This is a genomic window from Bacteroides sp. 1_1_14 (assembly GCF_000162515.1).
Lineage (GTDB): Bacteria > Bacteroidota > Bacteroidia > Bacteroidales > Bacteroidaceae > Bacteroides > Bacteroides thetaiotaomicron.
Genome location: NZ_GG774709.1, coordinates 228,482 through 286,152, shown reverse-complemented (window position 1 = coordinate 286,152; position 57,671 = coordinate 228,482). Strand labels below are relative to the sequence as shown.

At 45.8% G+C, this 57,671-nt stretch carries 33 protein-coding genes (1 of these 33 cut by a window edge); 25 read left to right on the top strand and 8 right to left on the bottom strand.

Translation table 11 applies throughout. The annotated features are described in order from the left end of the window. Positions 1-46: 46 nt before the first annotated feature. The 6 genes from HMPREF9007_RS05655 to HMPREF9007_RS05680 all read left to right on the top strand — a co-directional run bounded on the left by HMPREF9007_RS05655 (position 47) and on the right by HMPREF9007_RS05680 (position 9,467). Positions 47-919, top strand: coding sequence for a DUF1080 domain-containing protein (locus HMPREF9007_RS05655; protein WP_008762949.1), 873 nt, complete (start codon positions 47-49; stop codon positions 917-919). A gap of 220 nt (positions 920-1,139) precedes the next feature. Next, positions 1,140-2,549 (top strand): IPT/TIG domain-containing protein, encoded by a 1,410-nt coding sequence (locus HMPREF9007_RS05660; RefSeq protein ID WP_008762948.1) that lies wholly within the window; start codon positions 1,140-1,142, stop codon positions 2,547-2,549. A 23-nt stretch (positions 2,550-2,572) separates the two neighbouring features. Then, on the top strand, positions 2,573-5,656 hold the full coding sequence (locus tag HMPREF9007_RS05665) for a TonB-dependent receptor (RefSeq protein WP_008762947.1): 3,084 nt from the start codon (positions 2,573-2,575) through the stop codon (positions 5,654-5,656). A gap of 22 nt (positions 5,657-5,678) precedes the next feature. Then, complete coding sequence (locus HMPREF9007_RS05670) at positions 5,679-7,718, top strand: RagB/SusD family nutrient uptake outer membrane protein (protein ID WP_008762946.1); 2,040 nt, start codon at positions 5,679-5,681, stop codon at positions 7,716-7,718. 28 nt (positions 7,719-7,746) lie between these two features. Next, positions 7,747-8,757 (top strand): DUF4973 domain-containing protein, encoded by a 1,011-nt coding sequence (locus HMPREF9007_RS05675; protein ID WP_008762945.1) that lies wholly within the window; start codon positions 7,747-7,749, stop codon positions 8,755-8,757. Positions 8,758-9,062: 305 nt separating this feature from the next. After that, positions 9,063-9,467 carry a hotdog fold thioesterase gene (locus HMPREF9007_RS05680; protein ID WP_008762944.1) on the top strand — a complete coding sequence of 135 codons (405 nt, stop codon included), beginning with the start codon at positions 9,063-9,065 and terminating at the stop codon, positions 9,465-9,467. A gap of 5 nt (positions 9,468-9,472) precedes the next feature. Here HMPREF9007_RS05680 and HMPREF9007_RS05685 read toward each other — a convergent pair whose 3' ends face one another. Continuing rightward, positions 9,473-10,357, bottom strand: coding sequence for a DUF3108 domain-containing protein (locus HMPREF9007_RS05685; protein WP_008762943.1), 885 nt, complete (start codon positions 10,355-10,357; stop codon positions 9,473-9,475). Next, positions 10,293-12,221, bottom strand: a complete 1,929-nt coding sequence (locus HMPREF9007_RS05690; RefSeq protein ID WP_008762942.1) for an Ig-like domain-containing protein — start codon at positions 12,219-12,221, stop codon at positions 10,293-10,295. The genes HMPREF9007_RS05685 and HMPREF9007_RS05690 overlap by 65 nt, the downstream gene beginning before the upstream one ends. A 150-nt stretch (positions 12,222-12,371) precedes the next feature. Here HMPREF9007_RS05690 and HMPREF9007_RS05695 point away from each other — a divergent pair, with 150 nt between their 5' ends. The 5 genes from HMPREF9007_RS05695 to lpxA all read left to right on the top strand — a co-directional run bounded on the left by HMPREF9007_RS05695 (position 12,372) and on the right by lpxA (position 22,255). Then, complete coding sequence (locus HMPREF9007_RS05695; protein WP_008762941.1) at positions 12,372-15,482, top strand: glycoside hydrolase family 2 TIM barrel-domain containing protein; 3,111 nt, start codon at positions 12,372-12,374, stop codon at positions 15,480-15,482. Between the two features lie 179 nt (positions 15,483-15,661). Continuing rightward, a complete protein-coding gene (locus tag HMPREF9007_RS05700; RefSeq protein ID WP_008762940.1) occupies positions 15,662-16,837 on the top strand; it encodes an efflux RND transporter periplasmic adaptor subunit in 1,176 nt (391 codons plus the stop codon). A 16-nt stretch (positions 16,838-16,853) separates the two neighbouring features. Continuing rightward, positions 16,854-20,069, top strand: a complete 3,216-nt coding sequence (locus HMPREF9007_RS05705) for an efflux RND transporter permease subunit (protein ID WP_008762939.1) — start codon at positions 16,854-16,856, stop codon at positions 20,067-20,069. Positions 20,070-20,080: 11 nt separating this feature from the next. After that, a complete protein-coding gene (locus HMPREF9007_RS05710) occupies positions 20,081-21,466 on the top strand; it encodes a TolC family protein (RefSeq protein ID WP_008767546.1) in 1,386 nt (461 codons plus the stop codon). 18 nt (positions 21,467-21,484) lie between these two features. Beyond that, complete coding sequence (lpxA, locus tag HMPREF9007_RS05715) at positions 21,485-22,255, top strand: acyl-ACP--UDP-N-acetylglucosamine O-acyltransferase (RefSeq protein WP_008762937.1); 771 nt, start codon at positions 21,485-21,487, stop codon at positions 22,253-22,255. A 60-nt stretch (positions 22,256-22,315) separates the two neighbouring features. On the opposite strand, the gene HMPREF9007_RS05720 is transcribed toward lpxA, so the two are convergent. Then, positions 22,316-22,957 (bottom strand): carbohydrate-binding family 9-like protein, encoded by a 642-nt coding sequence (locus HMPREF9007_RS05720; RefSeq protein ID WP_008762936.1) that lies wholly within the window; start codon positions 22,955-22,957, stop codon positions 22,316-22,318. Between the two features lie 111 nt (positions 22,958-23,068). Here HMPREF9007_RS05720 and HMPREF9007_RS05725 point away from each other — a divergent pair, with 111 nt between their 5' ends. The 9 genes from HMPREF9007_RS05725 to HMPREF9007_RS05765 all read left to right on the top strand — a co-directional run bounded on the left by HMPREF9007_RS05725 (position 23,069) and on the right by HMPREF9007_RS05765 (position 42,154). Further along, the gene (locus tag HMPREF9007_RS05725; RefSeq protein WP_008762935.1) at positions 23,069-27,133 is read left to right on the top strand and encodes a two-component regulator propeller domain-containing protein; all 4,065 of its coding nucleotides are present in this window, start codon (positions 23,069-23,071) and stop codon (positions 27,131-27,133) included. A 299-nt stretch (positions 27,134-27,432) separates the two neighbouring features. Then, positions 27,433-28,968 carry an arylsulfatase gene (locus tag HMPREF9007_RS05730; protein ID WP_008762934.1) on the top strand — a complete coding sequence of 512 codons (1,536 nt, stop codon included), beginning with the start codon at positions 27,433-27,435 and terminating at the stop codon, positions 28,966-28,968. A 159-nt stretch (positions 28,969-29,127) separates the two neighbouring features. Next, on the top strand, positions 29,128-32,289 hold the full coding sequence (locus tag HMPREF9007_RS05735; protein WP_050547428.1) for a TonB-dependent receptor: 3,162 nt from the start codon (positions 29,128-29,130) through the stop codon (positions 32,287-32,289). A gap of 40 nt (positions 32,290-32,329) precedes the next feature. Further along, on the top strand, positions 32,330-34,048 hold the full coding sequence (locus tag HMPREF9007_RS05740; RefSeq protein WP_008762932.1) for a RagB/SusD family nutrient uptake outer membrane protein: 1,719 nt from the start codon (positions 32,330-32,332) through the stop codon (positions 34,046-34,048). Positions 34,049-34,081: 33 nt separating this feature from the next. Next, positions 34,082-35,125 (top strand): DUF5017 domain-containing protein, encoded by a 1,044-nt coding sequence (locus HMPREF9007_RS05745; protein ID WP_008762931.1) that lies wholly within the window; start codon positions 34,082-34,084, stop codon positions 35,123-35,125. A 38-nt stretch (positions 35,126-35,163) separates the two neighbouring features. After that, a complete protein-coding gene (locus tag HMPREF9007_RS05750; protein WP_032850624.1) occupies positions 35,164-37,128 on the top strand; it encodes a PL29 family lyase N-terminal domain-containing protein in 1,965 nt (654 codons plus the stop codon). Positions 37,129-37,141: 13 nt separating this feature from the next. Further along, entirely contained in the window at positions 37,142-39,748 is a 2,607-nt protein-coding gene (locus HMPREF9007_RS05755) for a DUF4955 domain-containing protein (protein ID WP_008762929.1), read from the top strand. A gap of 144 nt (positions 39,749-39,892) precedes the next feature. Beyond that, complete coding sequence (locus HMPREF9007_RS05760) at positions 39,893-40,837, top strand: tRNA-dihydrouridine synthase family protein (RefSeq protein WP_008762928.1); 945 nt, start codon at positions 39,893-39,895, stop codon at positions 40,835-40,837. A 54-nt stretch (positions 40,838-40,891) separates the two neighbouring features. Continuing rightward, positions 40,892-42,154 (top strand): DcaP family trimeric outer membrane transporter, encoded by a 1,263-nt coding sequence (locus HMPREF9007_RS05765; protein ID WP_032850623.1) that lies wholly within the window; start codon positions 40,892-40,894, stop codon positions 42,152-42,154. A gap of 738 nt (positions 42,155-42,892) precedes the next feature. On the opposite strand, the gene HMPREF9007_RS05770 is transcribed toward HMPREF9007_RS05765, so the two are convergent. Both HMPREF9007_RS05770 and HMPREF9007_RS05775 read right to left on the bottom strand, forming a co-directional pair. Then, on the bottom strand, positions 42,893-45,970 hold the full coding sequence (locus HMPREF9007_RS05770) for a chondroitinase family polysaccharide lyase (protein WP_008762926.1): 3,078 nt from the start codon (positions 45,968-45,970) through the stop codon (positions 42,893-42,895). Between the two features lie 197 nt (positions 45,971-46,167). Next, a complete protein-coding gene (locus HMPREF9007_RS05775; RefSeq protein ID WP_008762925.1) occupies positions 46,168-46,725 on the bottom strand; it encodes a hypothetical protein in 558 nt (185 codons plus the stop codon). A 184-nt stretch (positions 46,726-46,909) separates the two neighbouring features. On the opposite strand from HMPREF9007_RS05775, the gene HMPREF9007_RS05780 reads away from it, so the two are divergent. After that, a complete protein-coding gene (locus HMPREF9007_RS05780) occupies positions 46,910-49,522 on the top strand; it encodes a TlpA family protein disulfide reductase (protein ID WP_032850622.1) in 2,613 nt (870 codons plus the stop codon). A gap of 5 nt (positions 49,523-49,527) precedes the next feature. Here the strand turns inward: HMPREF9007_RS05780 and HMPREF9007_RS05785 are convergent, their stop codons facing one another. Further along, positions 49,528-50,811: a DUF2851 family protein gene (locus HMPREF9007_RS05785; RefSeq protein ID WP_008762923.1), complete on the bottom strand. Its 1,284-nt coding sequence runs from the start codon at positions 50,809-50,811 to the stop codon at positions 49,528-49,530. Between the two features lie 83 nt (positions 50,812-50,894). Here HMPREF9007_RS05785 and dapB point away from each other — a divergent pair, with 83 nt between their 5' ends. Genes dapB through HMPREF9007_RS05805 form a run of 4 tightly spaced genes read left to right on the top strand, consistent with a single transcriptional unit; the run spans position 50,895 to position 54,827 of the window. Next, complete coding sequence (gene dapB, locus HMPREF9007_RS05790; protein ID WP_008762922.1) at positions 50,895-51,659, top strand: 4-hydroxy-tetrahydrodipicolinate reductase; 765 nt, start codon at positions 50,895-50,897, stop codon at positions 51,657-51,659. A 33-nt stretch (positions 51,660-51,692) separates the two neighbouring features. Then, entirely contained in the window at positions 51,693-53,174 is a 1,482-nt protein-coding gene (gene lepB / locus HMPREF9007_RS05795) for a signal peptidase I (protein WP_008762921.1), read from the top strand. A 42-nt stretch (positions 53,175-53,216) separates the two neighbouring features. Then, positions 53,217-54,155 carry a signal peptidase I gene (gene lepB / locus HMPREF9007_RS05800; protein ID WP_008762920.1) on the top strand — a complete coding sequence of 313 codons (939 nt, stop codon included), beginning with the start codon at positions 53,217-53,219 and terminating at the stop codon, positions 54,153-54,155. A gap of 42 nt (positions 54,156-54,197) precedes the next feature. Further along, positions 54,198-54,827 carry a WbqC family protein gene (locus HMPREF9007_RS05805; protein WP_008762919.1) on the top strand — a complete coding sequence of 210 codons (630 nt, stop codon included), beginning with the start codon at positions 54,198-54,200 and terminating at the stop codon, positions 54,825-54,827. Positions 54,828-55,334: 507 nt separating this feature from the next. Here HMPREF9007_RS05805 and HMPREF9007_RS05810 read toward each other — a convergent pair. Both HMPREF9007_RS05810 and HMPREF9007_RS05820 read right to left on the bottom strand, forming a co-directional pair. After that, the gene (locus HMPREF9007_RS05810) at positions 55,335-55,787 is read right to left on the bottom strand and encodes a hypothetical protein (RefSeq protein WP_008762918.1); all 453 of its coding nucleotides are present in this window, start codon (positions 55,785-55,787) and stop codon (positions 55,335-55,337) included. Between the two features lie 466 nt (positions 55,788-56,253). Further along, positions 56,254-57,671, bottom strand: partial view of a glycoside hydrolase family 3 C-terminal domain-containing protein gene (locus tag HMPREF9007_RS05820; RefSeq protein ID WP_008762916.1) — the 3' portion only. The gene runs 877 nt beyond the window's last position; 1,418 of the gene's 2,295 nt are visible here — the last part of the coding sequence; the start codon falls outside the window, past its right edge — the gene reads right to left on this strand; its stop codon occupies positions 56,254-56,256.

The window sequence follows — 57,671 nt, the reverse complement described above, 5'->3', positions numbered from 1 at the left end:
CCCAGATAAAAGTAAATTAAGAATTAAAGATTAAAAAGTTATTATTATGAAGAAAGTATTTTATCCATTAGCTTGTTTTCTCGCAGCAGGAGTTTTAGTTTCCTGCAGCAGTCAAAGGAAAGCCGAAACAGCTCCGAAGGAGCAATCGGCAAACGAAGTAGCATTCTCATATTCAAAATCATTAAAAGCAGCAGAGATGGATAGCTTGCAATTACCGGTAGATGCGGATGGTTACATCACTATCTTTGACGGCAAAACATTTAATGGATGGCGTGGTTATGGCAAGGACAGAGTTCCTTCCAAATGGACTATCGAGGACGGTTGCATCAAGTTCAACGGTTCCGGTGGCGGTGAAGCGCAGAATGGCGATGGCGGAGACCTGATCTTTGCCCACAAATTCAAAAACTTCGAACTGGAAATGGAATGGAAGGTTTCCAAAGGCGGTAACTCCGGTATCTTCTATCTGGCTCAGGAAGTGACTTCTAAAGATAAGGACGGTAACGACGTGCTCGAACCTATTTATATTTCCGCACCTGAATATCAGGTATTGGACAACGACAATCATCCGGATGCAAAATTGGGTAAAGACAATAACCGGCAGTCGGCCTCTTTATATGACATGATTCCGGCAGTTCCTCAGAATGCGAAACCTTTCAGCGAATGGAACAAGGCTAAGATCATGGTTTATAAAGGTACGGTTGTTCATGGACAGAATGACGAGAATGTACTCGAATATCACTTGTGGACCAAACAATGGACAGACCTTTTGCAAGCCAGCAAATTCAGCCAGGACAAATGGCCGTTGGCTTTCGAACTGCTGAATAATTGCGGTGGTGAAAACCATGAAGGATTTATCGGAATGCAGGATCACGGTGATGACGTTTGGTTCCGCAATATTCGTGTGAAGGTTCTTGACTAATCACAATAACTCATAAGGCTGGCTGAAGAATGTTGGGTCTATCCCTAATCTTTCTACAGACATATCTGCATAGGGAGTAAAACAAAACTTCATTTTTTAGCTATCCCGATAATCATAACCTTATTTACAAGTATGTCAAAGACAGATTGGATAAGGTAGACAATAAAGATTATAGCTTCTCGGGTAAGGATTCACTTTAACCATTTTATTATTTATATTTATGAAAAACCACCTAATAACAGTACTTGTCTGCTGTTTATTCTTCATCGGTTGTAAAGATGATAAAGCCAACTCTAATCAGTATGACCCATCTCAACCAGTAGTATTTACAGATTTTAGCCCTAGAGAGGGAGGTATGCGAACCCGCCTGTACATTGAAGGCAGTAACTTCGGGAATGATCCCACCAAAATTCACATTACGATCGGTGGAGAAAAAACCAAAACCATCGGAGCAGATGGAAAAAAGATTTATTGCATGGTTCCTTCCAAGGCTTTTGATGGAATAATCAATGTTCGTGTAGATGGTCCGGATGGCAAACCTATTGCAGAACATACATTTGAAGAGGAATTCAAGTACACTCCTGCAACGATCGTAGGTACCTTGCTACGTAAGGTAGACGAGGATAATAATTCTGCATTTCAAGAGGGTTCGTTCGATGAAGGAGCTTCTATTCCTTCCAATGACTGTATGGTGTTCGACCCCAAGTACAAGGATGGGGACAACCGGTTACTTTTTTCTTCAAACCATTCTGACGGTCTCCACCTAATAGACCTGACAGAACGGACTGTAAAACGCCTCTTCCCAAGAACGGGATATAGCACAATGTATTCTTTCACATTCAGTGCTGACGGAGACACGTTGCTATTTACCGATGATCACGGTCAGGACAACACCACCCGGGCAAATATCTATTATTCTCTCCGTCGTGAAAACTTTCGACGAATTCGTCCCTACAACTATGGCAGGACAGCATATAGCTTAGTGTATATGGATGACGGAACCATCTTTTACACCACCTGGTGGGAGGGAAAAGTCTACAAAATGATACGCAATGGGGCTATTCCCAATATCGACGAGAATGCGGAGGTTGCCTTTAGCCTGAGTCAGATATCGGCAGTGGGCGGTTCACATACGATATTATTCAGGCACCCGTCCAATAAATTCATGTATATGCTTTCCGACAATTTTGGCGCAGTGTTCAGAGCCGATTATGATCCGGTGGCAAAAACATTCGGTAATCCTAGCATCATTGCCGGAAACATGAACGATAAAAGTTTCAAGGAAGGAACGGGAGGAAGCGCCCGGTTTAACAAACCACAGTTCGGTGTATTCGTAAAAAACGAGAAATACGGCGAAGGAATTGGTCCTGACAACGACCAATATGACTTCTATTTTTGTGACAGAGAAAATCACTGCATCTGGAAACTGGATCCTCATGGGGTAGCGTCTCTTGCAGCCGGACGAAGTAACGAAAACGCCGACGGCAAAATATGGGGATACGTAGACGGCAATCCATTGCATGAGGCACGTTTCAATCAGCCAGCCGGTCTTGCTTACGACCCTGATACAGATATGTTCTATATTGGAGATATTGATAATAAAGGGATTCGTTATATGACAACGGAATAATACTATTTAAAACACAAGTAAATATGAGAAATGTAATCTTACTATTTTTATTGATAGTAGGCTGGACAACTACAGTCTACGCTCAAAATGAACAAGAGACGATTGAGGTGACGGGAATCGTCACTGATCCAAAGAACGAACCTTTAATAGGCGTGAACGTTACAGCAAGAAATATGCCCGGCTTCGGTGCGATAACAGACATAAACGGACGTTACAAGATCAAGGTTCCTAATTACTCTTACTTGATTTTTTCCTATGTGGGATTTACAAAGCAGGAAATCTTTATCAAAGACAAAAAAATCATTAACATCGTTATGGCAGAGACGAAAGAAACGGTCATCGACGAGGTTGTTGTCACAGGGACCGGTGCTCAGAAGAAGGTAACTGTGACAGGTGCCGTTACCACAGTCGACGTTTCCCAGCTACGTACTCCGACGGCAAGCATCACCAATGCTCTTGCAGGCAATGTAGCCGGTATACTCGCCCGCCAGACTTCCGGACAGCCGGGTAGCAATATTTCTGAGTTCTGGATACGCGGTATCTCCACTTTCGGTGCCGGAGGCAGTGCATTGGTGTTGGTCGATGGCTTCGAACGTGATATGAATGAAATCAATGTGGAAGATATCCAGGACTTCTCCGTGTTGAAAGATGCCTCCGCAACAGCCATTTATGGTTCACGCGGTGCAAATGGCGTTGTCTTGATCACGACCAAACGCGGCAAGGAAGGGAAGACCCGCGTCAATGCCAAAGTAGAAACCTCGTATAATACACGCACCAGAACTCCGGAATTTGTGGACGGTCCAACATATGCCCGCATGATGAACGAAGCCTTGGTTAGTCGTAGTCAGGCTCCGGCCTATAGCGAAAGCGACTTGGAACTGTTTGCAAACGGGCTGGATCAGGATCTTTTCCCTAATGTGGACTGGATGAACTTAATACTGAAAGACGGTGCCCCCACTTATCGCGCAACTGTAGACTTGACCGGAGGTGGTACGGTAGCCCGCTATTTCATTTCTGCCAGTTATGTAAATGAAGGCGGCATGTACGAGACGGATCGTGCAATGACGGACTATAACACCAATGCCAACTACCATCGCTGGAACTACCGCATGAATGTAGACATAGACTTGACAAAATCCACGCTGCTAAAAGTAGGCGTATCGGGTTCTTTGGACAAGCAGAACCTGCCGGGAAGCCAGTATCATGAAATATGGCACTCGCTAATGGGATACAGTCCCATCGCTTCTCCGGTACAGTATAGTGACGGGAAATGGGCAGCAGTCGGTAGTGAAGGACGAAGAAATCCGTGGGTACTGACCACCCAGCAGGGATATCAGGAAACATGGAAGAATAAAATACAGACTACGGTTAATCTTGAACAAGATTTGAAATTTATCACAAAGGGATTAAAATTCTACGGACGTTTCGGATTCGATACATATACGGATAACGGTGACAACCGTTTCAAATGGCCGGAAAGTTGGTTAGCGGAACGGCAGCGTACCTCCGACGGAGAATTGCAATTCAGAAGAATAGAGACGCAGAAACTGATGGACGGAACGATGTATTCAAGTGGACAACGGAAGGAATACTTGGAGGCAGAGCTACACTATAACCGTACGTTTGGCGACCACATGCTAGGGGCCGTTTTAAAGTATTCTCAGGATAAGACTACCAATACATCTCACAACGGCAATACAGATAGCTACGAGAAAATTGTGCAGAGTATTCAGAATCGTCATCAGGGGTTTGCAGGACGTTTCACATACGGATGGAAATACCGCTACTTCTTTGACTTTAATTTCGGTTACAACGGCTCCGAGAACTTCGCCTCAGGTCAGCAGTTTGGATTCTTTCCCGCCTATTCTGTAGCATGGAACATCGCTGAAGAGCCAATCATCAAGAAACATCTCAAATGGCTGAATATGTTTAAGCTGCGCTACTCATATGGTAAGGTAGGTAACGACAATGTGGGAACCCGCTTCCCATACGTAGAGAAATTCGGGACATGGGATGAAGACGGTTATTATTACGGTGATATCGGCACCAGTAATTATTATTATACCGGACTGACCTATTCGAGAATTGCGTCAAGCAGCATCACTTGGGAGGTAGCCAAGAAACATGACCTCGGACTTGACTTCTCTATGTTCAATGATAAGTTCAGTGGCAGCATTGACTACTTCCACGAACAACGCAACGGTATTTATATGGTACGTAGTTACCTTCCTCAGATCATCGGTCTGAATCACATCACAACGAAACCTTATGCCAACGTGGGATCTGTCTTGTCCGAAGGTTTTGACGGTAATATCGCTTATAAACAGAGGATAGGTGAGGTAGACCTTACAGTACGTGCCAACATGACCTATAGTAAGAATGAAATCAAGGAGTATGACGAAGAGAACAGCCGCTATCCGTATAAGATGAAATACGGATTCCGTGTAGACCAGGCACGCGGCCTGATAGCCGAAGGATTGTTTAAGGATTATGAAGAAATCCGTAACAGACCCTCACAGGGTTCAGGCATCATGCCGGGAGACATCAAATACAAGGACGTAAACGGTGACGGAGTCATTAACGGAGATGACGAAGTGCCCATCGGTGCGACCACCCGCCCTAACCTGATTTACGGGTTCGGTGTATCTGCACAATGGAAAGGATTTGATATCAACGTTCACTTCCAAGGAGCCGGCAAGTCATCCTTCTTCATAGACGGATTCACCGTATATCCATTCCAAGAGAAGTCATGGGGCAATATTCTGACGGATGTAGTGGGTAACTACTGGTCGCTGGGAATCAACGAAGACCCGAATGCCAAATACCCGCGTCTGAGTTATGGAGGTAATAGCAACAACTATCGTGCTTCTACTTACTGGCTGCGAAACGGTTCGTACATCCGTTTAAAGAATGTGGAATTAGGTTACAGCATCCCCAAACGGTTTGTCAATAAACTCCATTTGGACCGTGTACGCCTCTACCTGATGGGAACGAATCTGCTGACCTTCTCCGACTTTAAGCTTTGGGATCCGGAACTGGGTAGTTCCAATGGACAACAATATCCGTTATCCAGAACAGTGACCATCGGACTGACGGTAGGAATCTAAAACAATCATTAAAAGAAAAGTTATGAATAAAAATAAATACATTTTATTGGGAGCAGTGGTACTCGGCTTGGGACTCACTTCCTGTTCCGATTTCCTAAATGTAGACCGCTATTTCAGAGACCAACAATCTACAGAACGCATTTTCTCGGACAAAGACTATACACTTCAATGGCTGTCATTCTGCTACAGTCGCCTGCAGGGAGATAATCTGGAGGTGGGACACAGTGACGTATGCCCTTTCAATTTCTCAGACGACCAAGTATTCAACGAACGAGGAGACCGTTTTGCGAAATTCAAACGCGGCGAATATTTAAATTCCACTGGCGGCCAAAATGCTTGGAAATGGTCGTATGACGGAATCTATCAAGCCTCCATTCTACTGAATGAATTGTATGAGAATGAAGATCTCACTCCGGAGGAAGTGACGGACGTAAGAGGACAGGCCCGTTTTCTGCGTGCCTATTTCTACTGGTTACTGCTGAGAAAATTCGGTCCGATACCCATTCTACCACCGGAAGGAGCCGACTATACAAAATCGTATGACGAACTGGCCTACCCACGTAAAACCTATGATGAGTGCGTGGCATTCATCACTTCAGAACTCGAAATTGCAGCTACCGAACTGTTCGAAAAACGCGATAACTTGAACATTGCCCGCCCGACTAAAGGAGCCGCGCTGGCTGTACGTGCCAAAGTTTTCCTTTATGCTGCCAGTCCGCTGGTAAACGGGAATACGGAAATGGCAGACTTCATCAACAAGGACGGCCAACAGTTGATTCCACAAGAATACAATGAAGAGAAGTGGGCAAAAGCCGCTGCTGCCGCCAGAGACATGATCGAGTACTCGGAAACGAGCGGACTCTACAAACTTTATACTTTTGAAAGGCGCCCGGTTAGTACAGACGAGGCTTATCCAACCACTATTGAACCGCCATATCATGAGGAATACAGTAACAAGCCTTTTCCGGAAGGATGGTCCAATATAGATCCATTTGAATCATATCGGTCTCTTTTTAATGGAGATATCTATGCAGCCGAAAATCCGGAACTTATTTTTACCCGAGGAACCAATGGTGACAGCAATGACTTAAAAACAGACAACACGATGGTAGATTTCGTAAAGCATCAACTGCCCGGAACTTTTGGAGGATATAACGTACACGGAATGACCCTGAAGCAGAGTGAAGCATACGCTATGGCAGATGGTACATCATTTGACAAAGAATGCTACACATTATGGAAAGGGAAGTTCACAAACGATGAAAACAAAGATGAACACAAGTACGACAATGTAAAAAATGGCGTATGGTGGGGATATACCAACCGTGAGCCTCGCTTCTATGCTTCCGTAGCTTTCAACGGAGCACAATGGAACGCACTGAGCATTAAGGAAGAAGGAGGAAAAGACTCACGAAACAAACAAATCTGGTATTATCGCGGAGCAACCGACGGTCGTATCAATGGATCTGATAACTGGTGCATTACGGGCATCGGCATCATGAAATATGTAAATCCGAACGATTGCGCCAAATGGGGAGGCTCTATCTACCAGAAAGTGGAACCTACACTTCGTTATGCCGACATATTACTGATGTATGCAGAAGCACTGAATAATATTTCCGAAGGGACACACTACCAGGTGGCCTCATGGGACGGAAGCCAGACTTACGATATCTTCCGTGACAAAGAACAGATGCGCCGTGGAGTTAAGCCTGTCCGTATGCGTGCCGGAGTCCCCGACTATAGCGATGAAGTATATGAAAACCCGAAAAAATTCTTTGAAAAAATAGTTCATGAACGGCAGATCGAATTCTTTGCAGAAACCCAACGCTACTATGACCTGCGTCGTTGGAAAATTGTCGAAGAACATGAAGGAGAACAAATCTACGGTTGTAATACACTGATGAACGAAGAATACAAGGACATGTTTTATCTGCCAGTCAGAGTGGCCGAACTACAGACTTCTTTCTCACGCAAACAGTACTTCTGGCCTATCAGCTTCGATGAGCTGAAACGCAACAATAATCTCTCACAAGCTCCCGGATGGCAGAATTATGATTAGTGTTAACATTATAAACCAAAAGATCAATATGAGAAAATTATATATTTTAGGAATGATACTGGGGATGTATGCAACATTCAGTGCATGCAATGACGAGTGGAAAGATGAACTTTACACACAGATGCTTTCTTTCAAGGCACCTTTAGGTGACAACGGCTTGAGTGAAATTTATGTACGCTATCAGCCGGATGGAACAGGAATATACCAGTTGCCGGTCATTGTCAGCGGCTCGAAAAGCAACAGTCGGAATATCGATGCAAAAATAGCCGTGGATGAGGATACGCTCCGAATACTTAACCAGGAAAAATTCCCTGTAGGTCGTCAGGACCTCTGGTATGTCCCCCTTGCAGAACAGCATTATTCTTTTGAATCAAACATTTGCCATATTCCTGCGGGAGAGAATATACAGCTCTACCCCATCCATTTCAACTTTAACGGGTTGGAACTGGATGAGAAATACGTACTTCCGCTGACTATTGAAGAAGACCCTTCTTATGTTCAAAACAAATATAAGGGACGTTATAAAGCGCTGCTGGGAGTCAATCTGTTCAATGACTACTCCGGAACGTATAACACCACGCTGATGAACATCTACATCGAAGGAACGACAACCGATCCCGCTAAGGTAGATACGCGCTTAGCCCGCGTAGTGGACGAGAATACCATTTTCTTCTATGCCGGTTCAACGTGGGTGGAAGATGAGAACCGCTCCAGGTATAAAGTATTCGTCGAGTTTGAAGAAGGAACGGAGGACGAGGAAGGTACTATTAAAGGAAAGTTGAGATTGTACGGTGACGAAGGCGAACCGGGAATCAATATCCGACCATTGGGAGAATGCAAATATGAAAAACGAATCATTCAGCACGAGACCATCAAATATATGGAACGCCACCTTACCACACTGGAACTGAGTTATAAGTACACGGATGTCACTTCCAATCCGGATTATCCGATAACTTACGAAGTAAAAGGTTCTATGACAATGGAACGCCAGATCAACCCGTTGATACCGGATGAGGATCAAGCTATTGAATGGTAAGAGAAAATTAAAAAAGGAGGAGACAAGCACTTGATTAAACATAGAAGCTTATCTCCTCTTTCTTTTATCAGGATACTCCATATAGCATTTTTATTAGATGATACGAATGCAAACACCATACCAGTCATAAGGTATTCGAGATTGATGAAGAATAATACCCCCTAAAAACGTAAGTATCCGACAGCCATATATGGGAATATATTTATTACATTTGCGGAAGAATCTTGAATTTTAAATTATAGGCTAATTCGGCTCTCATAACTTATCATTCAACGTTTCAAATTAGTAATTCAAAATTAATCATTATGACCCCACAAGAGTTTTTTAAAAAGGACCTGTTCGCCGAAAATGCAGGCGTAGTATTGCTTGAAGTACGCGAAGGATACAGTAAAGCCAAACTGGAAATAAAACCCGAACATCTTAATGCCGGAGCGCGGACACAAGGAGGAGCGATTTTCACGCTGGCAGATCTGGCACTCGCCGCAGCTGCCAATTCGCACGGAACACTCGCTTTCTCTCTTTCATCCTCAATCACTTTTCTGCGTGCCAGCGGTCCGGGCGACACCCTCTATGCCGAGGCACGCGAACGGTATATCGGCCGAAGCACCGGCTGCTATCAAGTAGATGTTACTAACCAGAATGGAGACTTGATCGCTACATTCGAATCAAGTGTTTTCCGGAAAGATCAGAAAGTACCTTTTACTCTGTAGACAGACTATTTAACTATAGAAGTCAATGGATGACGGTGACCTCTGACATCATTTAAGAAAGCTTTGGCTGAACCGAAATTCAAGAACATATCTAAACGGACAGGAAGGTGGTTCTTATCATCTGTTACGAAGAAAGTAATCACTTCCTTTTCTTTCCCTTTTTTATCGTATTCAACTAATGAGAAGATCAGGCAGCGATAGGTAACCCCATTTTCCGCTTTCACATTCTCTTTTCCCCGATAAATCAGTGTCTGCTCTTCCACTTTACGTCCGGTAGCCATCGGGAATTTGATTTTATCGCCTACCTTATAATCAGCAGGATCATAAGAACGCGCTTGGGCAAGGATAGTCAGCATATCGTAGATACAGCGACTGTCGCTTTCTTCCGACTCCTGAACTTCTCCGTCACGGAACGTACGTTTTTGTTTGGCAAAGCAAAGGCCGTCTTTATAAGAGAACCAAGCCTCATCTACCGTATAGCGTTTTCCTTCCTCGGCACCTTTACGGAAATAACGAGGTTCCAGTTTTTCACCCATGACGCAAGTCAGTGTATCGCGCATCTTGAAAAAGAAGTCGGCACGCTTGCTACCTAAGGCAAGCAGATTGATACGGTAAGCCGGTTCCGAATGATAGGTAGTTGCATTAGTCGTCAAACTGGCTATACCCGCTTTCACCCAAACGAATTTCCAGTTGAAGTACAAGTCATACATTACATGCTCTCCGGATTGAAAAGCATCGTTTTTAGCTTCACACTGAGCATTGGCAGGAAGCGCAAAACTTCCCATCAACAATGCAAGAATTCCAACAATTAGATGACGTCGCAAATTAGCGACGGTTACGGTTTTGGTTATTTCTATCTCTTTCTCTTTCTTTCTTTTTCTTGTCTTCATCTGGTTTTTGTTTTTTTAGTTCATCCAGTTTCTGTTTGTCTACAGGAGTTGCGTGTATATCCCAGTTTTGGTCAACATCCCATAACGCTTTATATTCAACAACCTTGGGGAAATAGTAAACTTCTTCCGGTTGTATTCCTTTTGCATAGTCTCCCGTGTCCCATTCTCCGTTTCCATTTCTATCATTAATCAGTCTGGCGGCATATTTCCCCGGATTCAGGTAATAGAAATCTGCCCTTCCATCATCCACCAGTCTTCGTCGAACCACTTTATCTTGGGTATCCAGTAATTCTATAAATGCCTGAGGATCTGCTCCTGTAACAATAAAATGAAGAGTAAAATATTCATCCTCACTACGTACCTTAAATGATTGTTTTATCTTATCGGTAAACAAACCATAAATGCCATGAAATGCAGTTGAGTCCACCGAGAACTCATATTCCATTGTAGCGTCCCAATCATTTGCCGGATACAGATTAAACCGCCTCAGATTCAATGAGTCTTGTTCGAATTCGAAAGGAATATCTTTCCAAATTGTATCCACCTTCTGCCGTAGATGAATTGCCGCAGTATCAAAACTTGCAATCGGCTCCTCAAAGTTTAAAGAAACATAGCCATACACGTCCATTGATGAAGGTGCATTCACATTCACCGGTAAGAATTTAGTCGGTATCGGCTCATCTTCTTCACCCTCTTTCTTTTTCTTCTTTTTCTTCTTCTCGGGCCCTTCCTTGGTCAGAGTCTTTTGTTTGGATACCAATTTCAAGGTATCTGTACGCGGAATTAACTGGTTCAGCGTATCCGTATAAAGATAGGTAAGGCTAAGGGCCAGAGTATCCTGTTTATAGAGCAAAGAGTCCTTTACCCAATAATGAATCGTATCGTTCCGTTGGTTCTTTTCTATCACAAAAGCCTCCTTTTCATCGAAGTTCAACCCTTTCAGTACAGGCAGGGTATCTGCTTTGCCAGCAAAATAAAAGGTGAATTTCTGGGGAACCAGTCGTTCGGACTTAATCAAATATTGCGAATAATTGAGCTCTTTAAAAGCACGGAGAATCACATCATCCGGCAAATAATGCATATATTTCTTCTCAACGATCGTATCATAAGTCAATGAATCCACCCAAGCCGTATCCATACGAAGTCTTTCTTCCATACGGGGGATGATCAGTGAATCATTAAAAGCAATGACCTCACTCTTCTGAGTGAAAGCAAAGTTCTGATCTGAATCCATCAAGCCAAAGATACGATACTTGCCGGGAGCTACCCCACGAATAGAGAAACGCCCACGGCTGTCGGTACGTGCCACACGGTCAAAAGGAAGTTTAGTAAAGGCGGAGTCATTCAGATTTGCATGCAGTCCGACCAGTATACCTTTAATAGGCTCCAAGTTAGAGGCGTCAAGCACCGTTCCCGATACTTCCATTGTATCGATCTGCGCACCGGTAGAAAAAGTAAATGCAAAATTACCCAGAGGATTGCCTTCGTTATTATCGACGATGGCATCCGAGAAATCTATAGTATAGGTAGTATTAGGCTTTAGTGAGTCAAGCAGATTCACTTGTATTTTCTTTCCGGAAGCCTTTATCTCCGGTTGTTGAATCTGAGGAGGAGAAACAACCACTTTCTCGGTTGCTTTCTCTAGCTTAATAAACTCATCGAACTGAAGAGAAACTTTAGTCCTCTTATTATTAATCGCACCTGCAGCAGGGGTACTGCCGACAAAACGCGGAGGATCGTAATCCTTAGGCCCGCCTTCCGGCCGTCCAATGCTGGCACAGGAGTACAATATAGCCACCAGTGCAATCACCGGAAGAGCTTTGCGCACGATATGTTTTATCTTTTGATTCTCAAATTGTAACATGGTGCAAAAATAAACGTTCTTCACCAATAAACACTACACTTTCTAGCTAATTTATTAAAAAGTAGCCTTAAATGAATGATTATTGGTCCTTATCTTGTTAATAAATCCCTATCTTTGACTCCCGAAATTCAAACCTAATACAAAAAACCCATGAAGAAACAACTACTTTCCTGCTGTTTGGCTGCACTAGGACTAACAACAGCCATCCAAGCACAAAACTTTAACGAGTGGAAAGACCCGGAAGTGAATTCCGTAAACCGCTCCGCAATGCACACTAATTATTTCGCCTATGCATCGGCTGATGAAGCTAAAGCGGGCAGCAAAGAAGACTCTCAGAATTTTATGACTCTGAACGGTCTCTGGAAATTTAACTGGGTAAGAAATGCAGACGCACGCCCGACAAACTTTTATCAGACAAGTTTTAACGACAAAGGCTGGGACAATATTAAAGTACCCGCCGTTTGGGAATTGAATGGTTATGGCGATCCGATTTACGTAAATGTCGGCTATGCCTGGAGAAACCAATTTCAGAACAATCCTCCCCTTGTCCCCACAGAAAACAATCACGTAGGCTCTTACCGAAAAGAAATCGTTCTTCCTGCCGACTGGAAAGGAAAAGACATCTTTGCCCACTTCGGCTCGGTAACTTCCAATATGTATCTTTGGGTAAACGGCCGCTACGTAGGCTATAGCGAAGACAGCAAACTGGAAGCCGAATTTGATCTGACCAACTACCTGAAACCCGGCAAAAACCTGATTGCCTTCCAGGTGTTCCGCTGGTGCGACGGCAGTTATCTGGAAGATCAGGACTTCTTCCGTTATTCCGGCGTAGGACGCGACTGCTATCTGTATGCACGCGACAAGAAACGCATTCAGGATATCCGCGTCACTCCCGATCTGGACAGCCAGTATAAAGACGGTACACTGAACATAGCTATCGACATGAAAGGCAGCGGCACTGTAGCTCTTGACCTGACAGACGCACAAGGAAAAAGTGTAGCCACAGCCGATCTGAAAGGTTCCGGCAAATTGAACACGACTATCAACGTAGCCAATCCTGCCAAATGGACTGCTGAAACGCCCAACCTCTACACATTGACCGCTACTCTGAAAAATGGAAATACCGTTACTGAAGTGATCCCTGTCAAGGTAGGTTTCCGCAAGATCGAACTGACAGGCGGACAAATACTCGTCAACGGCCAACCAGTACTCTTTAAAGGAGCCGACCGTCATGAAATGGACCCGGACGGTGGTTATGTCGTTTCCCTCGAACGTATGATACAAGATATCAAAGTTATGAAACAGCTTAATATCAATGCAGTACGTACCTGCCATTATCCGGACGACAACCGCTGGTATGATCTTTGCGACCAATATGGTTTATACGTAGTAGCCGAAGCCAATGTCGAATCCCACGGAATGGGATATGGAGACAAGAGCCTTGCCAAAAACCCCATTTACGCCAAAGCACATATGGAACGTAATCAACGCAATGTACAACGTGGTTACAACCATCCGTCCATCATCTTCTGGTCATTGGGTAACGAAGCCGGTATGGGACCTAACTTCGAACATTGCTATACATGGATCAAGAACGAAGACAAAACACGTGCCGTACAATATGAACAAGCGGGAACCAGCGAATTCACCGACATTTTCTGCCCGATGTATTATGATTACAATAACTGTATCAAATATTGTGAAGGCAACATTGACAAACCCCTTATCCAATGCGAATATGCACACGCTATGGGCAACTCACAAGGTGGATTCAAGGAGTACTGGGACATCACCCGCAAGTACCCGAAATATCAAGGTGGATTTATCTGGGACTTTGTCGACCAGTCCTGCCATTGGAAAAATAAAGACGGTGTAGCCATCTACGGCTATGGAGGCGACTTTAACAAATATGACGCTTCGGACAATAACTTCAATGACAACGGCTTGATCAGCCCCGACCGCGTACCAAACCCGCACGCTTACGAAGTAGGATATTTCTATCAGAATATCTGGACTACTCCGGCCGATCTTTCCAAAGGTGAGATCAATATCTATAACGAGAACTTCTTCCGTGACTTGTCCGCATTCTATCTGGAATGGCAGTTACTGGCTAACGGGGAAATCGTACAAAACGGCATCGTATCAGACCTGAATGTAGCCCCGCAACAGACTGCAAAACTTCAACTCCCATTCGACATAAAGAACATCTGTTCTTGCAAGGAACTGCTTCTGAATGTCAGCTACAAGCTAAAAGCTGCCGAGACATTGCTTCCTGCGGGAGAAACCATCGCTTATGACCAAATGAGTATCCGTGACTACAAGGCACCGGAACTAAAACTGGAAAACAAGCAGTCCTCCAATATCGCAGTCGTAGTTCCCTCTTTCCACGATAACGACCGCAACTATCTGATTGTTTCCGGCGAAGACTTCACGCTCGAATTCAACAAGCACAACGGTTACCTCTGCCGCTACGACGTCAGCGGAACGCAACTGATGGAAGACGGAAGTGCACTGACTCCCAACTTCTGGCGTGCTCCGACCGACAACGACTTTGGAGCAGGATTACAACACAGATATGCCGCATGGAAGAATCCGGAACTAAAACTGACTTCATTGAAGCATGATATAGAAAACGAACAAGCAGTGGTTCGTGCAGAATATGACATGAAATCTATTGGTGGAAAGCTGTACCTGACGTATGCCATCAATAATAAGGGAGCAGTAAAAGTAACTCAAAAGATGGAAGCAGACAAGAGCAAGAAGGTTTCCGATATGTTCCGTTTCGGAATGCAGCTGCGTATGCCTGTCACCTTCAATGAGATTGAATATTACGGACGCGGACCGGGTGAAAACTATTCTGACCGTAACCACGCCGCAAGAATCGGCAAGTACCGCCAGACCGTAGAAGAACAATTCTATCCATACATCCGCCCGCAGGAAACCGGTACCAAAACTGATATCCGTTGGTGGAGACTGCTTAATATCGGCGGCAACGGACTGCAGTTTGTAGCCGATGCACCGTTCTCCGCTTCCGCACTGAATTATACAATCGAATCATTGGATGACGGTGCCGGCAAAGACCAGCGTCACTCACCGGAAGTAGAAAAAGCCAATTTCACAAACTTCTGTATTGATAAGGCACAAACGGGACTCGCCTGCGTAAATAGCTGGGGTGCTATCGCTTTGGAAAAATACCGTCTTCCATATCAGGATTATGAGTTCAGTTTCATAATGAATCCTGTATATCATAAACTGAAGTAAAAAACATAGTTAAAAAACACGGTATCAGAGTACAAGAATACCGAATTTAAAGTACTTTTGCAGCCGGAAACTTATTTCATGGAATAAGTTTCCGGCTTTTCTTCCTTAGATCATCTATCCATACAATGAATGTACACAGCGACGAACGCACAATTTTAAAAAACAGATAAATATAAAGTATGAAAAGTAGAATTGTTTTTTTTGCATTTTGCTTAGCCCTCTTGTCTAGTTGCGGCAATAAGGGCAATGACACAGGGAAAGTCCCAGAATATGCAGTACAAGAATTACAGAAGACAACTGCAGATCTAATGAAAGCTTATCCGGCTACTATCAAAGGTAGACAAGACGTAGAAATCCGCCCGCAGGTATCGGGATTCATCACAAAGTTATGTGTAGATGAAGGAGCAACCGTTCGCAAAGGACAGCTCTTATTCATCATAGACCCTACTCAGTATGAAGCAGCAGTACGCACAGCAAAAGCTTCAGTTGCAACAGCAGAAGCAGCCGTGAATACACAACAAATGACTGTTGACAATAAGATCGAACTGAACAAGAAACAGATTATCAGCGATTATGACTTGTCAATGGCGAAGAACTCACTGGCACAGGCTCAGGCACAACTCGCCCAGGCTAAAGCACAGCTGACCACAGCACAACAAAATTACTCTTTCACACAAGTAAAGAGTCCTTCAGACGGCGTTATCAACGACATTCCTTATCGTTTGGGAGCACTCGTAAGCCCCTCTATGGCTACACCAATGACTACAGTATCTGAAATAGACGAAGTATATGTATACTTCTCTACAACTGAAAAAGAACTGCTGGCTATGACCAAAACCGGAGGAACCATCAAAGAAGAAATCAGTAAAATACCAGCCATCAAACTACAATTGATTGACGGCACAACATATGATGCAGAAGGAAAGGTAGACGCTATCACAGGAGTGATCGACCAGTCAACCGGTTCTGTTAGCATGCGTGCTATCTTCCCTAACAAGGAGCATATGCTTCGTAGTGGTGGAACTGCCAACGTTCTGATCCCTTATAATATGGAGAACGTTATCAGCATCCCACAATCGGCTACTGTAGAAATCCAGGACAAAAAGTTCGTTTACGTTCTGCAGCCGGACAACACGGTGAAATATACCGAGATCGGTATATTCAACCTGGACAACGGAAAAGAATATCTGGTAACTTCCGGACTGAACCCCGGCGATAAAATCGTAGTCGAAGGTGTACAGAGCCTGAAGGACGGCCAAAAAATACAACCAATCACGCCGGCTCAAAAAGAAGCGAACTATCAACAGCATTTGAAAGACCAGCACGACGGAAATTTAGCTACAGCTTTCAACTAATAATTTAGATAATCGTATGAAATTAGATAAATTCATTAACCGTCCGGTACTATCAACAGTTATTTCCATTTTGATAGTTATCCTAGGTGCTATCGGATTGGCAACACTGCCTATCACACAGTATCCGGACATTGCGCCTCCTACCGTATCGGTAAGAGCCACATATACGGGTGCCAGTGCATCAACCGTATTGAACTCTGTAATTGCCCCTCTGGAAGAGCAGATCAACGGTGTAGAAAACATGATGTACATGACTTCCAACGCATCCAATACCGGTTCCGGTGATATCTCGATCTACTTCAAACAAGGAACTGATCCGGATATGGCTGCCGTTAACGTACAGAACCGTGTTTCCATGGCACAAGGTTTGCTACCTGCCGAAGTTACCAGAATTGGTGTGACTACTCAGAAACGTCAGACATCCATGCTGGTAGTATTCTCTCTTTACGATGAAACCGATACATATACAGATGCTTTCATCGAGAACTATGCAAAAATCAACCTGATTCCTCAGGTTCAACGTGTACAGGGTGTAGGTGATGCCAGTGTGATGGGTCAGGACTACTCCATGCGTATCTGGCTGAGACCGGACGTAATGGCTCAGTATAAACTGATCCCCAACGACGTATCTACCGCTTTGGCTGAACAGAATATAGAAGCGGCTCCGGGACAATTCGGTGAACGTAGTAACCAGACTTTCCAATATACCATTCGTTACAAAGGACGTCTGCAACAGCCGGAAGAGTTTGAGAACATTGTCATCAAGTCTCTGCCTAACGGTGAGGTACTTCGACTGAATGATATTGCGGAGATTCAGCTGGACCGTCTGGGATATAACTTTACCAACCGTGTAAACGGACACAAAGCTGTAACCTGTATCGTTTATCAGATGGCTGGTACAAATGCTACGCAAACCATCACTGATATCCAGAAATTATTGGATGAAGCATCCACAACACTGCCTTCGGGATTGAAGATTAACGTTTCTATGAACGCCAACGACTTCTTGTTCGCTTCTATCCACGAAGTGTTGAAGACATTGATCGAGGCATTTATTCTGGTATTTATCGTAGTATATATCTTCTTGCAGGATTTGCGTTCTACCTTGATTCCGACCATTGCTATTCCGGTAGCCCTTATCGGTACATTCTTCGTACTGTCACTGATCGGATTCAGTTTGAACTTGCTGACCCTGTGTGCCCTTGTGCTTGCCATTGCGATCGTGGTCGATGATGCGATTGTGGTTGTCGAGGGTGTACATGCCAAGCTCGATCAGGGATATACATCCGCCCGTCTGGCATCTATCGATGCGATGAACGAATTGGGTGGTGCCATCGTATCTATCACACTGGTCATGATGTCCGTGTTTATTCCGGTAAGTTTCATGGGTGGTACGGCAGGTACGTTCTATCGCCAATTCGGTTTGACAATGGCTATCGCTATCGGTCTGTCCGCATTGAACGCCTTGACACTGAGTCCGGCATTGTGTGCCGTTCTTCTGAAACCGCATACTGATCATGGAGATAAGAAACAAACACTTGTTTCTCGCTTCCACACTTCTTTCAATGCCGCTTATGACTCTATATTAAAGAGGTATAAGAAACGCGTACTCTTCTTTATCCAGAAAAAGTGGTTGTCAATGGGACTGGTGGTTCTCTCTATCGTATTGCTGATCTTCTTTATGAACACTACTCCGACAGGTATGGTCCCTAATGAAGATACTGGTACGCTGATGGGAGCTGTAACACTACCTCCGGGTACATCACAAGACCGCTCGGAACAAATACTGGCACGTGTAGATAGTCTGATTGCTGCGGACCCTGCCGTAGCTTCACGTACATTGATCTCCGGTTTCAGTTTCATTGGTGGTGAGGGACCGTCTTACGGTTCTTTCATTATCAAACTGAAAGACTGGGATGAACGCTCCATGATTCAGAACTCAGACGTTATCGTCGGTTCTTTATACATGCGTGCGCAGAAGATTATCAAGGAAGCACAGGTATTGTTCTTCGCTCCTCCTATGATCCCCGGTTACTCGGCATCTACGGATATCGAGGTGAACATGCAGGACAAGACAGGTGGTGACCTGAACAAATTCTTTGATGTAGCCAACAACTACACCGCAGCATTGGAGGCACGTCCGGAAATTAACTCTGCAAAAACGACCTTCAACCCGAACTTCCCGCAATATATGATTGATATTGATGCGGCAGCTTGTAAGAAGGCAGGTATCAGCCCAAGCGATATTCTTAGCACGATGCAGGGATATTACGGAGGTTTGTACGCATCCAACTTCAACCGTTTCGGTAAGATGTACCGTGTAATGATTCAGTCGGATCCGTTATCACGCAAGAATCTGGAATCACTGAATAATGTCAAGGTTCGTAACAACCAAGGCGAAATGGCTCCGATTTCCCAGTTCATCTCTGTAGAGAAGGTATACGGACCTGATATTATCAGCCGTTTCAACTTGTATACTTCCATGAAGGTGATGGTAGCTCCGGCTTCCGGTTATACTTCCGGTCAGGCACTGGCTGCACTGGCAGAAGTGGCCAAAGAAAACCTTCCGGCAGGTTACACTTATGAACTAGGAGGTATGGCTCGTGAGGAAGCACAAAGTAGCGGCAGTACGACTGGTTTGATCTTTATCCTTTGTTTCGTATTCGTTTATTTGCTGTTGAGTGCTCAGTACGAAAGTTATATTCTTCCGCTGGCCGTATTGTTATCCATTCCGTTCGGTTTGCTAGGCAGCTTCCTGTTCGTCAACGGAATGAGCGCGATCGGTAGTATATCGGCCTTGAAAATGATACTCGGTACCATGTCCAACAATATCTATATGCAGATTGCGTTGATCATGTTGATGGGTCTGTTGGCAAAGAACGCTATCTTGATTGTAGAGTTTGCCCTCGACCGTCGTAAAATGGGTATGAGTATCACATGGGCAGCCGTTCTGGGTGCCGGTGCCCGTCTCCGCCCGATCTTGATGACCTCATTGGCTATGGTAGTCGGTCTGCTTCCGTTGATGTTCGCATTCGGTGTAGGTGCCCACGGTAACCGTACACTGGGTACAGCTTCTATTGGTGGTATGTTGATCGGTATGATCTGCCAGATCTTCATCGTTCCTGCTTTGTTCGTTATCTTCCAGTACCTGCAAGAGAAGGTTAAACCGATGGAATGGGAAGACATCGACAATACGGATGCCGTAACTGAGATTGAACAATACGCTAAATAATGAAATTCGATATGAAGAAACAGATTCTATATATGTTGTGTGCAACTGCTCTCCTGAGCAGCTGCCACATCTATAAGTCGTATGACAGACCCGAAGATATTACCGCTTCCGGCCTGTATCGTGATCCGGCAGCGGACAATGATACATTAGCTTCGGATACCACCAACTTCGGTAACCTGCCGTGGAGAGAAGTCTTCACCGACCCACAGCTCCAGTCTCTCATCGAACAGGGACTGAAACAAAACACTGACCTCCTTTCCGCTGCATTGAACGTCAAAGCGGCAGAAGCGTCTCTGATGTCAGCCCGACTGGCTTATGCACCGTCCATCGGTTTGTCTCCACAGGGAACAATCAGCAGTTTTGACAAGAACGCAGCAACTAAAACGTACTCATTGCCGGTTACTGCCAGTTGGCAAGTAGACCTGTTCGGGCAACTGCTGAACTCCAAACGAAATGCACAAGTCACCCTGAAACAGACAAAGGCTTATCGCCAGGCTGTACAGACACAAGTTATTGCCAACATTGCCAACATGTATTATACCTTGCTTATGCTCGACCGCCAGCTGGAGATCACTCAGGCTACGGCTGAGGTACTGAAGCGTAATGCTGAAACCGTACAGGCACTTTCGGAAAGATCGACCTACACATCTGCCGCTTTAGCACAAAGCAAAGCTGCCTATGCACAAGTAGTGGCTTCCATCCCCGACATCGAGCAGAGCATCCGCGAAACGGAAAATGCCCTGTCTACCTTCTTGGGAGAAGCTCCGCACGCGATCAAACGTGGTGTACTGGAAGCACAGGCACTTCCTGAGGAACTTTCCGCAGGGATTCCTTTGCAGTTGTTATCTAACCGTCCGGACGTAAAAGCAGCCGAAATGTCTTTGGCAAGCTGCTATTATAATACGAACTCTGCCCGTGCCGCTTTCTATCCGCAGATCACTCTCAGCGGTTCTGCCGGATGGACGAACAGTGCAGGTTCCGCCATTATCAATCCGGGTAAGTTACTGGCTTCCGCTATCGGTTCACTGACTCAGCCATTGTTCTACCGTGGTACGAATATTGCTCGCCTGAAAGCAGCGAAAGCACAGGAAGAACAAGCTAAATTATCTTTCCAGCAAACGTTGTACAATGCCGGAAGCGAAGTCAGCAATGCGCTAAGTTTATACCAAAACACCAGTAAAAAGGCTGAATCCCGCCAAATGCAGGTAGAATCTGCCAAGAAAGCTTCGGAAGATACAAAAGAATTGTTTAACTTAGGGACGTCAACCTATCTGGAAGTATTGTCGGCACAGCAATCTTATCTGAGCGCACAGATTTCTCAGGTTTCCGACTGTTTCGACAAGATGCAGGCTGTGGTCAGCCTCTACCAGGCATTAGGCGGTGGAAGAGAAGATTAACTTTAAACATATACTATTATGATTAGTCCGTTAGCTTACGTAGACCCCGAAGCGAAATTAGGCAAGAATGTAACTGTCTTGCCTTTCGCCTACATCGAGAAAGATGTGGAAATCGGCGATGACTGTACCATCATGTCATACGCCAGTATCCTGAAAGGTACAAAAATGGGGAAAGGAAACAAAATACATCAGAATGCTGTCCTGGGAGCAGAACCGCAAGACTTTCACTATACAGGGGAAGAAAGCAGTCTGATCATCGGAGACAATAACGATATCCGTGAGAATGTAGTAATCAGCCGTGCCACTTTTGCAGGAAATGCTACCAGAATTGGAAACGGGAACTACCTGATGGATAAGGTACACCTTTGCCATGATGTGCAGATCAGCAATAATTGTGTGGTAGGAATAGGTACTACAATTGCAGGAGAATGCTCATTAGATGATTGTGTGATCCTAAGCGGCAACGTAACGTTGCACCAATATTGTCACATTGGTAGCTGGACACTTGTACAAAGCGGATGCCGCATCTCCAAAGATGTTCCTCCCTACGTAATTATGTCCGGTAATCCTGTTGCCTATCATGGAGTGAATGCAGTCGTTCTGTCACAGCATCACAATACGTCGGAAAGAATCCTTCGTCATATTGCCAATGCTTACCGGTTGATCTATCAAGGTAATTTCAGTGTTCAGGATGCTGTCCAGAAGATTATCGATCAGGTTCCGATGAGTGAAGAAATCGAGAATATCGTGAATTTCGTAAAAGGTTCGGAACGTGGGATTGTGAAATAGACAAAATACACTTTTCATAGAGAAAGGGTGATGTCTTTTTACGGACATCACCCTTCTTATTTATTCAAACTCCAGCGTACCGAAGAAGTCGGGACGATGGAAGTCCGGTTTCTCAATCTTTATCGGATTCCATGACAGGAAGTGAGGGGTTTGCAGTTCATCCCCGCATTTATAGAAATTCGCTTTAACTTCCTTTCCATCCAGTGACTGTATCTGATGCTTGAAGAATGCAGCATAAGGAATAATCAAGGCTACTTCCCAAGTCGTATCGTCCACACGTTCTTCGAAGGGTTCATTGCCCAGACTGGACCAACGCTGCACGAGAGCCGTCACTTCTTTCGGAGCGTGTTCCCGACCGTTACGGGCTGGTCCGGCACCGATCAGAATCGTTCCGATGCAGTTACATTCTATATTATAATAGATTCCGTCACTGGCCGGAACAGAGAAAAACTCCACACAGGAATCAGTCCATACAGATCCATTGTCTTCTCCATACTTGGCACGTACACTTTCTTCTCTGACTTTGAAGTGCAACAGAATAGAATCTTTGGTATGCGCAATCCGGAAACTTACTTTTGGCTTGTAAGGATATTCAGCCCAGTTGACACACTGAACCGGCTGGAAATCTATCTTTTCCTCATCAAATAATTTAGGAAGCGAACAAGCCTCTACATTAGCAGAACTAATTTTCTTTACTTTCATATATCTTTCGTTTGGAGGATACAAATATAGTTACTTTCTCCTAATAAGGTTCCCGAAAATCAAATAAAAACAATATATTTGCCATTAGTAATACCCTAAACAACCGAATTAGTGAGAAAAACAATCCTTTTATTTCTGCTATTTTTAAGCGTAACTGCTGTCCGTACGTTAGGACAAAATATTACTTTCAGCCATTTGACCACAGATGACGGACTTTCCCAGTTTTCCGTCAACAGCCTGTACATTGACGAACGGGGCATTATATGGATAGGTACGCGCGAAGGGCTGAACCGTTATAACGGTAACGATATCAAAAGTTTCAAGCTCAAGAAGAATGATCCGAACAGTCTGTTCAGCAATACCGTACTCCGTATCACAGGTAATAAGAACGGGAAGGTTTACCTGCTTTGCACCGACGGTGTAGCCGAATTTGACATGACCACTCAACGATTCAAAACCTTGTTACAAGGTAATGTGGACGCTATCTACTACAACGAAAAACTATATATCGGAAAAAGAGAAGAAGTATTCGTTTTCAACGAGAACACGAACAACTTCGACCTTTACTACCACCTTGCCGGGAAAGACATTAACCTATCCTGCCTCCATCTGGACGAGAAGAAAAACCTGTGGATGGGAACCACCAGCAATGGTGTTTACTGCCTGTCGGACGACAAGCAACTCTCTCAGCCCATCACGAAAGGAAACATAGCCAGCATCTACGAAGACTCATCCAAAGAACTGTGGATTGGCAGCTGGGAGGAAGGGCTCTACCGTATCCGCACAAACGGCACTATCGACAACTTCCGCCACGACCCGAAGAATCCGAACAGTATATGTTCCGATTTTGTCAGAAGCTGCTGCGAAGATAATCTGGGAAATCTATGGATCGGAACTTTCCACGGCTTGAACCGCTACGACAAAAGCACAGGACAGTTCCAACTTTATACCGCCAATGACAACAAACCCGACGGACTCACCCACTCTTCCATCTGGTGTATCGTGAAAGACGAACAGGGAACCCTATGGCTGGGAACTTACTTTGGCGGCGTCAACTACTTCAATCCGGAATATGAAATCTATACCCGCTATAAAGTGGGAGACACGGAGAAAGAAGGATTAAGCAGTCCCATCGTCGGCAGAATGACGGAAGACAAAGACGGTAACTTATGGATCTGCACCGAAGGCGGTGGCGTGAACGTCTACAACCGGAAAAACAATACTTATCGCTGGTACCGCCACGAAGAAGGCAAGAACAGTATCTCGCACAACAACGTCAAGGCAATCTATTACGACCGGACAGAGGAGATTATGTGGATCGGCACACACTTGGGAGGACTGAACAAACTCGACCTGCGCACCAACCGCTTTACCGTTTACCGGATGAAAGCGGGCGACCCGACCACACTGCCCTCGGACATTGTACGCGACATCGTGCCCTACGAAGACAAACTGATCATCGCCACACAAAACGGAGTCTGCCTTTTCAATCCGGCAACGGGCACCTGTGAACATCTTTTCAAGGATACCAAAGAAGGCAGAAATATCGGTATGGTGGCCAGCCTCTACATCGACAAGGACGAAACGCTATGGGTTTCCGCTACCGGAGAGGGCGTATATTCTTACCGCTTCGACACCGGCAAGCTCACCCACTATGCACACAATCCCTCCATTCCGAACACTCTCAGCAACAACAATGTCAACAACATCATGCAGGACAGCAACGGCAACCTGTGGTTCTCCACTTCCGGAAGCGGGCTCGACCGTTACCGCAAGGAGAGCAACGACTTCGAAAACTTCGACATGCAGAAAGACGGACTATCCAGCGACTGTATCTACGAAGTATTCGAGTCGTCCATACAAAAGGGAGACTTGCTGCTGATTACCAATCAGGGATTCTCCCAGTTTGACTATCCGCAAAAGAAGTTTTACAACTACGGTACAGAGAACGGATTCCCGCTGACTGCCGTCAACGAAAACGCATTGTTCGTAACGCATGACGGAGAAGTATTTCTAGGCGGCATCCAAGGCATGATTTCTTTCTGGGAAAAGAAACTGCACTTTACGCCCAAGTCCTACAGCATCATCCTTTCCCGCCTGCTGGTCAACGGAAAGGAGATCACTGCCGGAGACGACACCGGCATCTTGGAACAGTCCATCGCCTATACACCGGAAATCAGCCTGAAAGCCGACCAATCCATGTTCAGCATAGAATACGCCACTTCCAACTTCATCCCTGCCAACAGGAATGAAATCGTCTACCGCCTCGAAGGTTTCTCCGACGAATGGAATCACACCGACCGCAAACAGACGCTTATCACTTATACCAACCTGAATCCGGGCAAATATACACTCGTCATCAAGTCGGACGGAGACGGTATCGAAGAAGCCCGACTACTGATCCGTGTATTACCGCCTTGGTATGAGACATGGTGGGCTTATCTGATTTACACCATTTGTACCGTCAGTCTGTTATGGTATCTCATTCAGAACTACAATTCCCGCATCAAACTGCGTGAGTCACTGAAATATGAAAAGAAGCACATCGAAGACCTCGAAGCGCTGAACCAGTCCAAGCTGCGCTTCTTTACCAACATCTCCCACGAATTCCGCACTCCGCTGACGTTGATCGTGGGACAGGTAGAAACGCTGTTGCAAGTACAGACATTCACACCTAATATTTATCACAAGATATTGGGAATTTACAAAAACAGCCTCCAACTGCGTGAACTAATTACGGAACTGCTCGACTTCCGCAAGCAGGAACAAGGGCACATGAAAATCAAAGTCAGCCGACATAATCTGGTGAACTTCCTGTACGAGAATTATCTGTTATTCCTTGAATACGCCAGCAGCAAGCAAATCAATTTCAAGTTCAACAAGCAGTCGGATGATATTGAAGTATGGTACGACCAGAAGCAGATGCAGAAGGTAGTGAACAATCTGCTGTCCAACGCATTGAAGCATACGAAAGCGGAAGATACCATCTCCATCAACGTATCGCAGGAGGATAAATACGTCATTATCGAGATCAAAGACACGGGAACAGGCATTGCCGCCGCCGAGATCGACAAGATATTCGACCGTTTCTACCAGACCGAACGCCTCGACTCGCTGAATACCGGAGCCGGCACAGGCATCGGACTGGCGTTGACAAAAGGTATCATCGAACTTCATCACGGAACCATCCGTGTAGAGAGCGAACCGGGCAAGGGAAGCCGTTTTATCATTACGTTGAAATCGGGCAACCAGCACTTTACTGAGGAACAAATCATACGGGACAACACCGACACCAACATTCAGCAACAACCGGAAACAATCGTTCCAACCGTAGAAATACTGCCCGATTCCGAATGGAAGGAGGAAGACAACAAACGCATCGAAGATGCGAAAATGCTGATAGTGGAAGACAACGAATCCATCAAGCAAATGCTGGCAGGTATCTTCGAAACGTTCTATCAGGTCACCACCGCTTCCGACGGTGTAGAGGCACTGGATATCATACAGAAAGATATGCCAAGCATCATACTGAGCGACGTTGTCATGCCACGTATGTCGGGTACGGAACTCTGCAAACAGATCAAAACGGACTTCAACACCTGTCACATCCCGGTAGTACTACTGACGGCACGCACAGCCGTGGAACACAACATTGAAGGATTAAAGATCGGCGCGGACGATTATATCACCAAGCCGTTCAATACCAATCTCCTGATCTCCCGTTGCAACAATCTGGTGAACTCACGGCGGTTGCTACAGGAGAAATTCAGCAAACAGCCACAGGCTTTTGCCCAGATGCTTGCCACCAACCCGATGGATAAAGAAATGCTGGACCGTGCCATGGCCATCATCGAACAGCACTTGGATAATACGGACTTTAACGTCAACATCTTCGCCCGTGAAATGGGGATGGCACGTACCAATCTGTTCACGAAGCTGAAAGCCGTCACCGGTCAGACACCGAACGACTTTATATTAAGTATCCGTCTCAAGAAAGGAGCCGTCATGCTGCGGAACAATCCGGAGCTGAACATTACGGAGATTTCCGACCGCATCGGTTTCTCTTCTTCCCGCTATTTCAGTAAATGCTTTAAGGAGATTTACCACGTCAGTCCGCTTGCCTACCGCAAGGGTGAAGAAAAAGAGGAAGAAGGGAACGAAGAAACGGATCAATAACCCACAAACAGGTAAGCAAGTAGCATTTGTAACAGGAGAACCTATGCCAAAGTAGTTCCCTCCTGTTGGCACACTTGTGCCACGCTGCTGGCACGACCGTGCCATCGCGGTGGCACAGCTGTGCCAACAGCGTGGCACAAGATCCGGGCTACGATGTCAGGAAAAGGCATCCGTAGCCCCGAAACATTTAACCCTTTAGAATGGACTATTTTGTATCACACCTGTACATTCCTGCTCACTCATTTCCGCCAATCCTCTTATCTTTGTGTTCAGTAATCACTCCATAAAAGATCAACATTATGAAGAATGTCTCACGTTTACTACCGCTATTGCCCGGTATAGCCCTGCTGACCGGATGCAATCAGAAAGTACAAAAAGACAACGGACAAAACTCACAAAAGCCTAACATTATTTATATATTCGCGGACGACCTTGGCATAGGTGACCTTAGCTGCTACGGAGCAACAAAGGTCAGTACTCCCCATATCGACCGCCTTGCCGGACAGGGCGTACAGTTCACCAACGCCTATGCAACTTCCGCCACCAGTACCCCTTCCCGCTTCGGACTCCTGACAGGTATGTACCCGTGGCGACAGGAGAACACAGGCATCGCCCCCGGAAACTCGGAACTAATCATCGACACCGCCTGCGTCACCATGGCCGATATGCTGAAAGAAGCAGGTTACGCCACCGGAGTTGTCGGCAAATGGCATCTTGGACTCGGTCCGAAGGGAGGCACCGACTTCAACGGGCACATCACCCCCAACGCCCAAAGTATCGGCTTCGACTACGAGTTCGTGATTCCGGCAACCGTAGACCGTGTCCCCTGTGTATTCGTCGAGAACGGACACGTGGTAGGACTCGACCCGAACGACCCGATCACAGTGAACTACGAGCATAAAGTAGGCGACTGGCCTACAGGCGAAGAGAACCCGGAGCTCGTAAAACTAAAACCCAGTCAGGGACATAACAATACGATAATCAACGGCATCCCCCGCATCGGCTGGATGACCGGAGGTAAGTCCGCTCTCTGGAAAGACGAGGACATCGCCGACATCATCACCAATAAAGCAAAAAACTTCATCGCCTCCCATAAGGAAGAACCTTTCTTCTTATATATGGGCACGCAGGACGTACACGTACCGCGCGTCCCACATCCCCGCTTCGCCGGGAAAAGCGGTCTGGGAACCCGCGGAGACGTAATCCTGCAACTCGACTGGACCATCGGAGAGATCATGAACACCCTCGACAGCCTCCAGCTGACGGACAACACCATCCTGATATTCACCAGCGACAATGGCCCCGTCATCGACGACGGCTACCAGGACCAAGCCTTTGAACGCCTCAACGGACATACCCCGATGGGTATTTACCGTGGTGGAAAGTACAGCGCTTACGAAGCCGGAACCCGCATTCCGTTCATCGTCCGCTGGCCTGCCAAAGTGAAGCCGAACAAGCAACAGGCTCTCTTCTCACAAATCGATATCTTTGCCTCACTTGCCGCTTTACTGAAACAACCGCTTCCGGAAGGCGCAGCTCCTGACAGTCAGGAACATCTGAACACGCTTCTGGGAAAAGACTACACCAGTCGTGAATACATCGTACAGCAAAATCTCAATAATACACTCGCCATCGTGAAAGGACAATGGAAGTACATCGAACCGAGTGACGCCCCCGCCATCGAATACTGGACAAAAATGGAACTGGGCAATGACAGGCATCCCCAGCTGTACGATTTATCCGCCGATCCATCGGAGAAAAACAATGTAGCGAAACAGCATCCGGAAGTTGTCAGAGAGCTGTCCGAACTGCTTGAATCGGTAAAGACAAGATAACCAATGAGAATAGCAGATTTGTATTATTTTGTATCAATCTTGAATAATTCTATCCATATGAGAACAATCAATGCGTATATCTTTGCCATCGTAAATTCAACAAAATCACTTAATTTTTAATATATGAAAAAACATCTATCCAACCAGACAAGAAAAAGGATGCTCTCCATTTTGGGAATGCTCCTGCTTTCTGTTCCATTTGTGCTTGCACAAGTACTTGTCAAAGGTACTGTGAAGGATAATCTAGGAGAAGGTGTTCCCGGAGCCAGTGTTCAGGTAAAAGGCACTTCGCAGGGAACGATCACCGACCTTGACGGTAAATTCACTCTTAACATCCCCCAAAAGAACGCTACCTTGGTTATTTCCTTTATCGGCTACGTCACCGTAGAACAAAAGGCGGACTCGCAAAAACCAATGGTCATCACATTAAAAGAAGATACTAAAACACTGGACGAAGTAGTGGTTGTCGGCTATCAGGAAGTACGCCGCCGCGACCTTACAGGTTCCGTGGCGAAAGCCAACATGGCGGATGTACTTACCGCTCCCGTCGCTTCATTCGACCAGGCACTCGGCGGACGTATCGCCGGAGTAAACGTAACTTCGGGCGAAGGTATGCCGGGCGGCAACATGAGCATCGTGATCCGTGGTAACAACTCACTGACACAAGAAAACTCGCCGCTGTTCGTTATCGACGGTTTCCCGATAGAAGATTCATCGGCAGCCAGCACGCTGAACCCTTCCGATATCGAGTCGCTCGACTTCCTCAAAGATGCGTCGGCTACGGCCATTTACGGTGCGCGCGGTGCCAACGGTGTTGTCATCATCACCACCAAGAAAGGTAAGGTAGGACGGGCACAGTTGTCCTATGACGGTAGTTTCGGTGTGCAGCACGTCACCCGCACTATTCCGATGATGGATGCTTATGAGTTTGTCAAGCTACAGAATGAAATGTATCCTACCGTCGTTGCCGGCTCATACCTGATGAACTACGAAGGCAAGCAATGGACACTGGACGATTATAAAGACATACCGCAATATAACTGGCAGGACGAGATATTCAAGACTGCCTGGCAGCAGAATCATACGGTCAGACTTGCCGGTGGTACGGAAGGTGTACGCTACAATGCTTCCTTATCTTACTTCGATCAGGACGGTACGCTGATAGAAACCGGTTACAAACGTATGCAAGGACGTATGAACACAGTAGTCCGTCGCGGCAAACTGAACATGAGTCTGACCACCAACTATTCACGCTCTATCCAGACAGGTAGTACTCCATCATCCACCTCTTACAGTGGTATGAACAACCTTTTCTATAGCGTATGGGGATACCGTCCGGTGACTTCCCCCGACACTCCGCTCAGCTTCCTGATGGACAGTTCAACGGACAACGCCGTAGATTCAAGCAACGACTACCGTTTCAACCCGATCAAATCACAGAAGAACGAATACCGGAAGAGCTACACCAACAATCTTCAAATGAACGGATTCGCAGAATACGAAGTACTGAAAGGACTGAAACTGAAAGTTTCCGCCGGATATACTTATGATTCACGCAAGCAGGATCAGTTCAACAACTCGAATACCCGCTACGGAGGTCCTACCTCTACAGATAAAGTGAATGCTCAGGTAACCCGCCAGGAACGCCTGACATGGCTGAACGAAAACACCCTGACTTATCAGACTAACATCAAAAAGAAACACTTCCTCAATGTATTGGGAGGTATCACGTTCCAGAACTCGGACTATGAGATTTATTCATTCCGCACAACGCACATCCCCAACGAATCACTCGGTATGGCAGGCATGAGCGAAGGACAGGCAGGTACTACCACTTCGGCAAAGTCTTCATGGGCAATGTTGTCGTACCTCGGACGTGTGACTTACAATTATATGTCCAAATATTACGCTACCGTTTCTTTCCGTGCCGACGGTTCTTCCAAGTTCAACAAGGACAACCGTTACGGATACTTCCCTTCCGGTTCTCTCGCATGGAGCTTCTCGGAAGAAGAATTTATGAAGCCGTTGAAAAGTGTACTGTCCAGCGGTAAGGTTCGTCTGAGCTGGGGACTCACGGGTAACAACCGTATCGGCGAATATGATTATTATGCGCTGCTGGCGGTATTGAAATCAAGAGTCGGTTCGTATACATCGACAAACTCCCTCCCAAGCGGCGTCTATCCATTCGACAATGATGCGACGAATGCAGGTGTTGTTCCTACTTCTCTGCCCAACAAGGATTTGAAATGGGAAACAACCGAACAATGGAACGCAGGTCTCGACCTCGGATTCTTCGACGAACGCATCGGTATAACGATGGATATTTACCGGAAGACCACCCGCGACCTGTTGCTGGACGCTTCCCTGCCTTTTTCTTCGGGTTATTACAGCGCTACCAAGAATATCGGTAAAGTACGTAACGATGGTCTGGAACTTAGTCTGAACACCGTCAACTTCCAGACACGCGCCTTCAAGTGGACGACTAACTTCAACATTTCATTCAATAAGAATAAAGTACTGGCATTGTCGGAGAATCAGACAGCCTTGCTGACTGCCGCGCAATTCGACCAGAACTACAACGGTCAGTCCAGCTACATCGCCAAAGTCGGTCTGCCGATGGGACTGATGTATGGTTATGTCTATGAAGGTACATACAAGTACGACGACTTCAACAAATCGGGTAACTCATACAGCCTGAAACCGGGAGTGCCCCACTACTCTACTGAGACCAACACTCAGCCGGGTATGCCCAAATATGCCGACCTTAACGGAGACGGAGTAGTTGACTCCAACGACCGTACGATTATCGGACGCGGACTTCCGATACATACCGGTGGTTTCACCAACAACTTTGAATATAAAGGCATCGATCTGAGCGTCTTCTTCCAGTGGTCATACGGCAACGATATCATGAATGCCAACCGCCTGTTCTTTGAAAGCTCCAACAACCGTTCACGCGAATTGAACCAGTTCGCCAGCTATGCCAACCGCTGGACACCGGAAAATCCGACCAGTGACATCCCTGCGGCTACCAACTCCTCTTCCAACCGTGTGATCTCTTCACGCATCATCGAAGACGGTTCGTACCTGCGTCTGAAGAACGTAACAGTAGGCTATACCTTCCCCGCCAAGCTGGTGAAGAAATGGAAGATAGACAAAGCACGTGTTTACGTTGCCGCACAAAACCTGTGGACATGTACCGGTTATTCCGGTTATGATCCGGAAGTATCTGTACGCAACAGTGCGCTCACTCCCGGTCTGGACTACTCTTCCTATCCGAGAGCATACTCTATCAGCTTCGGTGTAAGCCTGGGATTCTAAACGGATAATGATAGTAACAGTTAGAAAAAAGAATTCGATTATGAAAGCATTAAAAATAACAATCATAGCTCTATTGGCAGGTTTCAGCATGGCATCCTGTGACTTTCTGGACAAAGAACCTACCAAACTGACGCCGGAGAACTACTTCAACACCCCCGCTGAAGCCAACTCCTTCCTGACAGGCATCTACGCCATACTGTCGCAACCTACTTTCTACGGCGGTGACTATATGTACCTCGTAGCCGGTGACGACTTATCCCACTACGGAGGCAGCGGACGCGGTCCCGCATCTACCGGACTGATCTGCAACAACGCCACCACCAGTGACAACGCCGTGACTGCCTTCTGGTATGCCCTCTATTCAGGCATCAACCGTGCCAATATGTTCCTCGAAAACATCGACAAAGTAAACGGTTTCGATGCAGGCGTCAAAGAACAGTACATCGCCGAAGCCCGCTTCCTGCGTGCATTCTATTATTTCAATCTGGTAGAGTGCTGGGGAGATGTTCCTTTCAAAACAGTTTCAACCCAAAGCGTTACCAACCTGAATATCCCGCGTACGGACAAGCAGGAAATCTATGACTTCATCATCTCCGAAATGGCAGATGCCGCCGATACTGGTCTGAAATCGGCCTCCGATCTTGCTTACAAGCCGGGACGTATCTCTCAGTCTACCGCATGGGGCATACTGGCACGTGTATATCTGTTCCGTGCAGGCGAGCATTACCGTGAAGGTCGCAATGCCACACAGGCCGAAAAGAAAGACTATTTCGAAAGAGCCAGCTTCTATGCCCAGAAAGTAATGACTGCCGGTCACAAACTAGCTGCCAACTACTGGGACCCTTTCATCGATATGTGTTCCGACAAGTATAACACCACTGCCAACGAAAGCATCTGGGAAGCCGAATTTGCCGGCAACAACACTTCGGATACACAAGCCGAAGGCCGTATCGGTAACATCATCGGACTCGCCGGTCCGGATCTGTCCTCCAAAAGCGATGTGACGGGAGCCAAAGACCCCGGATATGGCTATGCCTTTATCTACAGCACTCCGAAACTGTACAACCTTTATGTGAACAACGGTGATACCAAACGTTTCAACTGGAGTATCGCTCCGTTTGAATACAAAGAAGCCGGAGGCAAGAATACAGGCGTTACCCACCGTGAATTTGAGCAGGGCAAACTTGCTGAAGTAATGTCCCAATACGGTCAGCAACGCGGAACTTACCAGTACGCAGATGACACAGAAAAGACCACAGCCACCAAGAACTTCAGCCGTATGTGCGGCAAATACCGCCGTGAATACGAAGCGGATAAGAAAGACAAGAACTATACGTCTATCAACTTCCCGATCCTGCGCTATGCTGACGTACTGCTGATGATCGCAGAAGCGGAAAACGAAGCGAACAACGGCCCTACCACTCTGGCTTACCAATGTATGAAGGAAGTAAGAGAACGTGCCGGACTGAACGAGCTTCCCGACATGACGCAGGAAGAATTCCGCCAGACCGTGAAAGACGAACGTGCCATGGAACTTTGTTTCGAATACACCCGCCGTTTCGACCTGATCCGCTGGGGTGAGTATGTGAAAAATATGAGAGCATTGGTAACCGAAGCACAATCCGGCAACAACTGGACGCAGGGACCTACCAACGTATATACCTACTTCAACATCTCCAGCACCTACAACTACTTCCCGATTCCGGATGCGGAAATGAGTGTGAACAAAGATATCACACAGAACAATCCGGGTTGGTAATCACAGTATTCATCGATAAAAGTATCATAGATTATGAAAACATATAAACTCATAGCCATCTGTGTAGCAAGTCTCTTCTTCGGGGCTTGCAGCGACGGGCTGGACGAAGCGGTAGGTCTGCACGTAAAAGTAGCGACCAACGAGAATGTAAGCTTCGACGGACAGATCATTACTGCCAAAAAAGGTACTCCGATAGAGTTCATCCTTTCGGGCGATCCGGACTTCCTGACATTCTTCAGTGGAGAAGCGGGCAGCAAATACGAATATCGCGAACGCGAAACAATTGATCCTTCACAGATCAAGTCGTCTATGCTGAACTTCTCTATCTGGTTCCAGTACGGTAACCCGAGCACGACATTGGAGAAACACGTATATATCTCCGATGAATTCACCGGATTATACAAGGATAATTTCGAAGCTGACTCTTTGCTTGTAGAGCAATTTGAGAAAGACGGTAAATGGAAAGAACTGGTTCCGCAGTCCGCATTCCCGACAGCGGCGGTAGGCAATGCCGATCTTGCCACTCCATACAGTTTTGATATGAAAGAATACATGGGCAAACGGATTGCAATCGCTATCTGCTACCGTGGCATTGACAATACAGTGGCACAATCCAAGATGTACTTTGAGCGGATGCGCATCAATAATGTGATGACGAGCGGACAGGAAGCAGAATATTCTGCCGGTTCTTTCGGCTTTACTCCGATCAATATGAAGAACAAATGGAATCTGAAGGATCAGACCAGCATGACCAAAGACCGTGAATACGGGACAGTTACCAATAACGTATCCGGTATCTGGAACCTGACAGGTGTAGGCGGCGGCTCCTTCTTCATCCATAGTACCAATGCCAACGATCCGCTGAAATACAGCTGGCTGGTTTCCGATCTGATTACCGTTAACTCTTGCAGCCCCGATCAGGGAACGAAAGTAAAGGATATTACCCAGCGTCTGGATAAGTACACATATACCTACAATCAAATTGGTATCTACAACGTGACATTCCTCGCTCGTAATGCCAATATCGATCATTCCTCCACGACTACTTACCACATGGTGGTAAACGTAGTGGAATAAAAATAAACGAATAAAATAATAACTAATACATTATATCTATGAATTACTTTAAATCAATCATGTTAACCGCATTTGCGCTGTTTGCATTGGCAGCGTGCGATACAGACGACTTGAGAGACGATGTTGACAATCTGAAAGACCGCGTAGAGTCTTTGGAAGCACAAGTCAGTCTATTGAACGATAACATGACAGCTATCAAGCGACTGCTTGAAGGTGGTCAGACTATCACAGAAGTGACGAATACAAACGGTACATATAAACTGAAACTGAGTAACGGAGAAACCATCTCACTGACACAAGGCTCGAAGGGAGAAGTTGCTTATCCAGAGATTACTGTCAATGACGAGGGCCAATGGGTAGTGAACGGTGAGGTATTGATGCAGAATGGCATACCTGTTCAGGCTGTGGGCACTCCCGGTAAGGATGGTATAGCTCCCAAGTTCCGGATTACGGACGAGGGAAGTTTCTGGCAGGTAAGTTATGATAACGGAACCAGCTGGGAAGACGTACTCGACACAGACGGTCAAAAGGTATCCGCAGTCAGCGATGGTTCCGGAGGAAGCAGTGCAGACTCTTTCTTTGAGGAAGTATACGTAGATTCAACCGGGGAATTCTTCGTTGTCAAACTGAAAGGACAGACGGAAGCTATCTCTATCCCTATCGTAAAAGACTTGCTTTGCGAAATCACCGAACCGGAAACCGGAATGAAGAACGGATACTGGGAAATAGGCTATGGCAAGACTGCCACTACGGCTGTAAAAGTAAAAGGTGAAAACATTATCGTTACTGCTCCTGCCGGATGGGTGGCTACTGTGAGCGAAGCGGATGAAACGACCAATGTAGCTACATTGAGCATTACAGCTCCGGCAAACGCAATGAGTACACGTGCAACGGCGGATAACGGTTCCGACGTAACAGTGCAGGTTAATAAGGGTGCCAGTTGGGCGGTTGCCAAGATTCAGGTGAAGGCTGTAGAGGTAGTTGACAGCTACTATGAACTTTACAACGCAGGAGGAACTATCGAAATAAACGGAATCAAAATACAAAAAGATGGCGCAGATGGATATGGAGAAGCAACCTTGATTACTTCCGAGTCTGAAAGCAAGGAAATCAGCCAGGCAGGAGTTTACTTCATCAAACCGGGAGTTGAAATTACGTATACTGGAACCGGAACTCTCGATAACCTAGTTCTTATCGGAGACAATGCAGAGCAAAAGGTTAAATGTATTGTCAGCAAACCTATTATCTTAGGAACAGCAAGTGCTAAGGGAGCTTTCATTATGAATATCAACATGGATGCCAGCACACTTGCCAACTATGTATTCTCAATTACAGGTAATCTTTCTCATCTGGCATTCAGTAATAGCGAATTTTCTGTGTATGAAGCCAGAAATCTGGTTAATTGTGCAGCCGATAATGCAGGCGTATCTGAAAATATTTCTATCATTAAGAGCTTAGTTAAATTTAATGTGACTAAAGATTGGACAGCTTCACGCGTATTAAACTTCACCAAGGGACTCACATGCACATCTGTAACGTTCGAAAACAACGTAGTTTATCCTTCTACAATAGAATATACGATTAACGGTTGTCTGCTCTTTGCACAAGGACAGAATTTGGATTCAAAAGTGATAATCAGCCATAATACATTCATCAATTTTATCTCTAGTTCTCAGTCCCTTGTAAGAGCAAACGTAAATAACGATGTTACTTTCTCTAACCTCTTATTCTTCTATAACGCAAACTTTGGAAATAAAAATGCCACATTAATAAATGTAGGAGATGGAGCTATCGGAACATTAACATTTGCAGATAATATTCGCTATAACAACGGAACTTCTGTAATCAACCTCAATCCGTTCGGAGGAACCGCCGCCCCCGGATACCCAAACACTGTAGTTCCTTTGGCAGAAGCAAATCCGTTCGACGGCGGCACCTTCGACCTCGCCAACGGTATCTTCGTTCCGAATGCAGAATATGCCGAATACGGTGCAACCAACTAATATCGACTAACGTATGAAAAAAGTAATATCAATCATATGTATCACCCTCCTCGTCGCACTTTACTCGTGCGACGAACGGGATGATCTGCGCTCCGACATTGACAACCTGAAAGAACGGGTAGCCAATCTGGAAGCGAGCATAGAACAGATGAATTCGGACATCAGCAACTATCAGCAGATGGTTGAAGGTAAGATTCTGGTGGTGGGATATAGCAAGGATGAACAGGACAACTATACCATCGAACTGAGTAACGGCGAAACTGTAACCATATACAGCGGCAAAGTAGACATGAACGATATGCCTTTGTTCAGCGTCAACGCGTCAGGTCACTGGGCATATACCATCAACGACATGACCACCGAACTGCTCGTTAACGACAAACCGGTAAGCGCCATCCCCGAAGCGGGAACAGCAGGCGTCACCCCGAAACTGAAAGTAGATGCAAACGGTTTCTGGCTGGTCTCTATTGACAACGGAAGCACCTGGAACAAACTAGGCAACAACCAGATTGCCGACGGAACGCAAGCCGTTGCCAACGCAAGTTCCCTGTTCAGCAACGTGACCATCGACGAAGCGACCGGACAGATCACCTTTACCATCCGTGCCGACAACAGCCAAGTAAAAGTCCCCATCTACGGAAAAGACTTCTACCTGACAATCAAGTATGAAGGCACAGCCACTTTCGGTCTGGGACAAAAGCAGGAGTTCGTGGTAGAACAAGCCAACGTGGAAACAGCCACCATCGAAAACCAGACATGGGGCGTGAAACTGACGGAAAACAAACTGATCGTCACCGCCCCCAAAACAAACGTGCAAGGGAAAGAATACGAAGAACAGATTTACATCAAGATATTCTCGAAAGAAGGTTACTGCCGGGTAGTGAAACTTCCGGTAAAACTGCTGACCACGAAGATAGATGCCAACTCGGCAATAGCCTGGCAACACTTCAAGACAGGAGAAAACAATGTGCTGCCCGACTATTCGTATGCCGGATATAATCATGGAGAAAGTGCGCCGCAAGGCGCATTTTCTTTAGGATACCAAGTGATCAACGTAAAAGAGCGCATGACCGCCAAGAACATGACCGCCCGTGAAGCGCTGATCAGCATCCTGCAAGAGAAAGGTATGACAAAAGTAAACGGAACCAACAAGCTGAACGCCAACGCGAAGATTGTAATCTATTTCCCCGCAGGCGACTACGTTCTTCACAACGATGACGACAATACCCGCGACGAAAGCAAGCAGAAGGACGCCGTTGACTCGAAAAACAACAATGTCAGCAGTGGCATTGAAATCTATGGCGGTAACTTTGTGATCAAAGGCGACGGTCCCGACAAGACCCGTCTGATCATGGAAACGCCTAATCTGCCGACAAGTATCAGCAATCTCAGTTCATCACCTATACTGTTGGCAATCAAGCACACCAACGGTCCGAACAATGCCGGTAACTCCCCCAAGCTCGCTTCCGTAACCGAGAATGCCAAGCGCGGAGACTTTACCGTGAAAGTCAGCGGAACCACCGGAATCTCCTCCGGACAGTGGGTACAGTTGCGCTTGCGCAGCGGAGACAGGGAACTGGTAAAGAAAGAGATCGGTCCGATTGCCCTCAACGAGAACTGGGCGATAGCAAAAGCCCCTATCTCCATCAACCAAAGCTCCGACGACCTGTATGGAGTAAAAATCACCGAATTTCATCAGGTGAAATCCGCCGCAAACGGCAAGATCACTTTCTACGAACCGATCATGCACGACATCGACATCAAGTATAACGATACGGAAGGATGGGAAATCCGCACGTACAAATATCTGGAGAATGTCGGTATAGAAGACCTGAGCTTCGTAGGAAACGCATTGGACGGCTACGCCCATCACGGAGAAGGACACACCGAACAGGCTAAAGTAGGCTGGCAATACGACGGAGCCTACAAACCGCTGCTGCTGCAACGTGTAGTCAATTCATGGGTACGCAACGTCCACTTCGAGAGTGTCAGCGAAGCGCTTACTTTTGCCGAATCTGCCAACAGCTCGGCATATGATATCCGTATCAGTGGAAAACGCGGACATTCAGCCGTACGTTCGCAAGGTTCTTCACGCGTCTTTATCGGCAAAGTCCGCGATGAAAGCGCAGGAAATGACGTATACGGAAAGAGTTGTCAAGGGCAGTTCCACGGCTGCGGCGTATCGAAGCCAAGTGTAGGAACCGTATTATGGAACGTAACCTGGGGCAATGACGCCTGTTTCGAATCCCACGCCACACAACCCCGTGCCACGCTGATAGACAATTGCAGCGGCGGACTTGTATACTACCGCGCAGGAGGCGATGAAAATGAAGTCCCCAATCACTTAGGCGACCTCACCCTATGGAATCTGAATGTGACCGGAACGGATTCTCACGCTTCTAACTTCGCATGGTGGAGCGACAGCGATACATGGTGGAAGATTTTCCCGCCTATCGTAGTCGGTACACATGGTATGAATGTGAAATTTCCCGGTAAAGAGCAGCAACAAGTCACATACGAAGAAAGTACCGGTATGAAGGTATCCCCCGAATCTTTGTACGAGGCACAATTGCGGGAACGTCTGGGCTATGTACCCGGATGGCTCAACGCCCTTAAATAACAACCAATCACCCGCACGATTTTTCTAACCTTCAGTTAAAAACGTATATAAAAATCAGACTTTAATCAATTTAACACCCAAAAGAGAGGGGCCGTGAGGTTCCTCTCTTTTACTTTTCCGTATCTTTGCAGCAAATTAAAAGATATGCAAGATACACTACCCATCCATTTTGCTCCGCTGCAAGGTTACACCGAAGCAATTTACCGCAATGCACATGACGCCTTCTTCGGCGGTGTAGACACCTATTATACTCCGTTTGTACGATTGGAAAAAGGGAACTTCCGTCGCAGAGATGTCCGGGGAATCGAACCCGAGAACAATGGGGTAACCCACCTGATTCCTCAGTTGATAGCCTCTTCGGCAGAGAAAGCAGAAGTGATTTTATCCCTTTTCATCGAAAAAGGATATCAGGAAGTGGATATAAACCTAGGCTGTCCGTTCCCGCTTCTGGCGAAACGTCATAACGGCTCCGGCATCCTTCCTTATCCCGAAGAGGTGAAAGCATTGCTCAGCATTGTCACCCGATATCCGCAGATCAGCTTCTCCGTCAAAATGAGACTGGGATGGGAACAGCCGGATGAATGCCTGGCACTCGCCCCCATACTGAATGACCTGCCTCTGCGCCAGATCACCATGCACCCCCGTCTGGGCAAACAAGGTTACAAAGGAGAAGTCGACTTGCAAGTATTCTCAGCTTTCCGGGAGGTCTGCCGACTTCCGCTTGTCTACAATGGAGACATTCATAATTTGGAAGATATTCAACGCATCAGCGCACAATTCCCCTCCCTGGCGGGAATCATGATAGGACGCGGACTACTGGCAAATCCGGCCTTAGCACTGGAATACAAAGAAAACCGTACGCTTGCGCCCGATGAAATGAGGGATAGACTGAAATCCATGCATAAAAGCGTGTACAACAATTACGACGTGCTATTGGAAGGAGGAGAGGGACAGCTACTGACTAAAATGAAGACTTTTTGGGAATACCTGGCACCCCAAGCCGACAGAAAAGTACTGAAAGCGATTCATAAAAGTACGAATATCAGCAAATATTATCAGGCTGTCGGTGCCTTTTTTAATCAACGGTAGATTGATAATCAGTTATTTTATGTAATTTTGCGCCCGTTTATTAACAAGCACATTATGAAAAAATACATTCTATTATCTCTCTGCTTGATGACACTATCAAGTAGTTTCGCACAATTAAAGGATTTTAAATTCAAATTCTACGGACAGATTCGCACGGACTTCTACTATAACAGCCGTGCCAACGAGGAAACTGTAGACGGATTGTTTTACATGTATCCCAAAGATGAAGTGCTCGACAGCAATGGTGAAGACCTGAACGCTACATCGAACAGTAATTTCTATACATTATATTCCCGTTTGGGACTGGATGTGGCAGGCCCGAAGTTGGGAACAGCCAAGACATCCGCCAAAGTGGAAGTGGACTTCCGCGGGTCGGGAACTTCTTACTCCACCATTCGTCTGCGCCATGCATACTTTAATCTGGACTGGGGAAAGTCGGCTGTGCTGGTAGGTCAGACATGGCATCCGTTGTTCGGTGATGTTTCTCCTCAGATTCTTAATCTTTCCGTAGGAGCACCGTTCCAGCCGTTCAGCCGTGCACCGCAGATTCGTTATCGCTTCAACAACAAACACCTTCAGTTGACCGGAGCATTGGTATGGCAGTCTCAGTATCTGTCACAAGGACCTGCCGGTAAAAGTCAGGAATACATAAAGAAGAGCAATATCCCTGAGATTTATGTCGGAGCAGATTACAAAAACGGAGGATTTCTGGCGGGTGCCGGCATTGAAATGATTTCATTAAAGCCACGTACTCAATCTTCATGGGAAGAAAAGACGCTTGATCCGACCACCAATAGTACTATATCAATCCCACATACGTACAAAGTAGACGAACGTATCACTACCCTCTCTTATGAGGCCCATGTAAAATATACCAATAAAAATTGGTTCATCGGCGCCAAAAGCGTATTAGGTTCCAACCTGACACAAGCATCCGGTTTGGGAGGATTTGGAATTAAGCACATAGACAACAAGACAAAAGAACAGGAGTACACTCCGATACGCTTCTCCAGTTCCTGGCTGAATGTAGTCTACGGACAAAAATGGAAACCGGGAATCTTTGTAGGATACGCCAAAAACTTAGGAACAAGCGACGAATTAGTCTCTGAAAAACTCTATGGAACAGGAACCAACCTCGATAAACTGGTAACTGCCGGAGCTGAACTTACCTACAACGTTCCTCACTGGAAGTTCGGAGTTGAGTATACATTGAGTTCGGCATGGTACGGCAAGCTGGATAAATCGGATGGTAAAATCATAGACACCCACTCCGTCAGCAACAACCGTATTGTAGCAGTCGCTATGTTCATGTTCTAATTTGCAGAAGATCATTCAACAGAATTTAAGTTCCTACATCATTTTAAGGCCGACTAAAAAGTCGGTGGTATCTTAAATCTCCTCCTTCGGGAAGGGAATTAATGATACTATTGACTTATTAGTCAGTCTCAATTTGTTTCAAAAAGTTTCAGACGCTTGAAACTTTTAGTTTCAAAGGTTGAAACCATTGGTTTCAAGCGTTGAAACTAAAGGTTTCGCCCCATGAAACAATCAGGAGAAATACTCGATTCGGATGATTTGACCGCCCGATCCGATTAACTCAACCGTATCAGTTATTTCAATTGCCCTGTTCTTTTAGGAAGCATTAAATCATTTATTAGTCAATAATGGATGATCTCTCAGTCATTAATAGCTGATTTCTCAATTATTAATGGCTGAGAGATCAAACGTTAACAGTTGAGAAATCAGCTATTAACATCCTGTAAGTCAAAAGATAACATTGTATAAATGAGACAGATCAGGATGAGACAGAGTGAGAGCAACCGTTTGCTCTCATACCTGCCACCACAGTTGCTACCACACCGAAAACCACGATGAATAAAAGGATACAGACCATTTGTTAGAGCATGAGAGCAAAACGGCTATCAAATCACTGTGGAGAGCCTGACCGATATGTAGGTTCCTCAGCTTTCATTGCTGCTATTACAGCCGATTCCTTTGGCCGTAAATGCTCTTGGGGGATCTGATTATTCAAATAGCATACCACAGAACAAAAGATTATTTCTCCAGTTCTACCTCATAGCTGGCTCCATCCTTACAGAGGAAGCGGAGTACCGTTTGTTTTTTATCCTCGGATACCACCTTGCAGTAAGGGGTCTCCACTACCTTCCACCTGCCTTTCAGAGTCACCGTCACAGGAATCTCACCGCTTTCATTGTCAATCCACGGGCGGGAATAGATGCTGCGCTCCATACGTTTTCCGTCTTTATCGAAAGCCTCATCACTCGGACCACGATACAATGCCAAATCCGGTTGAGCTACAGTCAATAATACTTTATCAGCAGATTCCTTACGGACCATCACTAAGCAGGACGTATCCGTACGCTGCAATAATCCACCGGGAAGCAGTGACTGGGGAGTTTCAAAAAGCACATAAGAAGTTATCTTATCCGAAGGCGATTCAAGGATATGTGCATTCCGGTCTTGCTGTAATACGCTGTAGGCAGGCTTCTTTGCAAAGGCAGTCATCGTCTTCCGGTCGGTTCCCGGCAGAATGGCATATTCGTAGCTTCCCGCTTTCGGTGCTTTCCCATGATCGATAATCAATGATACCCAGTCTCCTTTCGTTTCTTTGCCTGTATCCTGCATACGGGAGTATTGCGGAAAGTTTTTCTCGAATCTTGCAGCAACCGGCACATAATATCCGGTACCCAGATGATCCATCCATACTTTTCCTTCACCCGCATTATTCTTCCAATAGTCATGTGCCGCTTTATCTGTCACCGCCAGTTGGAAGATGGTCGTCTCCGTTGGATAATCCGTGTTTGTATTCTCGATATCCGAGCCTAGACAAACGATCATTCCATCGATGAAATGGAAGGATTTTCGCGCACGATGCGTTCCGTTATACTTATCGTGTTCGTGCAGTTTCATTCCGAAGTTACCATTCATCTTTCCTTGTGACAGGCCGCCGGCAAAGGCTTCATCCGAATAAAGCATCTCTTCCATTCCGGAGAATGTATCTACATTCAGCACGTTGGCTTTGAGCAGGTCCAGCGGGAGATGGATGGAAGTCACTCCCGGAATACGGTTCCAGTCGAAACCTTCCTGCTGCCATCCGCTGGTGGCGGGAGTCACTGTCTGTCCCGGAGGTGCTGTCAGTATCTGGAGACTTCCATGTGCCAGATAACGTCCATAGAGATTGTGTCCCAGATAATGTTCGGCTGCCCAAAGGTAGCGCGAATGTCCGCGTGCCACAGCCGACCAGTTTTCACGCCGTTGCACAGATACACAGCCATAGCCTAGCGAGAGATTACCCTGCGGATCGGGTTCGGCACGAAAACCGTTCTCTACCAGTCGTTTGGCAATCTTACGCTCCTGAGCGTTCGAAACTTTCGGCATATATTCCGGTGCCTGTTCCGCAGAAGAGGAATCGGAAGATACGAGACGCAGGTAGGCGGATGCCATCTCTTTATCAAAATCGCCCTTTCCATCGGGAGTTCCGGCAATTGCCATTATCGCATAGTGCATGGGAACTAATTTCCCCTTTCCATCGGGATGGCGCCCAGACATAGACAAGGGAAAGTTCAGTTTATTGCAGTAGAAACGCATGGCAAGCAGGACATCTTTGACCGTCCGGTGTGCCAATTCGGAAACGGCAAGGCTTGTCCGACTGAAAAGATATATCATATTCGTTGCCCCGTCCAGTCCTCCAACGGCATAGGCAGGATAGTTATTACGGTGATGGAAAGCTCCTCCGTCCACTTTGAAAGAACCGGCCAGTCCCGGTGCAGGACGGCAACCGTAGTCAATCCATCGGGAGAAGGATTTCAAGTATTGCAGCTTCTCCGGTGTGTCTTCCATCATCAGAATGCTTGCGATACGCCCGGTGGTTTGTGTATTGAAAGAATCCATGTCGATTCCGTTGCCTTCCGGCTTGGGATATACTTCGTTGGTGATGGCATACCAACGCAACGTACGCTCCGCTTCGAGCAGTTTTCCTTCTTCCCGCAATACATCTTTCATCAGGAAATAAGCCGGATAAAGTCCGCGCACGCTATATCCGTAATGATGAATATTGCCCCAGCAACTACCGTAAGCCACTCCCTGATCGGTGATATGGTCGTACATCGCAAGAAATTTCCGCCTCATCTCCTTGCGGATCGGTGATCCTGCCTCACTGTTATTGTAAGCCACGGCAATCCGTTTCATTAAGTCAAAATAGGCACGCATCTCTATTCCCATCTTGGTCAGCATATCCTTGTCCCAGTCCGGAATCATCCGTTCGTAGGCTTCGGAAGCACGCACCATGAAAACGGGCACTCCGGACACTTGCCCGTCCTTATAGGTTATCTGATAGAGGTCGTATTTCTTACGGATGGTTTCGGCTTCTTTCTCCGTCACCTTCCCTTTGGTATAGATCATGTCACGGAAACGCTTTTCCAGCAGTTTCATTTCCTGCCGCTGCTTGTCGCTTACGGGAGTCAGTTCGATGTCCGGTTTCAGCAGAGAGTGTTTGTAGAGTACCAGCCAGTGATTGGTAGTGCCGGCATTGACAAAGGGGACTTGCAGATCGGCTGTCTGCTGACGGGCATCCACCTTTGTCGCAGTGATCAGATGATCGATGAAAAGGCGTCCTTTTGCATCGGGAGCCACGATGCGGAGCTCGTTCATTCCTTCTTCCGGCGTGCCTTGCATATCGCGTTCATAGCAGACCCATGCCGCACGCCAACCTTTGAAATTGATGCCGAAAGGAAAAGAAGCGCACTTACGGCCGTCTTTCAGAAATTCAAACTCGATAGCAGCGTCCTGAGGCTGCTCATTGTATATCCATACGATGAAAGCGGAAAGATACAGGTCTTTCCCTGTCGGGTCCTTCTTTTCAAACTTCAGGTCTTTCCGGAGTTCCAGTCTCCCGTTCGGTTCGAAGGTCCATTCCAACGAATGTTTCCCGTCTTTATAATGTGCACCGGATATGCCTAACTGAGACTGAACACCGGTTATACAGGCAGGTAACTGCGGCTCTTCAAAAGAGAACATCCGCTCATCCGTAACTATCTGCGCATTGAGGAATGCCGGACAGAGAAAAGACAATATCAGCATTGTCACTGACAGAGTAAAAGATTGCTTTATCATAGAATATATCGTTTTAGGTCCGATGGTAAATCGGTTTATCATTAGCCGGTATTTACAGAGAAGATCACCTGTTCATCTTCCGAATGCAAAGAAACCCCTCTTTTGTTGGAAAGAGGGGTTCAAATCGTACAAAATAGTTCAAATTATGTGCTATATCTTATAGATAATGACCGATATGCTCTCTGCCGGTCCTGCTTTTAAGGGTGAAGTTCTTTAAAAGCCGCATTCTCTTCCTGCACGTGCTGAATGGTTTGTTTCAGCTCTGCAATCGGCAAATCATATCCATACCAGCCGGTATAACAATCTACTACATACCATTTTCCATCGGGCAGCAATTCGAACTCCACACGTAAGTCGATCTCCGATTCTTCGTATCCCGCCTCAAATACCTTATGCGCCGGTTCGTTCAGCGTAAACTTAGATACATAAACACCGCCCTCTTCCTGAGTGATACGTTCTTCTTTCAGCGTTTCACTGTCCAGCAACGGCCACTTTTCCTTCGTAAAAGGGAACGTTTTCTCAGTTTCCCCGTCATCCGCCAATAAAGTAACCGGCGTTTTCAACGGAAACTTGACACGAGTATACTGAAACGCCGCGCTGGAAGTAAACTTATCCAGAAACGACTTGAAATCTTCTCCTGTCTGTGCTGCTTCACTTTCTACTTTCGCCCTGGAGCTATTGCCACAGGAAATAAATGAAATACCTGCCAGCAATGACATGACCATCAAACAGCATGCAAACTTCTTAGCTCTCATAACACGATATAAATTAAGAGTTTAAAATAACGCTGCAAAGATAATGACAAGTTCAATATCTTGATACGAATCGGGAAGAAAATAGTTAAACTACTACAAATAATAGACTTACCACACCTCATTATTCCGATATTAAAATACCTTTGTCATAAATCGAAATACTAACTTAAATAAAAACACACCTATGAGACACCCCCACTGTTTTCTCCTGATAGGTCTTTTGCTTTTATGCAGCACACAGACTATCGCTTTCGCCCAATCCGGCACTTATCAGACAATTCCCGAATCTTTGCGAGGCTACTGGCAATTTAAAGCAGACAATGTGTCTGACTGGAACGGCCCACTCATCGGAGAGAATTTCGTAGAGAACTATTATGTCGTTTTCTATGCCGAACAGATAAAACAGGAAGCTGACGGCAGCTACTTCTTCCATTTACGCAATCAGAAAGGAGATACGACGGAATTCCGTATCACACCAACCGATAATGACACCGCTACCATCTGGTACAAAGGCTGGAAAGAGCCGAAGAACTGTGTCCGCAAGCAAGTCCCCGACCACACGGAACCGCTCACTCCCCTTACATTGCCCGACCACGTTTATCAGAAATGGGTGAAAGGATTATCCGGAAAAGTAATCTACGAATTCACCCGTGACGGAAAACTGCTCTATGACGGAAAAACATGGGATATCTTATCGGCCGGATATTTTCTCAATAAAGAATATCGGCTGCTCGTCAAAAGCGGAGAATCATACAAACTGCTTTACCTCAGCTTCCCCCTGCCGAAAACAATGAACGTAGCCGCTGAACTGCAAAATGAAAAAGTCTCTCCCATCGCCTCACGCCCTGAAATATATGCTTTCGCCGGATGTTGGATAAATCAAGCGACCGGAGACTGGCGCATCGGATTCTTCGAAGACTTTGCTGTCTACCAATGTCAATTTTGGGATTATGAGTCGATAAACACCAAAAAGAATCAGACCACCATCATCCTGAAAAATGGAACGGAACAACTGAAAATGCGTTTAACTCGTAAAGATGAAACATCCTGCACCCTGTCTGTCGGAAAAGAAAAGGCACAGACATATGTTCTTTGTAACGACAAGTATCTGCCCGATTATCCGGTAGCTGATACCACTTCTTTCGTAGACAATGGCTATCAAACGGATAGCGTGACTCTCATCGGATACCTGCGTAACCTGCCTTCGACACGTCCTTTCGAGGTTGCTGTGCCGGATATGATCACCGATAGAGAAGAAAAATATACCACCGCCATCGACTCACTGGGAAGATTTACCCTCCGTTTCCCTGTATTGAACAGCCACAACGTATTCATCGATTGGGGACGTACCACTATCTGGACATCCGTAGAGCCGGGAGAGACCTATTTCCTCTATGTGGACTTCGCTGACAAAAAGAAATTAGTGATGGGAGAAAAGGCACGTATCCTCAACGAACTGCTGAGTCACGAAGGGCTCAGTGAATATATCGGCTACGACGAAGGGAAAAAAATGGGTAATATGGAATATTTGCAAAAGACGCAGGATATCATCCGTCATAAATCAGAATATCGCGCAAAGATGCTCAATGATCATCCGTTTCTCTCGCACAAATTCCGCTATTACACAGAACAGGAAATCCGCTACAACGCTGCACGCGACCTGATGCAACGCCGCTTTTCGGTAGACCGTAACAAGCAGGAGCATCTGCAACCGGAATTTATGAGTTATGTAGACTCGGCACTATATCCCCGTCCGGTAGAGCCTTATACGCTTCTCAGAGATTATGGTTCTTTCCTGCGGGATTACGTCGGATACATAACGGACATTGCTCCCGCTTCTTCAAACAGATTGACCGTGACTCCTCAAAAGATGGAAATGCTCTATCTTAAATTTGAAAGGGACGGAAAGATTCAGCTATCACAAGAAGAAAAAGACGCATTACACGCCTTCAGTAACTTCGAAAAAGAAATTGAAAAAATGAAAGCTGCGAATACTGCTGACTCGCTGACAATGGCTGCCTACAACAAAAAGATGGAACCGAGCATCAAAACAATACAGAGCCTCGTAGGCAGAGACGAAATTTTCAATGACTATATGATGGGAAACTTGCTCGCTAATTCCATCAATCGTACCCTTGCTATCATTGACTCCCTGCAAATGGACGAAAAATTAAAGGAGATACTAAAGGCAAATTGCTATTATGAGATGTTGCAGCAGACTCACAAAGAATTGCCGGACAGCCTCATCAGTAAATTCAAAGCAGAAGTTTCTAATCCTTCCCTACAGGCTTATGTATTAAACCAACAAGGGATATACGAAGAAATATCCCATAAGGCCATCGAATATCCCGAAAGCCTGATGCCTAACGAACCTCTGGCAGAGATCACAGACGGAGAACAATTATTCCGCAAAATCATCGAGCCTTATAAAGGGAAAGTGGTTTATCTGGATGTATGGGGCACCTGGTGCGGTCCGTGCAAGGACATGATGCAATATGCAGGAAGTGCCAAGAAGCTGTTTGAGGGAAAAGACGTGATATTCTTGTATCTCTGCAACCATTCCTCGGACAAATCGTGGAAAAACATTATCAAGGAATATGGACTGACCGGCAAAATTGCCGTCCACTATAACCTGCCCGATGAGCAGCAAAGTGCTATTGAGAAGTTTCTGCAGGTCCGCTCCTTCCCCACCTATATATTGATAGACAAGGAAGGAAACATCGTAGACCGTGACGCCCCCAGACCCAACAGGGAAAATGACCTTCTTAATGCAGTCTATAAGTTATTAGAGAAATAAACGACTCATTTCTTCCGCAAATACTCGTATCCGAAACGGCAAAAGAGACATTTCCGTTTATCACAATACTCTTTGCGGAGCTGTATCAATGCCTGGCTATCTGCCGCCGAACCGACCGGTAGCCCGGCATCTCCCCACGACCGGATAATATGATTATTCTCCGCTTTCAACTCTTCCAGAAAACGTCCGGCACGATCACACATCCGCTCATCGGTTCTATGCAGACCATAAGCATATAAGAAAGGAACAACGGTATTAATCACAATCAAGTCCTGTGACCTCTCTCCCATCGATTTCTCTTTCTGCGAAGAAGGCCGGCCGAATATATAATGATTATCCCAATAAGCAGAAGCATGAGTAGACAGTAGTTGACGCACTTCCGGCAAGTTTTCTGCCTCCATCATCTGCGAAAAAAGCTTATCAACTTTCTGATACAAGTAGGCCAACTGTGCTAACCGGATATGGGGGAAGTTTTCCGGACGAAGCCTCAAAAAACGCCATAAACCGGCATCCATCACCTGAGTTATTTCAAACTTCCGTTGCAGATAGCGAAATTCCTTACGAAGCCGAAGACTATACTCATCTTCCTGCTCCTTCTTTAAAAACGCCTCCTCCAGCAAACCGGCCTGCCCGAAGAAAAAAGCCTCTATCTGAAACAGATCATTCCGATGCTTGTCTATCGCCCGGAACGGAAGCAGTCCTGCCCACGTCTCAAAAGCATCGCCATTCAAGCCGAAACCGAAATTACGGGCAAGAGTGATAAAGAAGGCATCTTCCCAATGACGGTCACATCGTTCCAGCCGGTCGGCAATTTGCCTTGCTTTTTGCTCCAGTCGTTCGGTCTGAAGAGCCGTCAGCCAGGAGTGAATCGTTAATTTGGATAAGGACCCTATGATGGAGTAGCAGGCAGGATATTGGTCGGCAATGCAGAGTTCATGATAATGGGTTTGTACATTCTCGGGACAGGTCAATAGCAGTTGGGGGATTTGCTCACCGTTGGAACGGGTTACTTCGGCATCTGCCTCGGCCACCACATGCAAAATCACAGAATCGTATGCTTTATCATGGTCGTGACCGTGACGGTACCAGTCTGAAGAATGAGTATGTATCTCTATATTTCCCACCCACAATGTACCGTCTATCTTCAGCTTCGCATTAAAGAAGTCGGGACCGGCATCAGGGTTCTGCAGTCCGGAATCGATAATTTCTACCAGTAAGCCTTTGGTGGTTTGCAGTATTTTGAGAGGGAATAATTTATGTTTCCACACATAGTGGAGAAGGTGTTCCATGTTAACAGAAAGTTAATGTGCACTGCAAATGTAATAAAAATCTTATCTTTGCGACTATTATTTTGAATATAAGTCAGAAAACAATGAAAATAGCGTTGATCGGTTATGGAAAAATGGGCAAGGAACTTGAAAAGGCAGCCCTTAGTCGCGGACACGAAATTGTCTGCATTATTGATGTTGATAATCAGGAAGACTTTGAGTCGGAAGCATTCAAGTCCGCCGACGTAGCCATTGAGTTCACCAATCCGATGGTAGCCTACAGCAATTATATGAAAGCTTTCAAAGCCGGAGTCAAATTAGTATCAGGCAGTACAGGATGGATGGCGGAACATGGCGAAGAAATCAAAAAGCTATGTACCGAAGGAGGAAAAACCCTTTTCTGGTCGTCCAACTTCAGTCTTGGAGTAGCCATCTTCTCATCTGTCAACAAGTATCTGGCAAAAATAATGAATCAATTCCCCGGTTATGACGTCACCATGAGCGAGACTCATCATATCCATAAACTGGATGCACCCAGCGGCACTGCTATCACACTGGCGGAAGGCATACTGGAAAACATGGACCGCAAAGACAAATGGGTAAAAGGAACGCTCCTTGCACCGGACGGTACCGTCAGCGGCACCGACGCCTGCGCTTCCAACGAGTTTCCTATCGACTCGATCCGTGAAGGAGAGGTTTTCGGCATCCATACCATCCGCTACGAGTCAGAAGTAGACAGCATTTCCATCACGCACGATGCCAAAAATCGCGGCGGCTTTGTATTGGGAGCCATTCTTGCTGCCGAATACACGGCCCAACATGAGGGATATCTGGGCATGAGTGATTTATTCCCATTCTTAAACGAATAAGGCTTCAAAGCCACTATCAAACGAATATAGATTATGAGACAAGCCACACGCACACAATGGATCAAATGCACCATTGCTATTCTCCTTTATCTCGCCTTCCTCATCTGGGTACGCAGTTGGTGGGGGCTGATTGTCGTTCCTTTCATCTTCGATATTTATATCACCAAGAAAATACCCTGGTCATTCTGGAAGAAATCGAAGAATCCTACCGTTCGTAATGTTATGAGTTGGGTAGATGCCATTGTCTTTGCATTGGTTGCTGTCTACTTTGTCAATATCTACATTTTCCAAAACTATCAGATTCCTTCCTCGTCTTTGGAAAAGTCATTGCTGGTAGGCGACTTCCTGTACGTCAGTAAGATGAGCTACGGGCCACGTGTGCCGAATACGCCGCTTTCCATGCCGTTGGCGCAACATACGCTGCCTATTTTAAATACCAAATCATATATCGAATGGCCTCAGTGGAAATATAAAAGAGTTCCCGGGTTCGGAAAAGTGAAACTCAATGACATTGTTGTCTTCAACTTTCCTGCCGGTGATACGGTAGCGCTCAACAATCAGCAAACAGATTTCTACTCTATAGCTTACGGTGAAGGTCAGCGCCTGTATCCCAAGCAGATAGAGATGGACAGTCTGACACGCCAGCAGCAACGTGCTGTTTACGATTTGTATTATAATGCCGGTCGCCAGCAGATTCTATCGAATCCGCGTGTTTACGGAGAGATCGTTTATCGTCCGGTAGACCGCCGTGAAAACTATGTAAAACGCTGTGTCGGTCTGCCCGGAGATACGCTGCAGATCGTAGACGGTCAGGTCATGATTGACGGCAAGGCTATCGAGAATCCCGAAAATCTGCAGTTCAACTACTTCGTACAGACCACAGGCCCGTATATCACGGAAGATATGTTCCGTGAATTAGGCATCAGCAAGGCAGACCAGACATTGTATGATGATTCTTCATGGGAAGAAACCTTCAGACAGATCGGACTGGACAATCGGAATGCACAAGGAAAGATGGCTCCTATTTATCATCTTCCGCTGACGAAGAAAATGTACGAAACATTATCCGGCAACAAAAAGCTCATCAGCAAGATCGTCATGGAACCGGAAGAGTATGCCGGACAGATGTACCCGCTCAACTTACATACCAAATGGAACCGTAACAACTACGGTCCGATCTGGATTCCCGCCAAAGGTGCTACTATCACTCTGACTGAAGATAACCTGCCTATCTACGAACGTTGTATTGTCGCTTACGAAGGAAATAAACTGGAGATCAAGCCGGACGGTATTTATATCAACGGCGAGAAAACCGATCAATATACCTTTAAGATGGACTATTACTGGATGATGGGCGACAACCGCCACAATTCTGCGGACTCCCGCTATTGGGGATTCGTTCCTGAAGACCATGTAGTAGGTAAACCTATCGTTGTATGGCTGTCACTTGACAAAGACCGCGGATGGTTTGACGGAAAAATCCGTTGGAACCGCCTCTTCAAGTGGGTAGACTGATAAGGATACAGACGTGATAGAGTGATAAGGTGATAGAAATTGATGAACATTCGTAAATTAAAATGGATATTCGCATTCGCCGGAGCAATAGCCGTCGTGCTTCTGCTCCGGGGATTCGCTTTTACATCCTGCCTTATCCCTTCCACCGGTATGGAGAATTCACTTTTTCAGGGTGAACGTATTCTGGTCAACAAATGGAGCTACGGCCTGCGGCTTCCGCTGATGTCGCTGTTCTCATATCACCGCTGGTGCGAGCGATCTGTCCGGAAGCAAGATGTTGTAGTCTTTAATAATCCCGCCGCCATCGGGCAACCGACTATTGACCGAAGAGAAATCTATATCAGCCGTTGTATCGGTACTCCCGGTGATACCCTGCTTGTCGATTCCCTTTTCTCCGTATCCTCTCCCGAAGCGCAACTCAATCCGGACAAGAAAAGGCTCTACACCTATCCCGCTGCCAAAGAGCAGTTGATCACTTCGCTTATGCAAACCCTTTCCATCACCAACGACGGACTAATGGGGAGTAATGACAGTACTCATGTCCGCAGTTTCAGCCGCTATGAATATTACTTACTGGAACAAGCGATCAGCGATCAGAACTGGATTCAGCCTTTGACGGAAAAAAGCGAAAAAGAGCTTAAACCGCTCATCGTTCCCGGCAAAGGGAAAGCACTACGAGTATATCCGTGGAATATCACATTGCTGCGAAATACCCTCGTGATGCACGAAGGCAAACAGGCGGAAATAAAGAATGATACGCTTTATATCGACGGAAAACCCACACAGCATTGTTTTTTTACCAAAGATTACTACTGGATGGCTTCCAACAATAGTGTCAATCTGTCCGATTCACGTCTGTTCGGATTCGTTCCGCAAGACCATATCATCGGGAAAGCATCGTTGATATGGTTCTCTAAAGAAAAAGGAACGGGAATCTTTGACGGATACCGATGGAATCGCTTCTTTCAGTCTGTAAAATAATTCACATGCATAGTTTTCAACATAACATCTGTACATAAAATAATGAGAATAGCTTATTTATCATCTGCCTACCTTGCTCCGGTAGAATATTATACCAAACTATTGGAATATGATAAAATATATGTCGAACAACACGATCATTATATAAAGCAAACCTATCGCAACCGTTGTACGATTGCCGGACCTGACGGCGAACTGGCACTCTCCATTCCAACCGTCAAACCGGATACGCTGAAATGTCCAATGAAGGATATACGTATTTCCGATCACGGTAACTGGCGCCATCTGCATTGGAATGCCATCGAATCAGCCTACAACAGTACTCCTTACTTTGAATATTACAAAGACGACTTCCGCCCTTTCTACGAAAAGAAATACGAGTTTTTAGCCGATTTCAACGAGGAACTCTGCCAGCTGGTCTGTAAGTTGATAGACATTCAACCCTGCATTGAACGAACTTCAGAATATAAAACGGAATTCACAACAGAAGAAACAGATTTCCGCGAGATTATTCATCCTAAGAAAGATTTCCAGATAGCTGATCCAGAATTTATTCCGCATCCCTATTACCAAGTCTTTGATTCCAAACTCGGTTTTCTCCCTAATCTGAGTATTATTGACCTGCTTTTCAATATGGGACCGGAGAGTTTATTGGTATTAACAAGTAAATAACATTATAATAGCCAGACAAAGACATCAAACGTCCTGACACTACGTATCTTATCATACATCCCGGTAAGGTTAACAGGCGGACAAGCCTTGATTAATATCTTTTGTCCGCTTCCTGTTTTCGTTCCACGTACGTAAACCGTTGGGACTGCGTACGTGATCCCATCGGTTCACGTACATGAACTCATGGGATTACAGACGTGAAACGAAGAAATATAACGACCGTACTACATTAATCTAACGTTGAAAACAGCTTAATAAACGTAGCACAAACTATTAAATGAACCGGCTTACCTGAATCAGGAAGGCAGAATCTCTTATGAAGGTGACAATAGAAAAGCGATTTTTCTCTATTATCACCTTATTGTCACCACCTATTATCACCCTTATCACGCTAAATTCCAGCACATTAAGTCTGAAAAGTGACAAGTGACAATAAGAATAACGTTTTTAACTCTGTAGAAAGAGACAAATTATAATCACCAGGTCACTATTATTTCCTTCAACAGATTACTCTTCATTCAGTCGATTCAGCAAATATCTGACATTCTCAAGATGTAAATGATTGACCCGGTACATCTGTTTATATTGCCAACTATTTTTAGTAGTATCGATAATACAATCTATAAAAGAGCCCATTATATTGGCACTTTGCATACGATTGGCATTTGAAACCTGCATATTCATCATATGCATACCAAATCCTTTAATCACATCTTTTACACTAATTTTCTTAAAATGATGAACTGCCTCGAAGGCTGCTACATTACCAAAAAGAACATTCTCTAAATCTTCCAGTCTTTGCCGATCCGAGCGTTCCACCAAATAACTGGCTGGATTTATAAAACGATTGAGCGTAAGATAAAAGGTCATCATTTCATGATCAGAAAAAAAAATGGCATGCATGAACTGTGTTGCGTCCCCCGGACAAACAATCTGCTGGTTGTTTAAAACCTCCTTCATAAGAATTTAAATTAAATGGTGAATAAATTAAGTTCAACGGGGCTAAACAGAAAGGTGGTTTTAGATAATAAAAGAAGCGGTTCCGCCTGTCCCATTGCTCTTTTCTCGTTCACACAAGGCAGCAGGTGCATTAACACTCTACATGGGGGTGCGAAACCGCCCATATAGAATGAACCGGACAGGCATAAAAATGCCTGCCACAATTACAAGGCAGGTTTCCAGCCTTGTGTGATTTTGAAAAAAGAGCACTACAAAGATAGGACATAAATCAGAATAGGAAAAAGAAATTCATTCTAAATTGCATATACCACAGTAAAATGCAAGGTATAAGCCTTATTTCTAATCACAAGCCAAACTCGTTTCAAAGAAAAAGGAGAATGTTGTGACTCTCTCTTTTATAAGATAACAACATTCTCCCAGCAATCTGTTTTACCGGGGGAGGACCCCAGTTTTACCAAACGGATACCTATCTCAACTCAAATGGTACAATTCCTTTAATGTCTCTGGATGATGTTCCGATGACTGCTTCAAACTTACCCGGTTCTGCCATCCACTCGTGTTTGACATCATCGAAGAAGCTCAGGGCTTTTTTATCAATCGTCAGCGTTACAGCCTTCTCCTCACCCGGAGCCAGTTTTACTTTCTTGAAGCCTTTCAGTTCCTTGACCGGACGAGGCAGAGAGGATTTCTTATCGCTGACATAAAGCTGGATAACTTCCTGACCTTCACGAGTACCTGTATTCTTTACGTTGATCGTGAAAGAGATGGTATCATCGGCAGTCATCACCTTTTTGTCAGCCGAAGGTTTCCCGTAAGCGAAAGTAGTATAGCTCAATCCGTGTCCGAACGGGAAAAGCGGTTTGATCTTTTCTTTGTCTGCCCAGCGATAGCCTACAAAAATATCTTCACGATAGATTTCGTTTATGGTATCACCATTGTTCTTGGAGTGTGCCAGTTCTTCTTTATTCCCCGGATATTCACCCAGTGTATGTGCGCCTACGTCTTCCAGTCTTGCAGGAAAAGTAAAAGGAAGTTTCCCCGACGGATTAGCATCTCCTAGCAGTACCGAAGCAAGAGCTGTTCCGGCTTCCGAACCTAAGAACCAACCCTGAACAATAGCGGGCACTTCATTTACCCAAGGCATGGCAACCGCATTACCGGAGATGTTTACGACAATCAAGTTCTTATTTACTTTTGCCAACTCGCCAATCACTCTGTCCTGCGCATACGGCAACCCAAGGGATGCACGGTCCGAATCTTCGCAATCCTGATGATTGCTCTTGTTCAGTCCACCGAAGAAAATTACGTAATCCGCATCTTTAGACACTTCTACAGCCTCAGCAAGAAGTTCATCCTCCGAACGGTCGTCTTTCAAATCTTGTCCGGTCTGTACTCCATTATATTCCCCTGTCGGGTCACCAACGTATCCACGGGCATACAAAACTTCCGCCTGTGAACTTACGCGGTTCTTCAAGCCGTCCAAAGGAGATATCTCATATTTCACTTTCAGAGAAGAACTACCACCGCCTACAGTCATCATCTTAATGGCGTTTTCACCGATAACAGCAATCTTCCTGGCTTTCTTCAAGTCAATAGGCAATACATTATCCTTATTCTGTAACAGTACAATTCCTTCTTCACCGATTTTTCGTCCGGCTTGTCCATGCTCGGGCGAAGCCAGAGAACCGAAAGGTTTATGCGGGTTCATCGAAGTGCGGAAGATCAGACGGAGGATATTACTCACTTTTTCGTCCAGTTCTTTGGTTCCGACTGTTCCGTCCTGGATCAGTTTCAGGTAAGGATGTGCCAAATAGTAATTGTCATAAGCATTCCTTGTCCCGGCAGAAAGTCCGTTTGTCCATGAACCGAACTCCATGTCCAGAC

What these genes read in the sequence shown, in the direction of transcription:
- lepB (WP_008762921.1), top strand. Translation starts at nt 51,693, where the DNA reads ATGAGACAAGCCACACGCACACAATGGATCAAATGCACCATTGCTATT.
- HMPREF9007_RS05695 (WP_008762941.1), top strand. Translation starts at nt 12,372, where the DNA reads ATGAAGAAACAACTACTTTCCTGCTGTTTGGCTGCACTAGGACTAACA.
- lepB (WP_008762920.1), top strand. Translation starts at nt 53,217, where the DNA reads ATGAACATTCGTAAATTAAAATGGATATTCGCATTCGCCGGAGCAATA.
- HMPREF9007_RS05710 (WP_008767546.1), top strand. Translation starts at nt 20,081, where the DNA reads ATGAAGAAACAGATTCTATATATGTTGTGTGCAACTGCTCTCCTGAGC.
- HMPREF9007_RS05755 (WP_008762929.1), top strand. Translation starts at nt 37,142, where the DNA reads ATGAAAAAAGTAATATCAATCATATGTATCACCCTCCTCGTCGCACTT.
- HMPREF9007_RS05770 (WP_008762926.1), bottom strand. Translation starts at nt 45,970, where the DNA reads ATGATAAAGCAATCTTTTACTCTGTCAGTGACAATGCTGATATTGTCT.
- HMPREF9007_RS05765 (WP_032850623.1), top strand. Translation starts at nt 40,892, where the DNA reads ATGAAAAAATACATTCTATTATCTCTCTGCTTGATGACACTATCAAGT.
- lpxA (WP_008762937.1), top strand. Translation starts at nt 21,485, where the DNA reads ATGATTAGTCCGTTAGCTTACGTAGACCCCGAAGCGAAATTAGGCAAG.
- HMPREF9007_RS05655 (WP_008762949.1), top strand. Translation starts at nt 47, where the DNA reads ATGAAGAAAGTATTTTATCCATTAGCTTGTTTTCTCGCAGCAGGAGTT.
- HMPREF9007_RS05810 (WP_008762918.1), bottom strand. Translation starts at nt 55,787, where the DNA reads ATGAAGGAGGTTTTAAACAACCAGCAGATTGTTTGTCCGGGGGACGCA.
- HMPREF9007_RS05690 (WP_008762942.1), bottom strand. Translation starts at nt 12,221, where the DNA reads ATGTTACAATTTGAGAATCAAAAGATAAAACATATCGTGCGCAAAGCT.
- HMPREF9007_RS05685 (WP_008762943.1), bottom strand. Translation starts at nt 10,357, where the DNA reads ATGAAGACAAGAAAAAGAAAGAAAGAGAAAGAGATAGAAATAACCAAA.
- HMPREF9007_RS05660 (WP_008762948.1), top strand. Translation starts at nt 1,140, where the DNA reads ATGAAAAACCACCTAATAACAGTACTTGTCTGCTGTTTATTCTTCATC.
- HMPREF9007_RS05750 (WP_032850624.1), top strand. Translation starts at nt 35,164, where the DNA reads ATGAATTACTTTAAATCAATCATGTTAACCGCATTTGCGCTGTTTGCA.
- HMPREF9007_RS05735 (WP_050547428.1), top strand. Translation starts at nt 29,128, where the DNA reads ATGCTCTCCATTTTGGGAATGCTCCTGCTTTCTGTTCCATTTGTGCTT.
- HMPREF9007_RS05705 (WP_008762939.1), top strand. Translation starts at nt 16,854, where the DNA reads ATGAAATTAGATAAATTCATTAACCGTCCGGTACTATCAACAGTTATT.
- dapB (WP_008762922.1), top strand. Translation starts at nt 50,895, where the DNA reads ATGAAAATAGCGTTGATCGGTTATGGAAAAATGGGCAAGGAACTTGAA.
- HMPREF9007_RS05675 (WP_008762945.1), top strand. Translation starts at nt 7,747, where the DNA reads ATGAGAAAATTATATATTTTAGGAATGATACTGGGGATGTATGCAACA.
- HMPREF9007_RS05745 (WP_008762931.1), top strand. Translation starts at nt 34,082, where the DNA reads ATGAAAACATATAAACTCATAGCCATCTGTGTAGCAAGTCTCTTCTTC.
- HMPREF9007_RS05720 (WP_008762936.1), bottom strand. Translation starts at nt 22,957, where the DNA reads ATGAAAGTAAAGAAAATTAGTTCTGCTAATGTAGAGGCTTGTTCGCTT.
- HMPREF9007_RS05670 (WP_008762946.1), top strand. Translation starts at nt 5,679, where the DNA reads ATGAATAAAAATAAATACATTTTATTGGGAGCAGTGGTACTCGGCTTG.
- HMPREF9007_RS05740 (WP_008762932.1), top strand. Translation starts at nt 32,330, where the DNA reads ATGAAAGCATTAAAAATAACAATCATAGCTCTATTGGCAGGTTTCAGC.
- HMPREF9007_RS05680 (WP_008762944.1), top strand. Translation starts at nt 9,063, where the DNA reads ATGACCCCACAAGAGTTTTTTAAAAAGGACCTGTTCGCCGAAAATGCA.
- HMPREF9007_RS05700 (WP_008762940.1), top strand. Translation starts at nt 15,662, where the DNA reads ATGAAAAGTAGAATTGTTTTTTTTGCATTTTGCTTAGCCCTCTTGTCT.
- HMPREF9007_RS05760 (WP_008762928.1), top strand. Translation starts at nt 39,893, where the DNA reads ATGCAAGATACACTACCCATCCATTTTGCTCCGCTGCAAGGTTACACC.
- HMPREF9007_RS05780 (WP_032850622.1), top strand. Translation starts at nt 46,910, where the DNA reads ATGAGACACCCCCACTGTTTTCTCCTGATAGGTCTTTTGCTTTTATGC.
- HMPREF9007_RS05785 (WP_008762923.1), bottom strand. Translation starts at nt 50,811, where the DNA reads ATGGAACACCTTCTCCACTATGTGTGGAAACATAAATTATTCCCTCTC.
- HMPREF9007_RS05775 (WP_008762925.1), bottom strand. Translation starts at nt 46,725, where the DNA reads ATGAGAGCTAAGAAGTTTGCATGCTGTTTGATGGTCATGTCATTGCTG.
- HMPREF9007_RS05805 (WP_008762919.1), top strand. Translation starts at nt 54,198, where the DNA reads ATGAGAATAGCTTATTTATCATCTGCCTACCTTGCTCCGGTAGAATAT.
- HMPREF9007_RS05665 (WP_008762947.1), top strand. Translation starts at nt 2,573, where the DNA reads ATGAGAAATGTAATCTTACTATTTTTATTGATAGTAGGCTGGACAACT.
- HMPREF9007_RS05730 (WP_008762934.1), top strand. Translation starts at nt 27,433, where the DNA reads ATGAAGAATGTCTCACGTTTACTACCGCTATTGCCCGGTATAGCCCTG.